The sequence below is a fragment of the Allobosea sp. genome (assembly GCF_035944895.1).
Lineage (GTDB): Bacteria > Pseudomonadota > Alphaproteobacteria > Rhizobiales > Beijerinckiaceae > Allobosea.
Genome location: NZ_DASZAT010000014.1, coordinates 113,160 through 166,818 on the forward strand (window position 1 = coordinate 113,160; position 53,659 = coordinate 166,818).

Below are 53,659 nucleotides of genomic sequence, written 5' to 3' on the forward strand. Positions count from 1 at the left end.
ACGATCTATCCGGAGGTGCCGCCGCGGGTAGAGTATGAACTGACGCCATCAGCGCGGGATCTTGGCGTCGTCTTTCGCGAGATTAGGGCTTGGTCCGACAAGCACGCGGTCTCGCTCAATCTGACGATGTGAGAGCGTTGGCCGCGGGAAAATTCTGGTACCTGGTCAGAGAGTTATGTCAATTTGCTGATTCAATTGGCCAACAGCTTGAATCAAGCTTGCAGCCTCTTGAATCGCTCCCTCAGCGCATCGCCGGGCCGACGACGCCGACTTCGAAGCCGAGCGTCAGCTTGTCGGTGACCGCCCATTCGACGCCGGCGCGCGCCTCCGGCCTGACGGCGATGTCGGAGCGCGAGAACGGCGCCGAGAACGAGGTCGCGCCATAGCGGAAGGTCTCGTTGGCCGCCGCCAGGCCGACCGTGGTGTAGAGCAGCACGTCGGGCGTCGCGAACACGCCGGCCTTGACCTGGAAGGCACCGGAGATGTCGCGGGTATAGGTCGCGCGGTTGAAGCCGGGATTGGCATAGCCGCCGAAGGCGGGGGAGAATTCGAGGGCTCCGGCGATGCCGTAGATGAAGTCGCCATCGCGCCACATCTTGCCGGCTTCCAGCCCGATCACCGGTCCGGCGGACGTTCCGTAATGCTTCGAGCTGCTGACCTGGAAGCCGCTGGAGATGCGGGCATAGGAGCCTTCCCATTTGACGCCGCCGGGCGACAGGGTCGGCTGTGACCAGGCGAAGGAAGGCAGGACGCCGAAGCCGGACAGCGGCAGGAAGGCCTGGGCCTGTGCCGGGGCGTGGGTCGCGAGCAGCGCGGCCAAGGCTGCGCCGGCTGAAAGAAGCGTCACGCGTGTGGTGCCGATGGCCGGGATCATGCTCATGGCATAGCAGGTGAGAGTGAGATTGTCGCGCTTTTGTGGCGCGCCGTCCGGCCGTCAGCCCAGCTTGGTCTTGAGGCGCAGGAACCGCATCGTCCGTTCGGCGGTGGCCATGTCGAGTTGCTCATAGGCCTTGAGATCGTCCTCGATATCCTTGGCCTTGAAGTAGAGGCGTCGTGCGCGCAGTTCCAGGATGGCATGAAATGTGTGCTTGCCGAGCCCGAGCATGCGCGCCAGCACGGCGATGCCGCTGACGTCGCGCTGCATCAGCACGCGCAGGGCCTGCTCGTTGCTGATCTCGGCGCTGGTCGCGATCACCTGGGCGAGGTGGAAGGCGCGATCCTCCTCCGACAGCATCTCGACGACTTCGCCGAGGCTGCGGGTGCCGGCCTGGAGATCGGCGATCAGCAGCCGGACTTCGCGGCGCTGCTGCCGCGCCTGCCGCGCCATCGCCGCGGCCTGATGCGAGCCGGTCTCGGCGTTGGGATCGGACATCTGCTCGACGATGCGCAGCACGCGTTCGGCCCGCTGCGGCGACAGGTCGGAACGGCGCGCCAGCGCCTCACCCACCACGGCGTCGTCGCCGCCGCGCTGCAGCAGCCGGTCGAAGCCGCGATCCGAGAACTGCGCGCCCTCATTGCCCGAGACGGTACGCAGCACGGCGCTGTCGCCACGCTCGACCAGGATGTCGGTGAGGCCTTCCGACAGGCGGGTACGCTCGGCGATGGCGACGAGATGCGCCGGTGTCTGGCTGATGGCGATGGCCGCGAGGTCGGTGTCGGTCAGCACCGGGGAGAGCTTGAGCACGAGCCGAGCGACGCCGGCATCGGCGTCGTTCGCCAGCGTTACCGCGACCGGCCGGGGCAAGGAGCTCGTTGCGGCGACCGAGTCGGCATAGTCGCGGCGGCCCTCCGCATCGAGATGCGGCAGCGAGCGCAGCGCGATGTCGCCGTAATGGTCCTTCGATTCCTCGCTCGGATCAGTGTCGAGCAGGAAGAGGTCGGTCACCGCGTTGAGGAGCTTGCGCCGCGACTCCGACGACATGTCCGCCGGCATGCGGGTGAGGGTTTGCAGCATGGATTCTTCCACAAGGCTCCGGCGGCATTCTGACGCCAGTCCTCGCAACCTGCCGCAGCGCCGTTTGATTTAGTCTTAAGCCGGGCGAAGAATTCCAGGTCTTTCCAAGCAAAATCTGCAACTTATGAGTGTATTTCTATGTATAGTATCCCTATGATATATTTGACCCTGGCGGTTAACTGACCTGGGAGGCTGACCGAGAGCTCACGAGCTCTCGTCCTTCAAGACGGCCTCCGCGGTCTTCCCGGAACGAGATGGGAGTATCGAGGCTGGCTTTATGGTGTTGGGAAGAAGCTACCCGGCAGGCTGCCGGGCCGCGTCGTCGACTCGGTCCGCACCGGCTCGCGTGCGCCCGATCCATAGCCCCTGTCGAAGGCGGTGCCGTCCTGCTCGTTGCAGGTCGGCCGCTGTGGGTTCTTGGCGATGGCCGCCGATTTCGGGAAGGCTGTGTTGTCGACCGCGTCGGTGGTGGGCTGGCCGATGTCGATGCGTGAGGTCACCATCGCGACGGTCGGCTTGGTGGTGGGGGAGGTCCACCCCAGCGTGCCATGCCAGATGATGTGCCAGCCGATCCGCGCCAGGTGATGCACCGTCGAGCCGCGTTCCCTCGCGACGAAATAGGCGATGAAACCTTCGTCGCGCCGGGCCGTGTGCAGGAAGTTCGGCGCAGATACCTTGCTGTTGGTCTGGCGCAGGGGAAACGGATTGTTGGGGTGGTCGCCGAGCTTGTAGGTCACCAGGAAGCCCCTGGTGCCGGTGGTCTGGTCGGTGATGACCTGATTGCTCGGATCGAAGATCATCTCGTCGACGGTCGGCAGGTCGCCGTCACCGTCCAGCGAGGGATTGGTGCCGAAGGCGGATTTGAGGTTGACGACGATGCTGCCTTCATTGGCCATCCGCCCGGCATAGTGCGCCTCGTAGATCACGAGGTCGGAGACCAGGATCATCCCGAACTCCCAATTGGTCATCAGGTCGACCTTGTCCTGCCGATTGGCCGGGTCGCCCGACATTAGCACGGTGCCGGTGCAGGTGATCATCGGGCCGGTATGGCCGGGATGCCCGGCCGGATCGTCGGCGGCTGCGCGGCGAGCGTTGGTCGTGCAGTGGAGCAAAGCGTGCTCGGTGCCGACATGGATGTCGGTACGCGAGCCGCCCTTGTTGGCGGTGATCGTGGCGGTGCCCGGAGCGATCGCGACAACCATGACTCCTCCTGCTGATATCCGTCTGGCTGATGTTCCCGGAGCTGCCGAAGTTGGATGCGCTGATCTAGCGAACCGCTGCGCTGTGCGTGCGTGCCTTGGCCGCCTCGGCGCGCCGGTTGACGGCGCTCACCGCGATGATGGCGCGCTCCAGCGCCGCCATGGTCAGCGGCCCGACGATCGCGTCGGCGACGAGCCCGTTGGCAGTCTGGAAGCCGCGCACCCGGTTCGCCGTCTCCGGACCGAAGATGCCGTCGGGGAGGGTGCGGCCCTGGCTGGTCGAATTCGGCATCGCCAGGCCGAGATCGATCAGCGCGAGCTGGATGATCGCGACGGCCTGGCCGCGCTCGCCCTGCTTCAGCGGCGGCGCGTTCTCGGCCGCCTTCCTGAGCCGGTCATTGTTCGAAAATCGCGGTGACGTGAGCGCCATGATCTCGATCCTGCCCGTCCCCGATGACCCAAGGTTAGTTCGGGGTCCGGGGAGGGGTCAAGGATCGCGCCGGGCCTTTTGGCCCTAAGCCGCCGGCAGGCAGGCAGGGCCGAGCGGTTCGAAGCTTTTATAGGTCAGGATGAACTCCTGATGGCCGAGCTCTTCCGATTTGGTGCGCCCGCCCTGCGCCAGCGAGACGACGAGGTTGCGGATCTCGGTGCCGACCTCGTCGAGGCTGGCCCGACCTTCGAGGATGCGGCCGGCATCGACGTCCATGTCGTCGCTCATCCGGCGATAGGTTTCCGGATTGGCGCAGATCTTGACCACCGGCGAGATCGCCGACCCCACCACCGAGCCGCGCCCGGTGACGAACAGCACGCAATGCGCGCCGCAGGCGATCAGCTCGGCGATCTCGGCATTGTCGTTGATGTTGGGGAAGCCGAAGCGCACCTCGCCATCCGGCACCACGTCGAGCAGGTAGAGCCCGCCATGCGGCGGCACGTCGCCGGGCTTGATCAGGCCGGAAATCGGCGACGCCCCCGACTTGGCATAGGCGCCCATCGACTTCTCCTCGATGGTCGAGAGCCCGCCTTCGGCATTGCCGGCGGCGAAGGAACCGTAACCGAGCGTTGCGTAATAGCGCGCCGCCTTGGCCACGGATTTCTCCAGCTCGACGCCGAGTTCGGGCGTGATCGCGCGCGCCGCCATGATGTGCTCACAGCCGATCAGCTCGCCGGTCTCCTCGAAGATGCAGGCTGCGCCCTCGGCGATGAGCTGGTCGAAGGCGCGGCCGGCCGCCGGGTTGCCGGTGATGCCGGAGGTGCCGTCCGAGCCGCCGCAGACAGTGCCGATCACCAGCTCGCTGACCTGCATCGGCACGGTCTCGGCCGCATCGAGCGCGATGCGCTGCTCTTCGACCCAGGCGCGGCCTTCCCTGATCGAGGCGCGGGTGCCACCGGTGCCCTGGATCACGATGGTCTTCACCGGCCGGCCGGTGGCGCGCACCACCCGCTCCAGTGCGTATTTATTGAAGCTCTCGCAGCCGAGCGAGACCAGCAGCACCGCCCCGACATTGGGGTGCGTGCAGAGCTGCTCCATCATCCGCTCGGCGTAGGGGTTCGGGTAGCAGCCCGGAAAGCCGATGGCGTGGACCTCGTGCTCGCGCCAGGGCAGGGCGATCTCGCGCGCGACATGGTGGGCGCATTCGACGAGATAGGCGACGGCAACCACATTGCGGATGCCCTTGCGGCCGTCGCTGCGGAGATAGCCTTGCAGTCCGCTCATTGCGCCGCTCCCGCCTTGCGCTCGTCTTCAAGATGATAGGTCGGCGTGTAGTCGCTCTTCATGTTCTGGACATGGACATGGTGGCCGGCAGCGATGGCGACCGTCGCCACGCCGATCGGCGCGCCGTATTTCAGGATCTTCTCGCCGGGCGCGATGGCGCGCCGGGCGATCTTGTGGGCGAGCGCGATGTCGCGGTCGATCACCGCCGGACCGCTGCCGGTCTCGATGGGCTCGCCCGCCGGCAGGCGGGTGCGCGCGACGAAGACGTTGTCGCGCGGGTCGAGCAGGATCAGGCGGGGATCGTGCTGGGACATCAGAACTTGCCGAATTGCAGATAGGCTTGCTGGGGATCGGTGCCGGCGAGGATCGCGGTGCGGACCTTGTTCTCCGCCGAGATCGCGGTCTCGGATTTCTCCAGCACTTCCTCGATGATCTCGGCCGGGATGCGCACGACGCCGTCGCGGTCGGCGAGGATGTAGTCGCCCGGCCGGATCCAGACCTCGCCGATCTTGATCGGCTCGTCGACCGCCTTGGGCAGCCAGACGCCGACGATGTCGCGCGGCGTATAGGCCTTGAAATAGGCCTGGAAGCCCATCTCGACCATGAATTCGGTGTCGCGCGAGAGGCCGTCGATGACGCAGCCGCGCACACCCTTGTTCTTCAGCGTCTCGGCCGAGAGCTCGCCCATCAGCGCGACCTCCTCGGTATTGGGCTGGCAGACCCAGACATGGCCGGGCTTGGCGGCCGAGAGCAGGCCGGTCCAGCCGAGCAGGGTCTCGTGGGCATCGAACTCGCCGGTCTTGCCCTCGACGGTGAAGGCGGGGCCTGCCAGCTTCACGCCGGGCAGCAGCGGGCGAAGCGCCGGCGGCAGGGTGAAGTCCTTCAGCCCCATGGCGCGCATCGTGTCGTGGATGATGCCGGTGTAGCAGCGTTCGAGGCGCTCGGTCAGCGTATCGGTCATATTTCCTCCGGTGCGGCCGCTCCGGCGGCCTTGCCGGCACCTTGCACAGAGGCCAGCTCGGGGAGCAAGTGCGGATTTTGCAGCGCTGGCGTGCGTATTAAACGATTTAAATCGTGATTTTTGTCATGCTCGGGCTTGACCCGAACATCTCGGACCGGATGAGGCTCCGGTCAGCGCCTCTCGTCCGGAGATTCTCGGGTCTGCGCTTCGCTTCGCCCGAGAATGACGCGCCGACAGCCTCAGCCCACCCGTTCCCAACCCTGCGGCATCAGCCGCTCCTGCGGCAGGAAGCGGGCCTTGTAGGCCATTTTCGGCGAGCCTTCGACCCAGTAGCCGAGATAGACGTAAGGCAGGCCGAGCTTGCGGGCGCGCTCGACATGTTCGAGCACCATGAAGGTGCCGAGCGAGCGCGCTTCGAGGGCGGGATCGTAGACCGAATAGACCATGGAGAGCCCGTCGCTCAGCCGGTCGGTCAAGGCGAAGGCGAAGAGGTCGCCCTGGCCGCGGCCGGTGAAGCCGCTGTCGGGCCCGCGCCTGCGGTATTCGATCAGGCTGGTCTCGACATGGGTGTCCTCGACCATCATGGCGAAGTCGAGCGCCGACATCGTCGCCATGCCGCCATCGGGATGGCGGTCGTCGAGATAGCCGCGGAACAGCGAATAGTGCTCGGAGCGCGGCTGCGGCGGCAGCGCCTCGCCGATCAGGTCGCTGTTGTGCGAGAGGATCTTGCGGAAGGTGCGGGACGGCCGGAAATCGGCAACCACGATCCTGACCGAGATGCAGGCCCGGCAGGTCTCGCAGGCCGGGCGATAGGCGATACTCTGCGAGCGCCGGAAGCCGCCTTGCGAGAGCACGTCGTTGAGGTCGCGCGCCCGCGCGCCGACGAGGTGCGTGAACACCTTGCGCTCCTCGCGGCCCGGCAGATAGGGGCAGGGCGTTGGCGAGGTCAGGTAGAATTGCGGGGCATCCCGCAAGGGACGTGTCACGTCAGGCAGGCTCCGGAACCGCCGAATTCGACCTGAGTTTAGCAGTCGGCGCGGCGGCAACAAGCGGCAAGCCTGCGGCGGCCGCACCGCATGGGATAACCCACGCGCCGGTGCTAGTCTGGCGGCAAGGCGAGGCCGGGACACTCCTGGAGCAGGGGGATGCGATGCAGGCCGAAACGGTCGCGTTGACCCGCGAGAAGGAAACCCTGCTGATCACGCTCTGGGCCAAGGCCGGCGAGAGCCTGATGCCGGATTCTCTGCTCAGGGATCGGTTCGCGGCCGAGGCTGCTGGCCGCATCGACTATGATTTCGCCAGGCTGAAGGTCGACCGCGACCTGATGGTCGGCCTTGCCATGCGCGCCCATGCGCTCGACGGCTGGACGCGCGCTTTCCTCGCGAACCATGGCGATGCCATCGTGCTGCATCTCGGCTGCGGGCTCGACAGCCGCGTCTTCCGGATCGACCCGCCAGATGGCATCGACTGGTACGATGTCGATTACCCGGAGGTGGTCGCGCTCCGGCGCAAGCTCTATCCGGCGCGCGATGATTATCATCTGATCGGCTCGTCGGTCACGGAGCCAGGCTGGCTCGCCGACATGCCGCAGGATCGCCCCGCGATGATCGTGGCCGAGGGGCTCTTTCCCTATCTGCCGGAAGAGGAAGTGCCATTGCTGCTGGAGCGGCTGGTGCGGCATTGCCGCAGCGGGGAGATCGTCTTCGACGCCTATAGTCCGCTCGGCCTCAAGCTGATTGCACTACAGCCCTCGATCAAGGCGACCGGCGCGGTCCTGCGCTGGTCGCTCGACGACCCCGCTGAACTGGAGCGGCAGGTGCCAGGGCTCGAACTGGTCACGGAGCTGACAGCTTACGATCCCGATGGCTACGACCCCCGGCAGATTGCCCGGATGTCCTGGCCGGCGCGCTTCGCGATGCAGTTCTTCTCGCTGATCCCGCCGCTCGCGCGCATCGGCCTTCTGCTGCGCTATCGCTTCTGAACCCTTCTCAGGCGCGCACCACCACGAGCCCGGTCAGGATGTCGCGGCCGAGGCGCCGATCCTCTCGCACCAGCCCGCAGGCGACGTCGAGGAACCAGAGGCCGACTGTGCCGGCCGCGACATAGAAGAATAGCGCGTGCACGGCGGCCGCCAGCGCATCGGGCCGGCCGCCCGAGGCGGTCTCGACCCTCAGGCCCGCCATGCGCATGCCGAGCGTCGCCTGCTTGCGCCCGCCGATGGTGATCGCGGCATAGCCGAGCGCGACCGCGACAGTCGCGCCGCCCATCAGCAGCCAGGTCAGCCCGAAGGTAACGATGCCCAGGATGGCGAGCAGGAACCAGACCATGCTGCCCAGGATGAACAGCACGACGACATCGCCTATCCAGGCGAACAGGCGCGAACCGAGCACGCCGCGCGTATCCTGCAGCGGCCGGTCCTCCAGCGCGACGATCGGCGGCTGGCGATAGGACGGGTTCGACATATCCTGCTTTTCCAATCTCCGGCGGGCGGATGTGCCCGCTGGCACGTAATATTTGGTCAGCCACTCGGTCCCGCAAGGCCGCGCGGGTAAATCCGCCTGGGCGCGAAGCCTTCCTGGCGGAGTGCCTCTTCGATTGCGGCGGTGTGGGCCTCGTCGCGGGTCTCGATGGTGACGTCGAGCATCACGCCCTTGGCCGGCACGTCGAGGAAGAGCCGGCCATGGCTGACCTCCAGGATGTTGGCGCCGAGCGTTCCGAACAGGCTCGCGACCTTGCCGAGCAGGCCCGGCCGGTCGCTGGCGGTGAGGCGGAAGGCGGCGATGCGCTGCTCTCGCTCCAGTTCGCGCACCATGATCGCCGCGAGTAGCCGCGCATCGATATTGCCGCCGGAGAGCACGAGCCCGACCTTGCGGCCAAGGTAGCGCTCCGGCTCCTTCAGCATCGCCGCGAGGCCGGCAGCGCCGGCGCCCTCGGCCAGCGTGTGCTGCAGCGTCGCGCAGGCGTTGACGGCGCGCTCGATCAGGTCCTCGCCGACCAGGACGATGTCGGAGACCAGCGCCTTCACCACCGGCAGGGTCTGTGCGCCGACGGTCTTGACCGCGATGCCCTCGGCCAGCGTCGCCCCGCCGATCGGCAGGTCGGCGCCATCAACGGCATTGTGGAAGGAGGGGTAGAGCGCCGCCTCGACGCCGATCATCTCGATCGACGGCTTCAGCGCCTTGGCGGCGATGGCGTTGCCGGCCATCAGCCCGCCGCCGCCGAGCGGGATCAGCAGCGTGTCGAGTTCGGGCAGTTCGCGCAGCATCTCCAGCGCGACCGTGCCCTGGCCGGCCATCACGGCCGCATCGTCATAGGGGTGGACGAAGACGAGGCTCTTTTCCGCTGCGATCTCGCGTGCCTTCTGCGTGGATTCGTAGAGCGTCTCGCCGAACAGCACGACCTCGGCGCCATGGGCGCGGGTGTTCTCGACCTTCACCAGCGGCGTCGTCTCCGGCATCACGATCGTCGCCGGAATGCCAAAGCGCCTGGCGTGATAGGCGACCGCCTGGGCATGGTTGCCCGCCGACATGGCGATGACGCCACGGCGCCTCTCGTCCTCACTCAGGCTCAGCAGCTTGTTGACCGCGCCGCGTTCCTTGAAGGAAGCGGTCGCCTGCATGTTCTCGTGCTTGACGAAGACCTCAGCGCCGGTGAGCGCCGACAGGCGCGGCGCCGGCATCAGCGGCGTCTTCAGCACATGGCCTGCGATGGTCTGCGCAGCCGCCTCGATATCGGCGAAGCTGATCGCGAAGCCGCTGCCCATCCGTCACCCCGTTCTCAGATTCAGACCTGGCGCGGCGTCAGCGCGCCGTCACCGAAGAAGCCGCCGGGGCGCAGGATCAGCGTCACGGCGAGCAAGCTATAGACCGCGATGTCGCGCTGTTCGAGCGGCATCGTCGCCGACCACAGCACCTCGAAGGCTGCGATGGCCAGGCCGCCGAGACAGGCACCAGGCACCGAGCCGATGCCGCCGAGCACGGCGGCAACGAGTGCCTTCAGCCCGAGCGTGAAGCCGCCGGAAAAGCCCATGCCGCCATAGATCACGGTGACGATGACACCGGCCGCACCGCAGATCGCACAGGCGATGATCAGCGCGCGGTCGTGCACCGCGCCGGGGTCGATCCCGAACAGCGAGGCCGTCTTGGCATCGTCGGAAACCGCGCGCCAGGCCCGGCCATAGGACGAGCGGGCGAGATAGAGGATGAGGCAGGTCGCGGCACTGAAGCCGAGCGCCGCCATGGCGAGCGAGACCGGCGTCACGGTGACGATGAACTGCTCGGCCCGCACCAGCGGCAGCGGCTCGTTGAATACCGGCGGCAGCCAGCGCAGCTCGGCGCCTTGCGCGAGGCGCAGATACTCCGAGAGCGCGATGGCGAGCCCGATCGTCGCGATCAGCACCTGCTGGCCGTTGCTCTTGTCGAGATGGCGCAGCACGAAACGGCCCATGGCGAAGCCGTGCAAGGCACTGACCGCGATGGCGACTGCAAAGGCGATGAACAGGCCCGAGACCGGCGTCGAGACCGAAAGCGACAGGGTCAGCGCCACACCGACCACCGCGGCGAGTGCGCCGAGCGCCGAGAACTCGCCGAAGGTCAGGAGGATGCGGCCGTTGAGCCCGTAGATCAGGGCGTAGGCGCTGGCGAGCAGCGCATAGATCGCGGCCGAAGGCAGGGCGGCCAAGCCCTGCTGCAGGCCGTAGGCGAGGCCGGGCGGCACGGTGATGAGGTCGGCGCCGGGCGACATGCCGGGATCGACCGGCGGCTCCGCCTTGTATTCGAGATAGAAGCGCCGCAGCAGCAGGAAGCTGGCATCGGTCATCGGCACGCCGTCGGAGGCGAGGCCCGCCAGCGCGCCGCGCTGCAGCGTGGTGCCTTCGCCGGCGAAGATGCAGTCGATGGTGCGCCGCCGCGGCGGCTCGTCCGGCGCCAGCGCCCGGTAGACGATGCGCAGGATGCCGGCGCGCGGGCCGCTGCCGGTTCCCTCGATGGTGATGACGGTATCGGCCGGGTTCAGCGCCGGGATCGCGAGCCGGCAGGCGCGAATCTGGTCGGTGTCGAAGCGCCCGCATCCGGCGAGCGCAAGGCAGAGCAGAATCGACATGAGCAGGGCGCGCATCGCCGCGCACGCTAGCGCGAGAACCGGGGCGTTGGAACTCGTTGCGATGCTGCCCGTATGCGCAATCGCAGGGCTTGATAAATCGGGAAGGCCGCGCACATCCGATCGGGCCGGCAACGCGACAGGACGATGCTCATGCAGCAGGACGAGATCTGGGGCGCTGAGGCAGCCAAGGCTTATGACACGCCGGGAACCGGGATGTTCTCGCCGGAGGTGCTGGAGCCGGCGGTTGCGCGCCTTGCGCAGCTCGCCGAGGGCGGCAGGGCGCTCGAATTCGCGATCGGCACCGGCCGCATTGCGGTGCCGCTCAGCCAGCGGAACCTGCCGGTAGCGGGCATCGAATACTCGCCCGCGATGATCGCCGAGTTGCGGGCCAAGGTCGATGAGACAACGATTCCCGTCGTCCTCGGCGACATGGCGACGGCGACCGTTCCCGGCAGTTTTTCGCTCGTCTTCCTCGTCTACAACACGATCTCGAACCTGCTCACGCAGACGCAGCAGGTCGCCTGCTTCCGCAATGCGGCGCGCCATCTCTCACCGGGCGGGCGTTTCGTGATCGAACTCTGGGTGCCGGAGCTGCGCAAGCTGACGCCCGGGCAGCAGGCGGTCGTCTGGCAGTCAGAGGCGGGCTATATCGGCCTCGATACCTATGACGTGCTGAACCAGCAGGTAGTTTCGCACCATTTCCGCTTCGGCGAGGGCCACAAGGCCGAACTGTTCCGCTCGCCCCACCGCTATATCTGGCCGGCGGAACTCGACCTCATGGCTCAGCTGGCCGGCTTCGAGCTCGAAAGCCGGCATGCGGATTGGAACCGGGCGCCCTTCACGGCGGAGTCGCGCTCGCACGTCTCCGTCTATCGCCTGCCGGGCTAGCTCAGCCGCGCTCCTTCAGCATCTTCGCCACCTTCGGCGCGAAATAGGTCAGCACGCCGTCGGCGCCGGCGCGCTTGAAGGAGAGCAGGCTCTCCAGCATCGCCCTGTCGCCATCGAGCCAGCCATTATTGGCCGCCGCCATGATCATCGCGTACTCGCCGGAGACCTGGTAGGCGAAGGTCGGCGCCGAGAAGGTCTCCTTCACCCGCGCGATGATGTCGAGATAGGGCAGGCCGGGCTTGACCATCACCATGTCGGCGCCCTCCTCGAGATCGAGCGCGACCTCGGCGATCGCCTCGTCGCTGTTGGCCGGGTCCATCTGGTAGGTGCGCTTGTCGCCGACGAGCGTGGCGTTGGTGCCGATCGCATCGCGGAACGGGCCATAATAGGCCGAGGCATACTTGGCCGAATAGGCCATGATCTGCACGTCCTCATGGCCGCTGGCGTCGAGCGCGGCGCGGATGGCGCCGACGCGCCCGTCCATCATGTCGGAGGGCGCGATCACATCGGCGCCAGCGTCCGCCAGAGCCAGCGCCTGCCTGACGAGGATGCCGACGCTGGCGTCGTTCAGGATGCGCTCGCCATCCATGACGCCGTCATGGCCGTGCGAGGTATAGGGGTCGAGCGCCGCATCGCAGATGATGCCGATGTCCGGAACCGCCGCCTTGATCGCCCGGACCGCCCGGCACATCAGGTTGCGGCTGTTCAGCGCTTCGGAGCCGGTCTCGTCGCGCAAGGCGCGGTCGACATAGGGGAAGGGCGCGATCGCGGGAACGCCGAGCTTTACGGCGGCTTCGGCCTGGCGCACGGCCTCGTCGATGTTGAGGCGGTCGACGCCCGGCATCCAGGCGACGGGCGAGATCGGCTCGGCGGAATCGATCAGGAAGATCGGCCAGATCAGGTCGTCGGTGCTGAGGCGGTTCTCGCGCACCAGCCGGCGCGACCATTCGGCCTTGCGGTTGCGGCGCATGCGGCGGGTGAGGCCGAGCGAATCCGCAGCGGTGGTTGCGGCTTGCAGCGTGGAGAGGGGCTGTATCCGGGAAGTCATCGACGCCTCCGCCGTGAATGCGATATTGGCTTGCCGGCGATCCTCTACCACATCGGCTCGCGCCCAAAACAGGCGCGATGGTCGCAGCCGCGAGAGCGGGCCAGAGCGGCCCAAGCCGGCTCGGCGCGGATGATCCCGCAATGAAAGAAGGGTGGACGATGCGACCGGGGCTTCCTGCCGTCACCACGCTGCTGGCAGCGCTCGCCGCCACAGCCGCGCAAGCCGAGGTGACACGCCGCGATGCGATCGAGGCGCAGACAGCGACCGCGCTCGCCTCCGCCGACTATGCCGAGCGGCATTGCCCATCATTGCGGCTCGGCCAGGACAAGCTCGACAGGAACCTGCGCGAGATCAGGGGCACGCTCGCCGGCCTGCGCGCCACCGAGAGCTATGCCGAGCAGGTCGCGGCGCTGACCTCGATCGAACAGAGCCATGGCCGGGCGATGGTCTGCATCGTCCTGCCCAAGGCCCATGGCGGCTATGGCCGCGGCATCGTCATCGTGCGCTAAAGTCCGGACGGGACCATGCCGCCACTCGCGTTGACAAGCCGGGGCCTGCCTTCCAGAACCGCCTGACGGATCGGGGTCGAGGCGGACATGGCGCAGGATCAGGACATCATCTGTGAAATCCGCGGCAGCGCCGGCTTCGTCCTGCTCAACCGGCCGAAGGCGCTGAACGCGCTCAATCTTCCCATGGTGCGCGAACTGGCCAGGGCGCTCGACGCCTGGGAGCAGGATCCCGCTGTCACGCGCATCGTCGTCACCGGAGCCGGCGAGAAGGCCTTCTGCGCCGGCGGTGACATCCGCAGCCTGCACGACCTCGGCAAGGCCGGCCAATACGACGAGATGCTGGCCTTCTGGCGCGAGGAATACATCCTCAACGCCCGTATCCAGAGCTATCCCAAGCCTTATGTCGCGCTGGTCGACGGTATCGTCATGGGCGGCGGCGTCGGCCTCTCGCTGCATGGCAGCCACCGTGTCGCTGGCGAGCGCTGGCTCTTCGCCATGCCCGAGGTCGGTATCGGCTTCTTTCCCGATGTCGGCGCGACCTATGCCTTGCCGCGCCTGCCCGATCATGCGGGCACCTACCTCGCCTTGACCGGAGACCGTGTCGGCCAGGCGGATGCGCTGGCGCTTGGGCTGGCGACGCATGCGGTTCCGTCTGCCCGCATGGCCGAGCTCACTGATGCGCTGACCGGCTCCGAGCCGGTCGACGCCACGATCGCCCGCTTCGCCGCTGGTCCCGAGCCGGGCAAGCTCGCCCCGGAGCGATCGACGATCGCGCATTGCTTCGGCGCGGCGACGCTGCCGGAGGTGCTTGGCCGGCTCGATGCGAAGGCGGCGGCCGGAGATGCCTTCGCCGCCAAGGCGCTCGCCACGATCCGGGCGAAGTCGCCGACCAGCGTCGCCATCGCCTTCGAGCAGATGCGCCGCGGCGCCTCGCTTGGCTTCGCGCAGGCGATGCAGCTCGAATTCCGCATCGTCTCGCGCATCCCGCACGGCCATGACTTCTACGAAGGCGTGCGCGCGGTGGTGATCGACAAGGACCAGGCGCCGTCCTGGCGGCCGCGGACGCTGGAAGAGCTCGATCCAGCGGCTGTAGAGGCCTATTTCGCCCCGCTCGGCGCGACCGAACTGGCGCTGGGCGGCTGAGATGACGGTGCGCGACGGCGAGGTTCTGCGCGGCCCGGGCCAGACGGGCGAGGTGAAGCGCCGGGTTCGCTGGCGCCTGCTGCTGGTCTGGCTGCTGCGTTTGCTTTCGGTGGTCTGGATCGGCAAGGGCCTGATGCACTGGGCGACGATCCTCGGCCTTGGCCTGCTCTTCGAGCCCGGCCCGGCCTTCGAGACGCGTCCGCTGACCTTCCAGGCGATCACCGTCTATTTCGCGGTGTTCGATCTCGTCGCCGGCGTCGGCCTCTGGCTGACCGCGACCTGGGGCGGCGTGCTCTGGCTGCTCGCCGCCGTCAGCCAGTTGCTGCTCGGCTTCTTCTTCCCGCGCTGGCTGACGCTGTCGCCGGCGTTGATCGGCACCTATGTCGCGCTGATGCTGGCCTATCTACTCGCTACCTGGGCAGCGGAAAACCAGGAGTCCTGAGGCCTGCGCCTGCCTCGAATACGCTGGGCGATAGTAAGAATCGCTTTAGCTTAAGGGATTTGCGGTTCATTTTGGATTCACCCAAATGGGTAAATCCCTGATTCATCCTGATATTTAAACTCGTTTTCATCGGCCCCGCCTATGGTGTCTCTCAGAAGCGGACCGGGAGACAATCCTGGCCGGTAATCAACAGGCGGGATATTACCATGAAGAGCAATGTAAAGACTGTGGAGCCGGTTGCGTCCGAAGGTGTTGAGCTCAAGGTGAAGCCGCTTTACCTTGAGTCTCTCACCTTGGTTGAGCGACTGCATCGCCGGCTGCTCGACGTGATCAAGGACGAGTTCGAGCGCCGCAACCGCGACGACGTCAACAGCGTGCAGGCGCTGCTCCTCTACAATATCGGCGACGCCGAGCTCTCGGCCAGCGAGCTGCGCACCCGCGGCTACTATCTCGGCTCGAACGTCTCCTACAACGTCAAGAAGCTGGTCGAGCTCGGCTTCCTCCACCATGCCCGTTCGCGGATCGACCGCCGCTCGGTGCGGATCAGCCTGACCGACAAGGGCCGCGAGGTGCACCACATCGTCAAGGGCGTCTACGACAAGCATGTCCGCACGGTCGAGCAGATCGGTGGCATCGCAGCCGACGACTTCGAGCGGATGAACAACGCTCTGCTGCGCCTCGAGCGCTTCTGGACCGACCAGATCCGCTACAAGCTCTGAGCGCTGGGCCACGGGCCCGGTCTCGAAGATATCCCCGCAGCGCGCTTCGGCCTCCCGGCCGGGGCGCGTGCGCCTGTTTCTTTCCGGCCACAGTGATGCCCCTTCGGCCACGGCGATCAAACTCGCGTGAGCGCGGCGCATCCCCGCCCTAAAAATGCCGCGCTCATCATGAGCTGTTAACTGTGGTAAGGGATCGTCCCCAGCGACCGGCCGTGGCAGATGCCCGGCCGAAGGGGCGGGTCGCGTCCCGCTCCGATGATATGCGAAGTCCAAGGGGTAACGATCGATGCCGAATATCCGCCTGACCCGCCGCGAGACGGTTCTGGCCCTGCTCTCGTCTGCTGCCGCCGGCGTGAGCCTGCCGGCTTTCGCCCAGCAGGCCGAGTGGCGCCAGAGCTATGATGCCGGTGCACGCAATGCCGTCCAGCGTTCCTCGACACCGATGCTCTCGCCGGCCGCTTTGGCCGCGACCGAGCAGGCGGTCGAGGCCTACCGGGCGCTCGCGGCGCGCGGCGGCTGGCCCACCCTGCAGGTCAGCGAGCGTCTTTCTGTCGGCTCGCGCGGTCCGAGCGTGGTCGCCCTGCGTCAGCGGCTGATCATCACCGGCGATCTCGACGCCTCGGCCGGCGACAGCAACATCTATGATTCCTATGTCGAGGGCGGCATGCGCCGCTTCCAGTCGCGCATGGGCCTGTCGACCACCGGCAGCATCAACCGCGCGACGCTGGCGGCGCTCAACGTGCCGGTCGACCGGCGCATCCGCCAGCTCGAGACCAATATCGTGCGCCTGCGCACCTGGTCGGGCAGCCTCGGCAACCGCTATGTCGTGGCGAACATCCCGGCCGCGGCGGTCGAGACCGTCGAGAACGGCCATGTCGCGACCCGCCATGCTGCCGGCGTCGGCAAGATCGACCGCCAGTCGCCGCTGCTGCAGACCAAGATTCCCGAGGTCAATTTCAACCCGACCTGGACGGTTCCGGCTTCGATCATCCGCAAGGACCTGATCCCGAAGATGCAGAAGGAGCCGAGCTACCTCACCGAGAACAAGATCCGCATCATCGGCCCGAACGGCGAGATTCCGCCCGATCGCGTCAACTGGCGCTCGGACGAGGCGACCCGCTACACCTTCCGCCAGGATCCGGGCGGCGAGTTCAATTCGCTCGGCTTCGTGCGCATCAACATTCCGAGCCCGCACGGCGTCTACATGCATGACACGCCGTCGAAGGGCATCTTCGGCGACGATTACCGCTTCGTCTCCTCGGGCTGCATCCGCGTCCAGAACGTGCGCGACTACATCGCGTTCCTGCTGAAGGAGACGCCCGGCTGGGATCGCGCCAAGATCGACGAGACCATCGCCTCCGGCGAGCGCGTCAACGCCCGCATCGCCAATCCGGTGCCGTGCTACTGGGTCTACATCACCGCCTGGGCGACGCCCGATGGCGGCGTGCAGTTCCGCGACGACATCTACAACAAGGATGGCCTCGGCCCGGCGGCGGTCGCCGCCCTGCAGGGCGACCAGGACATCTGAGCCGTCGCCACAAGGTGCTCAAGGCAACAAAGCCCGCCGTCTATCGGCGGGCTTTTTCTATTTCAGCCCTCATCCTGAGGAGCCGCCCTTGGGTCCGGCCTTTGGCCGGCCCAAGGATAAACTCCGCGGCGTCTCGAAGGATGCTCAGGACGCTGAGGAAAGTATTCGGCTCAACCCACCTTCGCCACCTCGGCGAGATTGGCGGCGACGCAGCTTGCGAAGGCTCGCGTGCCGAGTGGCCCACCGAGATCGCGTGTGCGCAGCTCCGGCGCCTTGATCGTCAGGTCGATCGCCTGCTCGATCGCCTGCGCGGCCTGCAGCAGGGCAGGGGCCTGCCGCCGTTCGCCGAGCCAGGCCAGCAGCATCGCGGCCGAACCGATCAGCGAGGCCGGGTTGGCGAGGTCGCGCCCGGCGATGTCGGGCGCCGAGCCGTGCTGGGCCTGAGCCACCGCGTGATCCTCGCCGGCATTGAGCGAGGCGGCGAGGCCGAGGCTGCCGGAGATCTCCGAGGCCTGGTCGGAGAGGATGTCGCCGAACATATTGGTGGTGACGATCACGTCGAAGACACTGGCATCGCGCACCAGGAGCGCCGCCATCGCATCGATGATCTTTTCCTCATATTCGACGTCAGGATAGCGCTCCGCCACCGCGCGCACGCATTCGAGGAAGAGCCCGTCGGAGATGCGCAGCACATTGGCCTTGTGCACGGCCGTGACCTTGCGCCGGCGCTGGCGGGCGAGGGCGAAGGCGCTTTCGGCGATGCGCAGGGATGCCTGCCGCGTCACCTTGCGGAACGACATGGCAAGGTCCGGCGTCGGCATGATCTCGCCGGGGCCGAGATGCATCGAGCGATCGGAATAGAAGCCTTCGGTGTTCTCGCGCACCATGACGAGGTCGAGCGGCTTGCCGCAGCGCGGCGCGAAACCTTCGCGCGAGCGGGCCGGGCGGATATTGGCGTAGAGGTCGAGCCGCTTGCGCAGCTGGCCGGACGGGTTGAGTCCGCCCTTCTCGGCCGGCGGATACTCGTTGTGCGAGACCGGGCCGAGGATGACGCCGTCCGTCCGCTTTGCCGCCTCGAGTACGGTCTCGGGGAAGGTTGTGCCCTGGTTATTCAGCGCAGTGAAACCGATCTCCGCCCGCTCATAGACGAGGCCGAACCCGAAGAGCTTGCTCGCGGCGTCGAGCACCTTGCAGGTCGCCGCTGCGATCTCGGGGCCGATGCCGTCGCCTTCGAGGACGAGCAGGCGCAGGGCAGGGGATGTCGCATCGGTCATGGTCGGCGTCGATCCGGATGTGCTGGAAGGGAACGGGGACGAGGAGGCGTCACTCGATCTTGATGTCAGCCTCGGCGACGACCTTCGACCATTTCTCGCGCTCGGCCTTGACGAAGGCGGTGAACTCGGCCGGCGTGTTGCCGATCGGCTGGGCGCCTTCCAGCTCCAGGTTCTTGCGCACGTCCGGCAGGTTGATGATGGTCGCGACCTCGCTGCGCAGTCTGTCGATGATCGCCTGCGAGGTGCCCTTGCGCACGAAGACGCCGTACCAGCCGCTCGCCTCGTAGCCGGCCACACCGGCCTCGGCCAGCGTCGGCACCTGCGGCAGCGCCGGTGCGCGTTCGGCAGTGGTGACCGCGAGCGCCTTGAGGCCGCCGCCGTTCACATGGCCGATTGCAGAGGGCAGCGTCGCGAACATCATCGGGATGTGCCCGCCGAGCAGGTCGTTCAGCGCCGGGCCGGCGCCCCGATAGGGGGCGTGCTTCAGCTTGACGCCTGCCATCAGCTCGAACAGGGCGGTGGCGATGTGGTTGGCCGAGCCGTGCCCGGCGGTGCCATAGGTCAGCCCCTCCGGCTGTGCCTTGGCGAGCGCGATCAGCTCGGCGACCGAGTTGGCCTTGACCGACGGATGCACCAGCAGGAGCAGCGGCGCCTTGGCGATCAGCGTCACCGGCTCCAGCACCTCGGCCGGATCGTGCTTCAGGTTCTTGAACAGGCTCGGATTGACCGCCATCGGGCCGATATTGCTGATCAGCACGGTATAGCCGTCGGCCGGGGCCTGCGCTGCCGCGGTGGTGCCGAGATTGCCGCCGGCGCCGGCGCGATTCTCGACCACGACGCCGACTCCGAGCCGATCCTGCAGCTTTAGCGCGACCGCCCGCGCGATCACGTCGGTGCCGCCGCCGGCGGCATAGGGGACGAGCATGGTGATCGGCTTGCTCGGCCAGTCCTGCGCCTTTGCTGCGATAGCGGATGTGGCGGCGAGCACGGCTGCGATCAGGAGCCTCGTGATCTGGCGTGACAAGGTGGCCTCCCAGGCTGTTCTCATTTTTGGTATACTGAAGTATGCTGAAATTGACGATTGGGGGCAAGCGTTGATTTCGGCGCGGAGCCGGGCGATCACGGCAGCTGGCTTCGAGGAATGGGAGAGGGCGCAGTTTGACGGTTTTCGCCGATGTCCAGCCGGCGCGCTCGCTTGCGGGCCAAGCCTATGCCCGCTTGCGCGAGGCGATCGATGCCGGCGAGCTCAAGCCGGGCATGCGCCTGCGTGAGGAGGATCTCGCCACCCGTCTGGAGATGAGCCGTACGCCCTTGCGCGAGGCGGTGCGCCGGCTCGAGGCCGAGGGCTTCTTCACCCGCGATTCGCGCACGCTGGTCGTCATGACGCTCGACCATCAGGCGGTGTCGGAGCTTTATGCGATGCGCGAGGTGCTGGAGGGGACCGTCGCTGCCTTCGCCGCGCGTCACGCCTCCGAGGGCGAGGCGGCGTTGCTGCGCGATCTGCATGCGATCGAGGCGGGGTTGCTCTCCCGCCCGCAGGAACTCGCCCGTCACAATGAGCGCTTCCATTCGGCGCTCTACGGCGCTGCGCATAACCGCTATCTGCTGAAGGCCCTGAATGCCCTGCGCGATGCGCGTGCCCTGCTCGGCTCCTCGACCTTGCTCGATGCGGGCCGCGCGGCGCAGGCCCATGCCGAGCATGACGCCATCGTCTGCGCGATTGAAGCTCGCGATCCCATCAAGGCGGAAGCCACCGCCCGCGATCACATCAGAGCCGCCGGCCGGGAGCGGCTGCGGCGGCTGGTGCAGGCGGGTTGACTTTGCCTGCGATCGGTTTGGTCAGGCCACCCTGTCGGCGATCAGGTAGCCGACAAGCGAGATGCAGGCCATCACGATCGAGATTTCCAGAAGACTGAAGCCCATTGCCGCCTCCACCGCTGGGGAGGCAACGCGCTTCGCCTGCCATGGTTCCGCCGCAGCTGCGACGATTTCGTGATGGCTTCAGTGCGCCCGCTTCCGCGGCATGGCGGCTGGCGCAGGTTCTTCGTTCTCTGTCGCCAGATGCCGTCCGGCGACATGGAGCACGACATAGCCGATCACTGCCGACAGGGCCGACCCGGCGAGGACGCCGATCTTGGTGGCGTCGTTGAGCGCGGCGTTGTTCGCGAAGGCCAGTGCCCCGATGAACAGGCTCATCGTGAAGCCGATGCCGCAGAGCAGCGAGACGCCATAGAGCTGCGCCCATGTCGCCTTGGCCGGCATGGTGCCGAGGCCGAGCCGCACCGCGAGCCAGGCGAAGCCGAACACGCCGATCTGCTTGCCGAGGAAGAGGCCGAGCACGATACCGAGCGGCACCGGCGTCAGCAGCAGCGAGGGTGACATGCCGGCGATCGAGACGCCGGCATTGGCGAAGCCGAAGATCGGCACGATGAAGTAGGATGACCAAGGGTGAAGGCGGTGCTCGAGCGTGTGCAGCGGCGAATGCTCGGGCTCGTCGCTCTCTGCGCCATGGCCGCCGAGCGGGATGGTCAGCGCCAGCGCGACGCCGGCGAGCGTCGCGTGGATGCCGGACTTCAGCACGAAGAACCAGAGCAGGGCGCCGATCGCGAGATAGAGCGGCAGCAGGCGCACGCCGCGCAGGTTGAGCGCGATCAGCACGGCAAGGCACGCGGCGGCGCCGGCCAGCATCGGCAGCGAGAGATCGCCGGAATAGAACAGGGCGATGATCAGGATCGCGCCGAGATCGTCGAGAATGGCGAGCGCGGTCAGGAAGATCTTGAGCGAGACCGGTACGCGCGAGCCCAGGATGGCGAGCACGCCGAGCGCGAAGGCGATGTCGGTGGCGGCGGGGATCGCCCAGCCGCGCAGGGCTTCGGGGTCGCTGCGGGCGAGCGTGGCATAGATGAGGGCCGGCGCGATCATGCCGCCGAGCGCCGCCAGTGCCGGCAGGGCGCGGCGGCTCCAAGTCGCGAGCTGGCCTTCGATGAACTCGCGCTTGATCTCCAGCCCGACGAGCAGGAAGAACAGCGCCATCAGCGCGTCGTTGATCCAGTGCAGGACGGAGAGCCCCGCGACCTTCGCCTCCAGCAGCTTGAAATAGACGATGCCGAGCGGCGAGTTGGCGATGATCAGCGCCAGCGCCGCGGAGAAGACCAGCAGCACGCCAGCCGCGGCCCCGCTTTCGAGGAAAGCGTGCAGAGGCGAGCGGCGCTTGGGCGGCCAATCTGGCTGGTGAGCCTCGATGTCGTCCGTCTGCTGCGCCACGCTGGCCTCCTTCCGCCGGCTTCCGTTTCACCCGGCTGGTGCGACACCCCGATGTCGTTTCGATTGCAGCCGACAATCGCGCCACGAGACGATTCGGCTTTCCCAGATCGTGAATAAAGCAGAGTGCACACGGGGTGGCACTCCATATCGCCGCACTAGCGCCGGCGCAGCCGGTTCGCACCGCCCGCCAGCGTGGCCGCGGCGGTCATGAGCGCAAGCAGCACTGCAGTGCCGCCGAACAGATGCGCATAGCCAGGAGTCGCGATCACAGGCGTGCTGACCAGCGGCGAGCAGAACTGGCCGATGAAGATCGAGGCGGTGAGGATGCCGCCGGCCAGCCCGCGCTTCCGCGCCGGAGCGAGATTGAGGGCGAGCGCAACGAAGCTCGGCGAGACCAGCGCATAGCCCGCGCCGATCGCCGCGGCCGCGACGAAGATCGCAGCGGTGGTCGAAGCGAGCAGCAGGATGAGGAAGCCCAGCGCCATCGCGCCATAGCCCAGCGCGAAGATGCCGGCATAGCCGACGGCGCGCTGGATACGGCGGTAGAGCAGGGCGAAACCGCCGCCCGACAGCATCAGCACGCCCAGCGCCGAGCCGGTCATGATCGCGCTGTCATAGCCGCGCGCGTCGAGGAAGAAGGACAGCTGCGTCGGCATGATGAAGAAGATCATGTTGGTGGCGCCCTGCAGCAGGACCAGCATGGTGAGGGGCAGTCGCCAGCTGCGGTGGTCGTCGCTGAGGGCGCCTGGCTTTGCGACGCCCGCCGGCGACAGGCGCGGCGGGTCGACGATCACCAGCCACATCAATGGCAGGAAGGCGGCTGCCAGCCCGTAGATCGCGAAGGGCAGGCGCGGCGAGATCGCCGCGACCCAGCCGGCGGTGAGGATGAAGACGAGGCCGCCGAGATTGCGGGCCGAAATCTGCAGGCCTGTGAGCGCATTGCGGTCGTCGCCGCTGAAATAGTCGCCAACCAGCGCCGTCTGCGCCGTCATGATCAGGGCAACGGCGATGCCCAGCACGAGACGGCTCGCGAAGATAGTCGGCAGGTCGGGCAGGACGAGCCCGGCGCAGCCCGACAATACGAACAGGACGACGCCGAAGAGCAGCAGATTGCGCCGCCCGACCCTGTCGGCCGCGATCCCGGCGAGCGGGGCAAAGAGCGCGACGCTGAGCGAGGGCGCCGGCACCAGGAGCCGCGTCAGCAACGCCGCGTTGGGGTCGCCTGCGAACAGGCGTTCCAGCCCGGGCAGGGCCGGGGCGATCGTCGCGTTCGCCATGGTGGTGAGCGATGCAGCCATCAGGAGGGCGATGGCGCGCCGGTCCTGCCAGACCGGGATTTGCTTTGTGTCCAGAGCTGTTTCCATAGATTTCCTCTTGCTGAAATGTGCGGTTCAGCAGAGCCTACGAATTCAAGTCGACTTGAGGTCAAGCCATGGCTGTTCTCGATATCGGCGAGGTCGCCGAGCGCTCGGGCGTCGCGCCCTCGACCCTGCGTTACTATGAGGAGATCGGCCTGATTTCTTCGCTCTGGCGGCGGGGCCTCAGGCGGCAGTTCGGCGCCGATGTGCTGCTGAGGCTGTCGCTGATCGCCATGGGCAAGGCGGCCGGCTTCTCGCTGGAGGAGATCGCCGGCATATTCGGCCGCGACGGTAGGCCCGACATCCCGCGCGACCAGCTGCGCACCAGGGCCGACGAGCTGCAGCGGCAGATGATCGAATTGCGCACGCTGCGCGACATCCTGCGCCATGTCGCCGACTGCCCCGCGCCCTCGCATCTGGAGTGCCCGACCTTCCGCAAGCTGATGCAGGCGGCCTCGCGCCGGAAGCTCGTCTACCGCCCTTCGGTCAGGCGTTCGGGCGTGCGCCGGGCAGCTCCTTAGCCGCGTCCATCTAGCGCTTGGACAGGCTGACCTCGCGTGATAGGGACCGCGCGGGGATCGGCCGCGATCGGCCGCCGCATTCTTAGGAGCCGGACATGACCGAAGCCGTGCGCGACAAGCACCTCTCCAACTCCTTCTTCGGCGCCGGCCTTGCCGATGTCGATCCCGAGATCGCCCGTGCCATCGAGCTCGAGCTCGGTCGCCAGCGCGACGAGATCGAGCTGATCGCTTCCGAGAACATCGTCTCCCAGGCCGTGCTCGAAGCGCAGGGCTCGGTGATGACCAACAAATACGCCGAGGGTTATCCGGGCCGGCGCTATTACGGCGGCTGCCAGTTCGTCGACATCGCCGAGAAGCTCGCGATCGAGCGCGCCTGCCGCCTGTTCGACTGCCAGTTCGCCAATGTCCAGCCGAACTCGGGCTCGCAGGCCAACCAGGCCGTGTTCATGGCGCTGATGCAGCCGGGCGACACTTTCATGGGCCTCGACCTCGCCGCCGGTGGCCATCTCACCCATGGCGCTCCGGTCAACCAGTCCGGCAAGTGGTTCAAGGTCGTGCCCTATGGCGTCTGCGTCGTCGACCAGATCATCGACTATGACGCGATGGAGCGCCTCGCGGTCGAGAACAAGCCGAAGATCATCGTCGCCGGCGGCTCGGCCTATGCCCGTCATTGGGACTTCGCCCGCTTCCGCGAGATCGCCGACAAGGTCGGCGCCTATTTCATGGTCGACATCGCCCATTTCGCCGGGCTGGTCGCCGGCGGCGCCCATCCCTCGCCGTTCCCGCACGCCCATGTCGTCACCACCACCACGCACAAGACCCTGCGCGGCCCGCGCGGCGGCATGGTGCTGACCAATGACGAGGCGATCGCCAAGAAGATCAACTCGGCCGTGTTCCCCGGCCTGCAGGGCGGGCCGCTGATGCATGTCATCGCCGCCAAGGCCGTCTCCTTCCACGAGGCGCTGCAGCCGGAGTTCAAGAGCTACGCCCATGCCGTCGTCGCCAACGCCAAGGCGCTGGCCGAGACGCTGAAGAGCAAGGGCTTCGACCTCGTCACCGGCGGTACCGACAACCACCTGATGCTGGTCGACCTGCGCTCCAAGAAGGTCACCGGCAAGGCGGCCGAGGCCGCGCTCGGGCGCGCCCACATCACCTGCAACAAAAACGGCATCCCCTTCGATCCGGAGAAGCCGATGGTGACCTCCGGCATCCGCCTGGGCACCCCGGCTGCGACCTCGCGCGGCTTCGGCGTCGCCGAGTTCAAGAAGGTCGGCGAGCTGATCGCCGAGGTGCTGGACGGCCTCGCCGCCAATGGCGAGGAGGGCAACGCCGCCGTAGAGCAGGCGGTCAAGGCCAAGGCCCACGAGCTGACCGCGCGCTTCCCGATCTACTGAGGGGAGGCGATCGGGGCGCCCCTCACGGAAACGTCCCGGTCAGCTTGATCATGAACAGGTTCTCCGGGCCGCCGGGCGCATCGCCCCGGTTGGCCCGGCTGAGTTCGGCGTTGAGGTCGAGCCCCTTGGTGATCTTGTAGCCGGCCGAGGCGCTGCCGCCGAACTGGCCGTCCTTGACCTGGGCCGCGACCGAGACGTTGAAGCGGTCATCCGTGGCGCTCAGCTTGAGGTTGAGGTCGACGGTGGGCTTGGCGACGTCCTTCTTGACGATGCCGCTGAGCTCGAACGAGCCATATTGCACCATGACCTCGCCCTCGACCTTCTCGATCGCGGCCGATTTCGTTACGACCTGAAGCGAAAGATCGAGCTTCAGCCGCTCCCATTTCAGCTTGCCGGTCAGCTTGGCGCCGACCAGCTCGGCCGTCGGGTCGAAGACGATGCCGCCGACGCCTAGCTTGAGCGCACCGAGCTTGACGACCTCGAATTTCAGCTTCTCCAGCTGCTGCAGGCCAAGCGTCACCGCGCCATTGTTCGGCTTGGTGACGAACAGGGCCGCGCCTGCTCCTAGCGCCAGCGCCGCGCCGACGACGTAGACGATGCCCTTGTGCTGGTCGACCCAGACGCCGAGCGCCGACGAGCTCGCTGCCGCTTTGAAGGCGTCGACCTGCTTCTCCAGAGCCTTGTAGTTCGATGATTTCTTGATCTGCTTGAAATACTCGTCGGCCGCCTTGGACAGGACGTCGTCGCCGATCGAGCGCAGCTTCTTGATGTCCTCGGGCGAGAGCTGGGTCGTCTGGCTCTTGAGTTTGGCGTTGGCGAAGCTCAGCAGCCCTTTCTGTGCCGTCGACAGGACGACCGGGCTCTTGAGGATCTCGGCGAGGCGTTCGGGAGATCTCTGGATTTCGCTGTCGAGAAGGTCGAAGGCCAGGACGACCAGGCCGCCGAAGGCGTCGCCCATAGAGTCATTGGACATCTGCGAAACTCCGATTGGCAGGCGATGGGGATCGGCAGGCAGGCGCAGGCGGGTCGCAGAACGACATCTTGCCATGGGTCAGGCAAATCGTCCGGCGTCATTTTCTGGCGAGGGCTGCGATCCGGTGCCGGAGCGTCATGCGATCTCGTGCTTGCTCCCTTGCCGTCGGCTGGTCGTTTTTCGCTGGCCTGCGACGGCATGGCTGGGGCAATGAAGGGCCGCGGGCGCTATCGTCCCTCAAGTCAACCTCGAGGCCCCATTCATGCGTTGTCCCTATTGCGGCTCGCTCGATACCCAGGTGAAGGATTCGCGGCCGACCGACGACCACGCCTCGATCCGGCGCCGGCGCGTCTGCCCCGATTGCGGCGGCCGCTTCACCACCTTCGAGCGCGTGCAGCTGCGCGAGCTCACCGTGGTCAAGCGTTCGGGCCGGCGCACCGCCTTCGACCGCGACAAGCTGCAGACCTCGATCGAGGTGGCGCTGCGCAAGCGCCCCGTCGCGCCCGAGCGGATCGAGCGCATGGTCAACGGCATCGTCCGCCAGCTCGAAAGCTCCGGCGAGGGCGAGATCCAGAGCTCGGCCATCGGCGAGCTGGTGATGGAAGGGCTGAAATCGCTCGACGACGTCGCCTATGTCCGCTTCGCCTCGGTCTACCGGAATTTCCGCGAGGCCCGCGATTTCGAGGAGTTGCTCGGCCAGCTCGGCGGCGACGAGATCGAGCCCGTGACCAAGCCGGCGCCTGCCCGCGACGATGCCTGATCAGGACGCGATCGACCGCGCCTTCATGGCGCGGGCGCTGGAGCTCGGCGCGCGCGGGCTCGGCCAGACCTGGCCCAATCCGAGCGTCGGCGCCGTCGTCGTGCGCGATGGCCCGGATGGTCCGGTGATCGTCGGCGAGGGCCGCACGCAACCGGGCGGCCGCCCCCATGCCGAGGCGATGGCTTTCGAGGACGCCGGCGCAGCCGCGAGCGGCGGCACGCTCTACGTCACGCTGGAACCCTGCTCGCACCGCACGGTCCGTGGCGGCACCCCTTGCGTCGAACGCACCTTGCTTGCCGGCGTCAGGCGCGTCGTCTCGGCCATGGCCGATCCCAACCCGCAGATCGCCGGCCTCAGCCATGCCCTGCTGCGCATGGCGGGCGTAGAGGTCAAGGTCGGCGTGCTCGAGGACCAGGCGCAGCGCAGCCATCGCGGCCATGTCCTGCGGGTGACGGAAGGGCGGCCGATGGTGACCTTCAAGGTCGCGCGCACCGCCGACGGCTTCGCCGGCGGGGCAGGGGGCGCGCGTCTCGCCATCTCATGTGCTGAGTCCGGCGAATGGGTGCACCGCCTGCGCGCCAGCCATGATGCGATCATGCTCGGCATCGGCAGCGTCCTCGCCGACGACCCGCTGCTGACCGTGCGCCTGCCGGGGATGGAAATCCGCTCGCCGATCCGTGTCGTGCTCGATTCGTCGCTGCGCCTGCCGCTGGCCGCCAAGCTGGTGCAAGGCGCGGCGACCGTGCCGCTCTGGGTGATCGCGGCCGAAGATGCGCCAGTCGCGGCCGAGGAGAAGCTCGTCGCTGCCGGCGTCGAGGTCATGCGCGTCTCCCGCGGCGCCGATGGCCATCTCGACCTGCTCGAGGCGCTGCGCCTGCTGGCGACGCGCGGCATCACCCGTGTCTTCTCGGAAGGCGGCCCGACGATCGGCGAGCAGCTCGCACTGCAGGGCCTTGCCGACGAGGTCATCGTCTCGACCTCGCCGAAGCCGCTCGGTGCCGAGGGTGTCGTCGCCGTCAGGCCGGGGCTTGCGGCTTTGCTCGCCGATCCCGAGATTTATGCCGTCACCGAAGCCGGACAGGTCGGCTGCGACCGTTTCGAAGTTTTCACGAGGATCGCCTGATGTTCACCGGCATCGTCACCGCCATCGGCACCGTTACCCGCGCGCAGACCAAGGGCCCGAGCCTGAAGCAGTTCGATATCTCTTGTCCGTGGGAGGCATCCGGCATCGAGCTCGGCGCCTCGATCTGTTGCGCCGGCGTCTGCCTGACCGTGACGGCTCTCAAGCCGCGCGAGGATGACGAGCCCGGCTGCATCTTCCAGGTCGAGACCGCGGCCGAGACCCTGGCGAAGACCAGCGTCGCCGAATGGGCTCCGGGCACGAAGATCAATCTCGAACGCTCCCTGAAGATGGGCGACGAGCTCGGCGGCCATCTCGTCACCGGCCATGTCGACGGCGTCGGCACCATCCTGAAGATCGACGAGATCGCGCCCGATCCGAGCGAGCCCTGGGGTGCGACAGCGCGCTTCCATATCCGGGCGCCGCAGGGGCTCGCGCGCTTCATTGCCGCCAAGGGCTCGATCTGCCTCGACGGGACGTCGCTGACCGTCAACACCGTCGAGGACGACGTCTTCACCGTGCTGCTGATCCCGCACTCCTTCAGCGTCACCACCTGGGGTGAGCGCCGGAAGGGGGACGGCGTTCATGTCGAGGTCGATCTGATGGCGCGGTATGCCGCGCGGCTTGCGGAGGCGCGTCCGGGGGGCTAAAGCCGGCCCAACGCTCAGCCCTCATCCTGAGGAGCCGTTTCTGTCGAAACCGCTCCTCAGGATGAGGGCTTTGGTGCTTGGATGTTCGCGGGCACCATCTCTTGCATAAGGAAGACGCCATGGCCGGATCCCGGCAATCTTCGGCTGCCTCAGCCGCTCCGCTCGACGATGCCCGCGTGCTCGTGGTCGAGGCCCGTTTCTATGATGGCCTGGCCGACGAACTGCTCGCCGGCGCGACCGCCGTGCTCGAGAAGGCCGGTTGCCGCGTCGACGTCGTCACCGTTCCCGGCGCGCTCGAAATCCCCTCCGCCATCGTCATCGGCCTGCGCGCCGCCGACGAGGCGGTCGACCCCTATGAGGCCGTCGTCGCGCTCGGCACCGTCATCCGTGGCGAGACCGGCCATTACGACATCGTCGCCGGCGAGAGCTCGCGCGCGCTGATGGACCTTACGGTCGCCTTCGCGCTGCCGCTCGGCAACGGCATCCTCACCGTCGAGAACGAGGCGCAGGCCTGGGCCCGCGCCAACCGCAGCGAGATGGACAAGGGCGGCGGCGCGGCGGAAGCTGCGCTCGCGGTGCTGCGTTACAAGCGCTCGCTGGCGGAGGAGTCGAAATGAGCCGATCCGAGATGCGCCGCGGCGCCCGGCTGTCGGCCGTCCAGGCGCTCTACGAGATGGAGGTCGGTGGCCGCGGCGTGGTCGAGGCCATGGCCGAGTTCGAGGCTTTCTGGATCGGCAAGGAAGTCGAGGATATCGAGCTCCCCAAGGCCGAGATTGCCTTCTTCCGGGATCTGCTCGGCGGCGTCGTCCGCGAGCAGCGCCTGGTCGATCGCTCGGTTGACGATCTCCTCGCCTCCGGCTGGCCGCTGAAGCGCGTCGAGGCGGTGGTCCGCGCCATCTTGCGCGCTGGCGCCTATGAGCTCGCCTTCCGCAAGGACGTGCCGGCCCGTGCCGTGATCTCGGAATATGTCGCGGTCGCCCGTTCCTTCTACGAGGGCGACGAGGTCGGCATGGTCAATGCGGTGCTCGACAGGATGGCCCGCGACGTCCGCGCCGAGGAATTCGACGCGCCGGCGGCGTGAGCGGCACCGTGGCCGGAACCCAGCCTCCCGGCGAATTCGAGCTGATCGCCCGCTATTTCGCACCGATCGCCGGCCGCGCCGGGCTTGGCCTCATCGACGATGCTGCCCTGCTACGCCCGGCGCGCGGCTATGAGCTCGTCGTCACGGCCGATGCGCTCGTCGCCGGCGTGCATTTCTTCGCCGACGACCCGCCGGCTTCGATCGGGCGCAAGGCGCTGGGCGTCAATCTCTCGGATCTCGCCGCGAAGGGTGCCAGGCCCGACGGCTTCGTCCTGACGCTCGCTTTGCCGAAGGGCTGGACCGAGGGCTGGCTCGCGGGCTTCGCCGAGGGGCTCGGCGCCATGGCGGGCGAGGGCGGCTGCCCGCTGATCGGCGGTGACACCGTCTCGACGCCCGGCCCGCTGACCCTCTCGATCACCGCCTTCGGCAGCGTGCCCGCCGGCCGCATGGTGCTGCGCTCCAGCGCCAAGCCGGGCGACATCGTCGCCGTCACCGGCACGATCGGCGATGGCGCGCTCGGGCTGAAGGCGCATGGGCCGGATCGCCCCGCCTGGGTCGGCAAGCTCCCGGAGGCCGACCGCGCCTTCCTTGCCGACCGCTATCTGCACCCGCAGCCGCGAGTTGCGCTCGCTGCCGCCCTGCAGACCCATGCCACGGCCGCGATGGACGTCTCCGATGGGCTGGTCGGCGACCTCGCCAAGCTGCTGGCGGCCTCGAAGGCGGGCGCCGAGATCGACCTCGACGCGGTCCCACTCTCGCCCGCGGCCCGCTCTGCCGTCATGGCCGATCCCGCACTGGCGGAACTGGCCTGGACTGGCGGTGACGACTACGAAATTCTCTGTACGATCCCAGAAGGAGAATTTCCTTCTATGGTTGCTGCCGCCGAGGCGGCGGGGCTCAGCCTCGCCCGCATCGGGCGCGTCACCGCCGAGGCGGGGAGCGTGCGCTATACCGAAGCGGGCCGGCCGCGAACCTTCGCACGCGGCTCCTTCGCTCATTTCTGACGGCGGCCGGGCGGCCGCGAGGGGCGGCGGCTGCGATGAACCAGCATGTTCCGGTGATGGATGGCGACACGCTTGCCAAACGCAATGCGCTGGTGCTCGCCGGTGCCCAGGCGCTGGGCGGCGCGAGCCCCGCGATCGTGATCTCGCTCGGTGGCATCGTCGGCTCGCAACTGGTCGCGAACCAGGCCTTTGCCACCGTCCCGGTCAGCCTGATGCAGCTCGGGCTCGCCACCGGCGTCATTCCGGCGGCGTTCCTGATGCGCCGGCTCGGTCGCCGCAACGGCTATGTCATCGGCGCGCTGATCGGCGCTGTCGGCGCCAGCGTCGCCGCTGCCGGTGCGGCCGAGCGCCTGTTCTGGCTGTTCTGCCTGGGCACCTTCCTGTGCGGGCTCTACAGTTCCTATGTCCAGAGCTATCGCTTTGCTGCCGCCGATACCGCGAGCGAGGCTTTCAGGCCGCGCGCCATCTCCTGGGTGATGATCGGCGGATTGCTGGCGGGGGTGATCGGGCCGCAATCGGTCTATTGGACGCGCGACCTGACGCCGGCCGCGCCCTTTGCCGCGAGCTTCCTGGCGCAAGGCGTGCTCGCCCTTCTCGCCATCGGCGTCGTGCTGGCGCTGCGTGCGCCGCCGCTGAAGGAAACGAAGTCCGGTGGCGGCCGGCCGCTTCTCGAGATCATGCGTCAGCCCAGGTTCATCGCCTCGGTGATCGCGGCGCTCGTCGCCTACGGGCTGATGAGCTTCGTCATGACCGCCGCGCCGATCGCGATGGTCGCCTGCGGCCATAGCGTCGGCGACGCGGCGCTCGGCATCCAGTGGCATGTGCTCGCCATGTATGGGCCAAGCTTCCTCACCGGCCGCCTGATCGCCCGCTTCGGCAAGGAGAAGGTCACGGCCGCCGGCCTCCTGCTGACTGCGGTCGCGGCGATCGTCGGACTCTCCGGCCTCAGCGTCGCGCATTTCTGGATTGCGCTCATCCTGCTCGGAATCGGCTGGAATTTCGGCTTCATCGGCGCGACCGCGCTGGTCACCGACTGCTACCGGCCGGAGGAGCGGGTCAAGGTCCAGGCCGCCAACGACTTCCTTGTCTTCGGCTCGGTCGCGATCGCTTCCTTCTCCTCCGGCGGACTGCTCAGCGCCGGCGGCTGGACCAGCGTCAACTGGCTGGTCTTCCCGCCTGTCGCGATCGCGCTGGTGCTGGTCGCCTGGCAGGGCTTGCAGAGGCGCGTGGCGGCGTGATCCTTGCGAGGTAGCCCGCCCCGAGCAGGAGACCTCGCATGCGCCCCCACCAGCTTCCCCAGTTTGCCGGCCGCCCTGCTGCGGGTGCGATCGGCCATAATCGCGGCGTCGTGCAGCGGAACTACGCCTTCATGCCGCCGGAGGGCGTGCTGGTCAGCCGGCTGCCGCATTTCGAGAAGACCATTGCGCGCATGCTCGCCGCGCCAGTGCTTGGCGCCCGGTTCGCGCAATATGTGCTCGAGATCGAGCCCGGCGGCGGCACGAAGGTGCCTTTCGCGGAGGAGGGTGTCCAGCACTTCTATTACGGCCTGTCCGGTGAGGCGACGTTCGCCATCGACGGCTCGGCGAGCGGCTCCTTCCACCCTGGCAGCTTCGCCTATGTCCCGGGCGGGACGCGGTTCTCGTTGCGCAATGACAGTGGCGCACCGGTCCGCGTGCTCGGCCTGCGCAAGCGCTACGAGCCGGCGCCCGGCTTCGCTGTGCCCGAGCCGATCCTGTCGCATCGCGACGCGGTACCGCTGACCAATCATACCGGCATGCAAGGGCGCGGCTTCCAGTTCCTGCTGCCCTACGGCGACATGCGCTTCGATTTCGAGATGAACCTGATGTGGTTCAAGCCCGGCGCGTTTTTCCCTGATGTCGAGACGCATGTGATGGAGCACGGTCTCTACATGCTGGAAGGGCAGGGGCTCTATTTGCTTGGGCAGGACTGGCACGAGATCTGGGCCGAGGACTTCATCTGGATGGGCGGCTACTGCCCGCAGCAATTCTATCCGACCGGCTTCGGCGACGCCTGCTATCTGCTCTACAAGAACGTCAATCGCGACGTCGCGCTTTAGAGCCTCTCTCAAAAGGCTGCGGCCAGTCGGCTGGCCGATGCGCTGCGGCCTGACATTCTCCTAAAATTGTCAGCCGCCCCGTTTGCGATTCTGGCGGAAACTGGGCAACAATCCGATCCGACACTGGTGATCGGCGCTGCAGGCCTGATTCTTTGTTAGGCCGACGGCGCCGTTCCTTGCGTTCAAAGAACCGGAAAACCGGCTCCGTCGGGGTGTCCTGCCCCGGATGACGAAATCTCAGGGATAGGAAATTCGATGTCGGCCTTGCTCATCATCATTGTCTTGAGTGCGTTATCGATCGTCTACGGCTTATGGGCCTATGGCGACGTGATGAAACGCGATGCCGGCAACCAGCGCATGCAGGAGATTTCCGGCGCGGTGGCAGAGGGCGCGCAGGCTTATCTCAAGCGCCAGTACGTCACTATCGCCATGGTCGGCGTGGTGCTCTTCATCGGCCTGACCTGGCTGCTCGGCGCCTATGTCGGCATCGGCTTCCTGATCGGCGCCGTGCTCTCGGGCGTCGCCGGCTTCATCGGCATGAACGTCTCGGTCCGCTCGAATGTGCGCACCGCGCAGGCGGCGATGCAGTCGCTCGGCGACGGTCTCGACGTCGCGTTCAAGGCGGGCGCGGTCACCGGCATGCTGGTCGCCGGCCTCGCTCTGCTCGGCGTCGCCTGCTATTACGGCTTCCTCACCGGCATGAAGGGCTTCGAACCCTCCAGCCGCACCGTCATCGACTCGCTCGTGGCGCTCGGCTTCGGCGCTTCGCTGATCTCGATCTTCGCCCGCCTCGGCGGCGGCATCTTCACCAAGGGCGCCGATGTCGGCGCCGACCTCGTCGGCAAGGTCGAGGCCGGCATTCCCGAGGACGATCCGCGCAACCCGGCGACGATCGCCGACAATGTCGGCGACAATGTCGGCGACTGCGCCGGCATGGCCGCCGACCTGTTCGAGACCTATGCGGTGACGCTGGTCGCGACCATGGTGCTCTCCGCGATCTTCTTCGCTGGCCAGCCCGTGCTCGGCGCGATGATGCTCTATCCGATGGCGATCGGCGCGGCCTGCGTCGTCACCTCGATCATCGGCACCTTCTTCGTCAAGCTCGGCTCCAACCAGTCGATCATGGGCGCGCTCTACAAGGGCTTCATCGCCGCCGGCGTGCTCTCTGTTGGTGCGATCGCCGCGGTCAACTACCTGATGTTCGGCGGCTTCGCCGCCTCGTTCACCACGGTGCAGGGCGTGACCTTCACCTCGGGCGGCCTGTTCGGTTGCGCGCTGGTGGGCCTCGCGGTGACGCTGCTGATCGTCGTCATCACCGAGTATTACACCGGCACGGGCAAGCGCCCGGTCGTCTCGATCGCCCAGGCCTCGGTCACCGGCCACGGCACCAACGTCATCCAGGGCCTCGCGGTCTCCCTGGAATCGACCGCGCTGCCGACCATCGTGATCATCGCCGGCATCATCGTCTCCTACGGCCTCGCCGGCCTGTTCGGCATCGCCATCGCCACCACCGCCATGCTGGCGCTGGCCGGCGTCGTGGTGGCGCTCGACGCCTTCGGCCCGGTCACGGACAATGCCGGTGGCATTGCTGAGATGGCAGGCCTGCCCAAGGAGGTCCGCCACTCCACCGACGCGCTCGACGCGGTCGGCAACACCACCAAGGCGATCACCAAGGGCTACGCGATCGGCTCCGCCGGCCTCGGTGCGCTGGTGCTCTTCGCTGCTTATACCTCGGACCTCAACTTCTTCGTCGCCGAGGCCAACAAGGCGGGCTCGAGCACCTTCCAGTACTTCAAGGGCGTCACCGTCGACTTCACCCTGTCGAACCCCTATGTCGTCGTCGGGCTGCTGCTTGGCGGCCTCATCCCCTTCCTGTTCGGCGGCATGGGCATGACCGCTGTCGGCAAGGCGGCGGGCTCGGTGGTCGAGGAGGTGCGCCGTCAGTTCAGGGAGAAACCGGGCATCATGCAAGGTACGGATCGGCCGGACTATGCCCGCGCCGTCGACCTGCTGACCAAGGCGGCGATCAAGGAAATGGTGCTGCCTTCGCTGCTGCCGGTGCTGGCCCCGGTCGTGACCTTCTTCGTCATCAACGCCATCGCCGGCAAGAACCAGGCCTTCGCCGCGGTCGGCGCCATGCTGATGGGTGTGATCGTCACCGGCATCTTCGTCGCCATCTCGATGACCTCGGGCGGCGGCGCCTGGGACAACGCCAAGAAGAGCTTCGAGGACGGCTTCGTCGACAAGGACGGCGTGCGCCATCTCAAGGGCTCCGAGGCGCACAAGGCCTCGGTCACCGGCGACACCGTCGGCGACCCCTACAAGGACACGGCGGGCCCCGCCGTGAATCCCGCGATCAAGATCACCAACATCATCGCGCTGCTGCTGCTCGCCATCCTGGCGCATAGCTGAGCTGCAGATCGCCTGAACAGAAGCTGGCCCCGCGGAGCGATCCGCGGGGTTTTCTTTTGAAACACAAGGGCTTGAACGCGGCGGCGGAATCAGGCCGCGAAGCGGTTGAATCAGTCTGCGAGGCTACGGCCGGGGCCGTAGCATTCCGGCACGACGGAGCGGCCTTCGCCTGTCATGGTCCCGGCCATCCAAGGAGGACCCGATGACCGCCCCAGCCGCTTCCGCCACCGCACGATCCGGGCACCTGACCAACCTGGCCTCGCTGCTCCTGCTGGCGACGCTCTGGGGCGCCTCCTACAGCTTCATCAAGCTCGGCGTGGAGACGATCCCGCCGCTCACGCTGATTGCAGCGCGCACGCTGATCGCCGGCGCGCTCCTCCTCGTCATCATCCGCTGGCGTGGCCTCAGCCTGCCACGTGATCCCGTCATCTGGCGGCGCTTCCTGATCCAGGCCTGCCTCAACAGCGCCGTGCCGTTCACGTTGATCGCCTGGGCCGAGACCAGCGTCGATGCCGGCCTGGCTGCGATCCTCAATGCCGGCTCGCCGATCTTCGCCTTCCTGCTCAGCCTGCTGCTCTTCCGCACCGAGGCTGCCGCGGGCCGGAAGCTGTTCGGCGTCGCCGCCGGCATGCTCGGCGTCTGCCTGATCATCGGCATGGAAGCGCTCTCGGGCTTCGGCCGCGAACTCTGGGCCCAGCTCGCTTTGGTGGCCGCAGCGGCCTGCTATGGCGGTGCGGCCCTGTTCGGCCGCAATTTCAAGGGACTCGACCCGATCATGCCCGCCTGTGGCTCGCTGATCTGCGGCGCCGTGATCCTGATCCCTTTCAGCCTTCTGATCGACCGGCCCTGGACGCTCTCGCCCTCCGCCACATCGATCCAGGCGCTGCTGGCGCTGTCGGTGTTCTCGACCGCGCTCGCCTTCATCCTCTATTTCCGGCTGATCGACCGGATCGGCACGGTCGGGACGACCTCGGTCGCCTATCTGCGCGTGCCCACCGGGGTCGCACTGGGTGTCCTCTTCCTCGGCGAGCGCCTGAGCCCGACGGCCTGGATCGGGCTCGCCATGGTCATTGTCGGGGTGTTTGCGATGACGCTGCCGGACCGGAAGCCGAAGGGCGGCTAGAGCATCGGCTTGGCGAAACCGGAGCCACGAATCATCCGCTGTCACAGTGAACGCGGAGACTTGGACAAAGAAAAAGCCCTGCGGCGCCGCCGCAGGGCTTTTGCGTCATGAATGGCGAGACGGGTTCAGGCGCCGAACGGCGTGAACTTGGTGACGCCCTTGAACAGGTTGCGCAGGAAGCTCTGCTCCTCGCCGCCGGTCGAAGTGGTGCGGCTGATGAAGTCGAAGATCACGCCGTCCTGCAGGCCGTAATTGGCGACGCGCTCGACCTTGAAGCCCTTGTTGAAATAGATCACCAGCACCTTCTGGTCGATGACGGCGAAGTCCTGGAACTGGAAGCGGCGGCGCACTGTCTGGCTGATATAGTAGAAGGTGCGGTTGCCGACGGTCGATGTCGTCGAGGGCGTGCCGAGCGTGGTCAGCACCGTCTGCACGTCCATGCCGGGCTTCACCTTGGCGATCAGCTCGTCGTCCATGACGAAGCCGCGGGTGAACTCCTCGTTGAGGCCGGCCGAGGTCGGCGTGCGGAAGCCGAGATTGGTGGCGGAGCCACAGCCAGCCAGCGGCAGCGCGGCGGCCAGCGAGCCGATCAGGACGGTACGGCGGGTCGGAGCAGTCATGCGTGGCGGATCCGAAGGGGAGGCGCGCGGAGCTGCCGCGCTTGTCAGGGTGGGTGCGATTGGCGTAACGCCCGAGCATGGCTTTGGCAAGGCAAGTCACTTTTTAGGCAAGTGAGTTGAGAAAGGCGGGGTAGGGCTGTGATCTTCGGCCTGTTCGGCAGGAAGCGGGCGCGCATGGCGCCGGTCAACACGTTGCTGGAGCGCATCGTCGGCGCCTCGCGTGAGCCGGCCCTGTATCTGCAAGGCCGTGTGCCCGATGATTTCGAGGGGCGTTTCGAGGCGTTGACGCTGCATCTCTTCCTGATGCTGCGGCGCTTGCGCGACTTGCCGGCCCCGGCGGCCGACGTGGCGCAGGACCTGGTCGACGCCAGCTTCGCCTATCTCGAGCTTGGTTTCCGGCAGGGCGGCATCAGCGATGTCGCCGTGCCGAAGCGGATGAAGAAGATCGGCCGCAGTTTCTATGGTCGGCTCAGCGGCTATGAGGAGGCGCTTGCCGCGGGGGAGCCTGGTGCCTTCGAAGCCGCGCTCGCCCGCAACATCGCCCCGCAGATCGATGCGCCGGCGCTCGCCCGCCATGTCAGGGCCGGGGCGGCCGTCTTGGCCACGCGCTCGCTCGACGATATCCTTGCCGCCGACCCGTTGTTCCCGCCTTTCTCAGGCAGTCTCGAAGCATGACCGTTTCCCCTCAGGACAAGTTGCCCCTTCATCATCCGATTCGCGTCGAGAGCATCACCTTGCGGCCGGTTCCGGTCGAGGTCGCGCCGGAGCAGGGCGATCTTGCTGCGATCGCGACTTATCTCGGCGTCGCCTCGGTCGAGGCGCTGAAGGCGGGGTACTCGCTCTCGCGCAATGGCGAACGGCTCAAGCTCGAGGGCATGATCAAGGCGAGGCTGCACCAGAATTGCGTCGTCACTCTCGATGCCTTCCCGGTCGAGCTCAACGTGCCGATCAAGCTCGATTTCGCGCCGGAGGCCGAGATCGCCGCCATGGCGAAGCCGTCCGAGGACGACGAAATCGACATTGAGGTGCTGCTCAACGAGGAGGAGCCGCCGGAGCCGATCGTCGACGGCATGATCGATCTGGGGGTGGTCACGCTCGAATTCCTGGCGCTGTCGCTCGATCCCTATCCGCGCAAGCCCGGCGTGGCGTTCAGCGAGCCGGCCCCCGAGACGCCGGCCGAATCGCCTTTCGCCGCCCTGTTGCAGCTGAAGCGCGAGCAATGATCGGCAGAAACCTCCGCGCTTTCCCTTGCGGCGAGCGGCCAACCCGCTATTGTCCGCCGCCCGCCCGGCCGCCTGGCAAGGGGGCGCAGCCCCTGGAATCGATCACCACCGCATGACACGCCCGGTTACAATCGCGCTAGACGCCATGGGCGGGGATCACGGCCCGTCCGTGGTCATCCCGGGCGCTGCGCTCACGCTCGAACGTCGCCCGGATGCGAAATTCGTGATCTTCGGCAACGAGGCCGAGGTCGTGCCGCTGCTCGATGCGCATGCGCAGCTCAAGGCCGTCACCACCTTCCATCACACCGAGGTCTCGGTGAAGATGGACGACAAGCCGAGCCAGGCCCTGCGCTATGGCCGCTACAAGTCGTCGATGTGGCGCGCCATCGATGCCACCAAGACCGGTGAGGCCGACGTCACCATCTCGGCCGGCAACACCGGCGCGCTGATGGCGATGTCGAGGTTCTGCCTGAAGTCGATGCCGCAGGTCGACCGGCCGGCGCTTGCCGGCCTGTGGCCAACGGCGCGCGGCGAGAGCATCGTGCTCGATCTCGGCGCGACCATCGGCGCCGACGCCCAGCATCTGGTCGATCTTGCCGTGATGGGCGCGGCCATGGCCCGCGTCGTCTTCGATCTCGACCGGCCGAGCGTCGGCCTGCTCAATATCGGCGTCGAGGAGATCAAGGGCGTCGAGGCGATCAAGGAGGCCGGCCGCATCCTGCGCGAGAGCAACCTGCCGCATTTCGATTATCACGGCTTCGTCGAGGGCGATGATCTCGGCAAGGGTACGGTCGACGTCGTCGTCACCGAGGGCTTTACCGGCAACATCGCCCTGAAGACGGCCGAAGGCACGGCCAAGCAGATCGGCGAATACCTGCGCGCCGCGATGGGCCGTTCGCTGATGTCGAAAATCGGCTATCTTTTCGCCCGCGGCGCCTTCGCCGCGCTGAAGGAGAAGATGGACCCGCGCAAGGCCAATGGCGGCGTCTTTCTTGGCCTGGAAGGCATCGTGATCAAGAGCCATGGCGGCACGGATGCCATCGGGTTCGCCAGCGCGACCGAACTCGGCTACGAGATGGTGCGCGAGAATCTGATGGCGAAGGTACGCGAGATGGTCGCCGCGACGGCGCGGCCCAGCGCGGCATCGGCAAGCCCACAAGTCGCCGCCGGCGAGTAGGGAAGAGAAACGTCCTTGTCCAGAATGCGATCCGTCCTGCGCGGCTGCGGCTCCTATCTGCCGGCGCGCATCATGACCAACGCCGAGTTGGCTGAGAAGGTCGACACCAGCGACGAGTGGATCGTCCAGCGCACCGGCATCCATGCCCGCCACATCGCGGCCGACGACGAGCCCACCAGCACGCTCGGCCTGAAGGCTGCACAGGCCGCGCTTGCCGACGCCGGCATCCCGGCAAGCGAGGTCGACCTCATCATCGTCGCGACCGCGACGCCCGACCACACTTTCCCGGCGACCGCGACCCAGATTCAGGCCGCGCTCGGCATCACGCAAGGCGCCGCCTTCGACCTGCAGGCCGTCTGCTCCGGCTTCGTCTTCGCACTCGCCACCGCCGACAAGTTCCTGACCAGCGGTGCGGCCAGGACCGCCATCGTCATCGGCGCCGAGACCTTTTCACGCATTCTCGACTGGGAAGACCGCGCCACCTGCGTGCTGTTCGGCGACGGCGCCGGCGCCGTCGTGCTGCAGGCGGAGGAGGGCGCCGGCACGCTCGCCGATCGCGGCGTGCTGACGACCCATGTCCGCTCCGACGGCCGTTACATGAACAAGCTCTATGTCGACGGCGGGCCGGGCTCGACCAAGACCGTGGGCTTTCTGCGCATGGAGGGCCGCGAGGTCTTCAAGCATGCCGTGGTCAACCTCGCCGACACCGTGCGCCACACCTTCGAGGAGACGGGGCTCAGCGGCGCCGACATCGACTGGTTCGTGCCGCATCAAGCCAACCGCCGCATCATCGACGCCACCGCTCATAAGCTCGGCATCAGCGAGGACCGTGTCGTCGTTACGGTCGGGCAGCACGGCAACACCTCGGCGGCCTCGATTCCGCTCGCTTTGGCGCAGGCCCATATGGACGGGCGGATCAAGCCCGGCCAGCTCGTCCTGATCGAGGCGATGGGTGGCGGCTTCACCTGGGGGTCGGCGCTGATCCGCTGGTAGTGGCCAGGTTGGGCCGCCCAAGCTAAGCACTTTGGATTTATGACATTTTCTTAGCGGTCGTCAGCGCGGATTTTCCGCGTTTTTCAACCTGTGCGGGTGTGTCGAGGATTGACCGTAGTCGCCTCGCCGCCTAGCGTCCGCCTCCGGTGGGGCGATGGTTGACTAGGGACGCCGCTATTTGAAGAAACGCCTTGGAGGAATTGATGGCGGGGCAAACGATTACGCGGGCTGATCTGTGCGAGGCCGTCTATCAGAAGATCGGCCTGTCGCGGACAGAGTCGTCCAAGCTGGTCGAAGCGGTGCTGGACGAGATCTGCGATGCGGTGGCGCGTGGGGAAAACGTCAAATTGTCCTCCTTCGGCTCGTTCGTCGTGCGAGACAAAGGCGAGCGAATCGGGCGTAATCCAAAAACCGGCGTCGAAGTGCCGATCGAGCCGCGTCGCGTGATGGTGTTCAAGCCGTCCAATGTGATGAAGGCGCGGATCAACGGATTGAACGGCGTGGGTGAGGAAGAGTGACTCTGGAGTTCCACGGCAGCGGATTCGAGGCCGAATTGGATAACAAGAGCCCAGACGCATTCAGGACCATCAGCGAGGTCGCCGAAGACCTCGACATTCCCCAGCACGTCCTGCGTTTCTGGGAAACGCGCTTCTCCCAGATCAAGCCGCTGAAGCGCGGCGGCGGCCGGCGCTATTACCGGCCTGACGATGTCGCCCTGCTCAAGGGCATCCGCCGCCTGCTCTACGGCGAGGGCTACACCATCAAGGGCCTGCAGCGCATCCTGAAGGAGCAGGGGCCACGTTACGTCCAGGCGATCGGCCGCGGCGGCGAGATCGTCGGCAGCAACGCGCCCACCCAGCCATCTGCGGTCGCCCACATGGCACCGCCGCCGGGCGAGGCGATGCCGGCGGCCCAGCCGGCGCAGCATCACCAGCCTGCCCCAGCCATGGAGCCGGGTTTTGCAGCGAAGGCGCTGCTCTCCTCCTTGCCCCGCGCGGCCCAGCCGCTGGTCGGCGCCGATGATCTCGCCTTCCTGAAAGCGACGCTCTCCGAGCTGATCGAATGCCGCCGTCTGCTGCACGGCGCCCTTGCCGGCGCGACCGTTGGCGAGGACGGTTGAGCGCGCCTGCGCTTGAATCGTCGCGCTCCGCTCGCTAGATCAGCCAGCGAGGACGACCTCCGCGGGTCTTTGCCCTGCGTTTCCCAATAGGCGTGGACGACCCCGCCCTTCCCATAAGGAGGGCCGCCATGGCCTGGACCTATCTCTTCTTCGCCGGCCTGTTCGAAATCGGCTGGGCCATCGGCCTGAAATACACGCATGGTTTCAGCCGGCTCGCTCCGACGCTGCTGACGGTCGCCAGCATGGGAGTGAGCCTCGGGCTTCTCGGCCTCGCCTTGAAGAGCCTGCCGCTCGGCACCGCCTATGCGATCTGGACCGGCATCGGCACGATCGGCACGGCCATCCTCGGCATCATCCTGTTCGGCGAGCCGGCGACGGCGCTGCGCCTCGCCTGCATCGGCCTGATCGTTGCCGGCATCGTCGGGTTGAAGCTGGTGTCCTGAACGAACCTCGTAAGCCTGACCGGCGGCGCCTCAGCGCCGCCGGAACGCCTCCGGCCAGAGGCCGTTGCGTTCGAGCAGGACGACCACGACGATGACGGCGAGCGTGGCGACGATCGTCACCAGCTTGGCGTCCCAGGGCACGCCGCGGCCGATCAGCCAGATCAGCGCCAGGCCCGCGATGAGGGGGATGAGCAGCTCCATATCGGCAGCCTAGCGTAGATGTCCGCGGGCTGCATCCGCCATCGCACATGCCCGGAACAGTTTGCGGCGGCACACGTTGCAGCGACAGGGAGGCACGCCGCCCGCGCAGGCTGCGTCGGTACTCATCCAGGCAAACGCGAACAGGAGGAAGGCATGGGCCTGTTTTCCAAGGACATCAAGACGATGGACGATCTCTTCGTGCATCAGCTCCAGGATATCTACTACGCCGAGAACCAGATCAGGAAGGCGCTCCCGACCATGATCGAGAAGGCGACCGACGCGCAGCTGCGCAACGGCCTCCAGGCCCATCTCGGTGAGACCGAGGGCCATATCCGCCGGCTTGAGCAGGTCTTCCAGCAGCATGGGGTCGAGGCCAAGGGCGTCGACTGCCCGGCGATCGACGGCATCCTCGAAGAGGCCGACGAGGTGACGGGCGAGGTTGATGACAAGCAGGTCCTGGATGCGGCAATCATCGCGGCGGCGCAGGCCGTCGAGCACTACGAGATCACGCGCTACGGCACGCTGACCGCCTGGGCCAAGCAGCTCGGTCGCGAGGATTGCGCTGCGCTGCTGCAGCAGAATCTCGACGAGGAGCATGCCGCCGACAGCAAGCTGACCAAGCTGGCGGAATCCGGTATCAACCGTCAGGCGGCCTGACGCTGGCTACGCCTCGGCCGGCGAGGGCGCTTCGGTATCCTCCCGGCCCGCCGGGCCGCCCTCCATCAGCGGCCGCAGCTTGGCGAGTTCCTGCGCCATGAAGTCCAGGAAGAGCCGCACCCGCGGGGAGTGACGCAGGTCCGGATGGGTCAGCAGCCACAGATCCGCGGCATAGCCGATCTGCGGCAGCGCCAGCCGGACCAGCGCCGGCCGCTTATCGGCGATGAAACAAGGCAGGAAGCCGATGCCGATGCCGGCCTCGACGGCTTCGGCGAGGCCGAGCACGGTGTTGAGCTTGTAGACGGTCTGGTCGGCCGGGATGTGCTTCTGGCGGTATTGGACGACCTTGAAGTTGCTGAACTGGTCGCCGAGCGAAATCCAGCGCTGCTGCGTGAGTTCAGATGGGTTGGCCGGCGCCCCGTTCGGAAAATCGATTGCCCGTCCGTAGAGCGCCCAGCCGATTTGCGCGACCCGGCGGCCGACCAGGTTCTCCGGCGGATTGTCGGTGGCGCGGATCGCGACATCGGCGTCGCGCTTGCTGAGGTTGAGCGCCTGGTTGCCGAGCAGCACGTCGAGCTTGATGTCGGGGCACTGCTTCATGAAGGCGGCGAAGAGCGGCGTCAGCAATTCGACCAGCAGGGAATCGTTGGTGGTGACGCGTAATTCGCCTGCTGGCAGGATCTCGCGGCCGGCGAGGCGCCGGGTAAAGCCGGCGATGTCGGTCTCCAGCCGCTCGGCGAGGGCTGCCATCTCCTCGCCGGCGGGCGTCGGCACATAGCCGGAGCGGTGCCGCTCGAACAGGCGCGTGCCGAGATTCTCCTCGATCTGGCCGAGGCGACGGAAGACGGTGGAATGGTTGAGCCCAATCAGCTCGGCAGCGGCCGGCAGGCTGCGCGCCTCGGCGATGGCCTTGATCAGCCGGAAATCGTCCCAGGCGACGGAAGAAGTGGGGGTCGGCAAGCGGGCGGCTCCGGGCGAGTCAGCTACCCCTGATACATGGTACGGGCGACAGGTTGCAGCAACCTGTCGCCCGTTCTGTCGCAATGGTCGCCGAGGCTCAGGCCAGAGCGGGCTTGGCCGCAACCGGCAGTCCGGCCGAACGCAGCGCCAGCGCGCCGTCGCCGATCAGGGCATGGGCGAAGGCGGTCAGGGCGAGGAAGGCGGGATATTCCCAGCCGCCATTCGAGGCGTTGAAGACCCAGCCATTGGGGGCGTGGATGGACAGCGCGCCGAGCAGGATCGGCAGCAGCAGGATCGAGACATAGCGGCCATAGAAGCCGGTGAGGATGGCAAGGCCGCCGAGCACTTCCGCCAGGATGATCGGCCAGGCGAGGAAGCCGGGCAGGCCGACCTGGCCGAGGAAGCCGGTGAAGCCGGGAACGGTGAAGACGGCGAACTTCAGATAGGCGTGGGCGATGAACATCACGCCGAGCGCGACGCGCAATACGAGGGCGCCATAAGGGGCGAACCGAGTGTCAATCATGGTCTTTCTCCGAAGGACCGGTTTGGTCTGGCGCAGAGAATGCCGATCTCGATATCGCAATTCAAATTGGCATTTCAGGATATCGACATTGCTTTTGTGCAATGAATGAGGTCTGGCAATTTGGCCATCCGCAACCATCTTGGCGTCAACGAGGGCCGCTTCTCGCAGCCCGGAGGACTACCATCATGCAGATCAACGGCATCCACCACGTCACCGCCATCGCCGGCCCTGCGCGCCGCAATCTCGACTTCTACAGCCGCGTCCTCGGCCTGCGCCTGGTCAAGAAAACGGTGAACTTCGACGACCCGACCACCTGGCACCTCTATTTCGGCGATGCTGACGGCAATCCCGGCACGATCCTGACTTTCTTCCCCTGGGAGCATGTCGCGCCCGGCCGGCTCGGCGTCGGCGAGACGGAAGTGACCGCCTTCCGCATTCCCGCGGCGGCGGTTGGCTACTGGACGCATCGGCTCGTTGCCAACGGCGTCGCCCATGATGCCCCGCAGAAGCGGTTCGGCGAGACCGTGCTGGGCTTTCGCGATCCGGACGGGATGCGGCTTGCTCTGGTCGCGGTGCCCGGTAGCGAGAGCGAGCCGGCCTGGGACAATGGCGAGGTGCCCGTCGAATCCGCGATCCGCGGCTTCCACGGCGTCACCCTGCTGCTCGACAAGACGGAGACGACCGCCGCGATCCTGCGCGACGTGTTCGGCTTCGTCGAGGCCGGCCGTGAGGGCAACACCGTCCGCATGCGGGCGGAGGGCAGCGCCCATGGCGGCGTCGTCGACCTGCGTGCGGCCGGCGGCTTCCTGCCGGCAAGGATGGGCGCCGGCTCGGTGCATCACATCGCCTTCCGCGCCGGCGACGACGCAGAGCAGGCTCGCATGGTGAAGACGCTGGTCGAGACCTTCGGCCTGCGCCCCACCGAGCAGAGGGACCGGTTCTATTTCCGCTCCGTCTACTTCCGCGAGCCCGGCGGCGTGTTGTTCGAGATCGCCACGGACGCGCCGGGCTTTGCCATCGACGAGCCGGCCGATGACCTCGGCGGCGCGCTCAAGCTGCCGTCGCAGTACGAGACGCGTCGCGACGAGATCGAGGCCGTGCTGCCGGCCCTCGCCTGATCCATGAATGCGCCCCGCCTTCGGGCGGGGCGCCCTTCGTTGAACATCATCGTGAAAGGAGGCCGCGCCATGAACGCGCTTGAGCCCTTCATCCATCGCTTCGAGCCGGCGACTGCGCCCGGCCTTGCGCCGCTCCTGCTGCTGCACGGCACCGGCGGCGACGAGAACGACCTGCTGCCGCTCGGACGCACCGTCGCGCCGGGCGCAGGCCTGCTCTCGCCGCGCGGGCGGACGCTGGAAGCCGGCATGCCGCGCTTCTTCCGCCGCCTGGCCGAGGGCGTCTTCGACGAGGACGACCTCACCCGGCGTACGCATGAACTTGCCGATTTCGTCGAGCAGGCGCGGGCGCAATACGGGCTGCCGGCGCCGATCGCGCTCGGCTTCTCGAACGGCGCCAACATTGCCGCTGCGATGCTGCTGCTGCGGCCGGAGGTGCTGTCGGGAGCGGTGCTGCTGCGGGCGATGTCGCCCTTCACCAAGCCGCCGGGCGCGGCTCTGGACGGCAAGCCCGTGCTGATCGTCTCGGGCAGCTTCGATCCGATCATCCCGGAGGAGAATGCGGCGCGATTGGCGGAGACTCTCGTCGGGGCAGGGGCCTCGGTCGAACATCGCAGCCTGCCGACCGGCCATGGCCTGTCACAGGCGGATCTGGGGCTGGTGCGGGATTGGTTGGCGCGGCGTCAGGCGCTCGCCGCCTGAATGAGCCTCAGGCTCCAGGCCTGATGTGCTTCGAAAGATAGCACGTCAGGCCGAGCCCGCCGAGCATCACCGAGATCATGTAGGGGCCGAACAGGCAGGCGACGAACACGGCCGCGATGAAGCCGAGCATCAGGCTGTTGCGCCAGTCCAGGGTCATGACAGGGCCTCCACGAATCGGTGCCAGTATCATGAAGATAACCTTCACCCTGTGAACCGCATTTGAACAGAATACGTTAACGAATCCTTGCCGTTGCGGGCCTTGGTTCATGCGGCAGGCGGCCGTATTCGTCAGCGGCCTGGCCCGCCACTCAGCCACACTCCCTGAGGAAGCGGCGCGCGACATGTCCCTCGCTGAAGCCCTCATAGCCCTTCGCCAGCCTGGTCTCGCCGGGCCAGTGCCTGACCTTGCTCCAGCCGCCGCGGCCGCCTTCGATGATCTGGACCTCGTCGCCTGCCTTCATGCGCAGGACCAGCCGGCTTTGCGCGCCCGGCGCGGCGCGCAGGGCGACGAAGCCGTCGGCTGTCTCCGGGACAAGGCAGAACAGCGAGGCGCTGGCGTCGCCGGCATGGAGCAGAAGGCCGGACAGCACGAGCAGGGTCGGGCGGATCATCACGTTTCCCAGTGTTTGAGGTATCTCAGCATGCCGCAAGACAGCGGGATTGTCGCGGTGCGGTGACACCTGTGCTGCTCTCGCGCGTTGTTCGGGCGACGTCGCACTGCGGCACGGAAGCGATGATGATCCAGTTGTTCGAGGCGAGCGCTGGCAAGGTCCGCGATCAGGCTGTCGACTATGCCGGTACGCAAGCGAGGATCGTGGCGCAGACCGCAAATCCATCGGGGTTTGCGCCTGTCGGCATCGCCCCCGCCGATGGCGTCTGGCGAACTCAAGGCGCGCCGGCCGCAAGCACGAAGCGAGCAGCGGGGCCGGCGCAGCTCACATGCCAAGGCTGGCCGCATTCCGCGGCGCCCAATCCTGAACCTGGCCTGAGGCTGGCGCGATCCGCTCGGAAGGTCCCGAGCCTGTTTGGCCGGCTGAAGAGTGGATTGGCCGCAGTGCGAAGCTTATCTTCGCCGGAGGAGCAGTCGCGCGGGCCGCAGCGGCGGTCCTGGGCCGGATCGGACACGGCATGACCAACATCCTCCTCGTCGTTGCAACGATTGCGACGCTGGCGACGTCGATCTGGCTCGCACTGGAGGGCAGCGCGGTGCTGGCCCTGCCGCTGGTGATCGTCCTCGCCGGGCTCGTGCGCACCCTGGTCCGTCGCGCGGGACGCAGGGGGTTACGCCGGCCGAGGTCGCACCGCCGCCGCATGACGACAGGCAGCTGTGAATCCAGCCTTCCAATCCGGCAATTGCCGCGTTGCATCGCGGCGTCGTGCACTCTATAAGCCGACCCGTCGGAGCGTAGCGCAGCCCGGTTAGCGCACTTGTCTGGGGGACAAGGGGTCGGAGGTTCGAATCCTCTCGCTCCGACCATTTTCTTCTTCGATCTGAGTTTTGCGAGAGGCGGCCCGGCCGCCCCATTGGCGCTTCCAGAACGAAACCGGCTCAAGCGCTGCCAACTAGCGGATATCTCCTCCATCAGCCGCGCTCCCATGTCGTTCCGAGTGAGAATCATCGTCGCCCTGTCGCTCCTCGCTTGCGCGCTTTCCGCTTGCGTACGGGAACGGACAGGCCCGGTGACATGCCATACCCACAAGGTCAGCAATGGCGATTTGACCGAGTGCGATTGAAGGCCGGCGGCGTCAGTCCGGCACTGTCCCTTTTCGGAGCGTTTGGCTCTGGGGTCTGTTAACCTTCCCTTAAGGCTCCGATTGCGCGGTTCCCGCAGTGGGCGCAGGGTCGGCGCCTCACAGCAGGAAACGGGACATATCGTCATGTCGATGGCGTTGGGCGATCGTCGGGCGCTGCGGCCCCAGGACGTCGCGGCGGCGGGCAGGGGCTCGCTGGAAAGCTTTTTCGCCGGGCTCCAGCCGGATTGGCATTCCAATTGGGCCTGGGAACACTATGAGGCGACGATCCTGGCGCTGATGCACCAGTTCGGCCTGACGCGGCTGTGCGAGATCGGCGGCGGCCGCGATCCGCTTTTCAGCGCCGAGGATGCGGGCCGTCATGGGCTCGACCTTATCGTCAACGACATCGATGCGGGTGAACTCGCGCTGACGCCCAAGGGGCTGCGCACCGCTCGTTTCGACATCGCCGGCGACCTGTCCGAGCCGGATGTCGCCCGCGGCGGCTACGACATGATGATCTCGCGCATGGTGTTCGAGCATGTCCACGATGTCGAGCGCGCCTGGGCCAACATCCATGCCTTGCTGGCGCCGGGCGGTATCGGGCTCGCCTTCATGCCGACGCTCTGGGCGCCGGTCTTCGCGCTCAATCACATCCTGCCGAAGGCGGCTTCGCGCGCCATCATGCATGCGCTCTTCCCGGCGCGGCGGCAGGATGGCGACGATCCTGTCTTCCCGGCCTTCTACGACCGGTGCCGTGGCAGCCGCGCGACCTTGGCGCCGATGCTTCAGCGTGCCGGCTTCCGCGATGTCCACGTCCAGCCCTTCTGGGGCAGCGGCTATTTCGAGCGGATGCCCGGCCTGCGCGGCATCGATGCCGCCTTCAACCGGCTCGCCGCCAAGGCCGATTGGCGCCTGGTGACGACCTATGCCTATGTGGTCGTGCGCAAGGAACGCTGAGCCGCCAGCGGCGAAGGCACCTTGCGCTCGCCGGCTCCGCCCGGCCGTCGGCCGCGCATGGCGCGCAGCAGGCGCTGCTCCGCATAGCGATAGAGCAATAGCGCGATGAGGCAGGAGGCAGCCGTCGCGACCACGACATAGGCGGTGAGCGGAAGCGCGCCGCCGACGAGCTGCGTCCAGAGATTGCGCAGCGGCCGCAGCGCGAACGGATGCACCAGATAGAGGCTGTAGGAGGCGTTGCCGAGCAGTACCGCGAGGCCGAGCAGGTGCGAAGACGATCCGCGCTCCGCGCTCGCCCCCCGGTACAGCGCCGCGGCGGCGACGATCATCAGGGCAGGCACGCCCCAGCGCAGCGCATCCGGCGGCTGACCATCCGCAAGTGCGGACCATTGCACCAGGCCCGCCATGCCGGCGCAGGCCAGCAAGAGCGCCGCCGGTGCGCCGAGCCGCAGGCCGCCGAGATAGGCGAGCGCCAGCAGGCAGCCGAAGGCGAATTCGAGGATGATCGACTGGGTCCAGAAGGCGAGCTGGACCTGCGTCGGCTCGAGCGCGAGGCCGATGCCGGCGAGCAGCGCGAGGATCGCCGTCAGCACCGGCACGGCCCAGCGCATCGGCAAGGCGAGCGTGCAGGCGAACAGCACGTAGAAGAACATTTCGAGGTTCAGCGTCCAGCCGAGCGCCATGACCGGGCGGATCTCGCCCGGCGCCCGCAGGGACGGGATGAAGAGATAGGAGGCCAGCACGTGCCGCCAATCGTCGATCGGCACGTTCAGCAGCCGCGGCGCGACGAGGGCACCGAGCAGCAAGAGCGTCGTCAGCAGCCAGTAGAGCGGCACGATCCGCACGAAGCGCCGCCAGAGGAAGCTGCGCCAACCGCCCGGACGCTCGAACAGCTGCGTCGAGCTGTAGACCATGATGAAGCCGGAGATGACGAAGAAGATGTCGACGCCGGTGCTCCAGCGCAGCAGGGAACCGTCGAGCGGCGCACGCCCGAGGGCGCTGCCCATCACTTGCGTCTCATGGATCGCATGGCCGATCACGACGAGCAGCGCCGCGAGGCCGCGCAGGATCTGGATGGCCTGGTTCTGCCGGGCTTCCTCGGTCTTTCCGGTCATGGCGCGGTCTCACCGTCCGGGCGGCGCGCAATGGCGGCCAGACCCCAGACCAGCCCGAGCATCAGGTAGAAATGACGCCAGTGGTCGGTGTCGATCTGAAAACCCTGCAGGATCGTGACGAAGAGCACCGACCAGAGCGCGATCGCCTGGCCTTGCAGCGGGCCGCGCCGGAACACCAGCCACCAGCCGGCCCAGCAGGTCGCCACGGTCAGCGCCAGCCAGCAGAACCCGCCGAGCCAGCCATAGGAGGCGAACGCGTTGATGTAGACGTTGTGCGGGTCCTGCTGAAGGAACAGCCAGCGGAAGCGCAGCGGGCCGAAGCCGTTGGGCTCGGAGAGCAGCATCGGAATCGAGCGCAGCTGCGCGCCGAAGCGGCCGGTGACGCCGAGATCATAGCTCTGGTCGAGACTGGCCCGGACCTCGAACATCTCGCGGATGACGTCGAAGGACAGGGCGATCGCCAGGGTGACGGCCGCGAGCAGCAGGCTGGTCAGGGCCAGCGCGACGATGCGCGCCCGCATCCGGGCCGTTTCCGCGGTCAGGAAGGTCAGGCCTGCCATCAGCAGCACTGCGGCCGCGAGGTTGCCCCAGGCGCCGCGCGAGAAGGTCAGGAACAGCGCTGCGAGCGGCACGCTGATCAGGCAAAGGCCGCCGACGAGCCCGCGCCGCCCCACCAGGATGTCATGCAGCACGAAGGCGATCGGCAGCACCAGGAAGGGACCGAGCACGTTCGGATCCTTGAACGTGCCGGTCGCGCGGCCCCAGAGCGTGAAATGGTCGCCAAGGCCGGCAATGTCGAAATAGCCGACGATCGCGAGCAGGCCGGTGCACCAGGTCGCGAACAGATAGCCGCGTTTCAGCGCCTCGAGCCGGGCCTGCGTGTCGTCAGCCATGACGGCCGCCAGCACGATGGCGGTGACCATCAGGTAGAAGGAGACGGCGATGAAGCGCACCGCATCCGGATCGTTCATCCAGGGGATCAGCGAGATGGCGCCGCCGAGATTGAAGCCAAGCAGCAGCAGCGCCAGCGGCAGCAGCGCCCGCGACAGGCGGATGCCGGTGACCACGAACACCGCCAGGACCAGCAGGAAGGCGATCTCATAGGGCGAAGGCTCGATGATCGCAACCCAGCTGGACGCGGTCAGCAGCCAGAGCGCGCCGCGCTGCAGGGCGGCGTGGGAAATCCGGAGACGACGGCCGAGCCCCGGGCTGTGCGCCAGCGAGCTCAATAGGCGTTCTCGTTCTTGGTCATCAGCGAGAACGGCGTCTTGATCAGGATGTAGAGGTCGAGCAGCACCGACCAGTTCTCGATGTAGTAGAGGTCATGCTCGACGCGGCGCTGGATCTTGTCCTCGGTATCGGTCTCGCCGCGCCAGCCATGGACCTGGGCCCAGCCGGTGATGCCGGGCTTGACCTTGTGGCGGGCGAAATAACCGTCGACGACCTGCTCATAGGCGCGGTTCGATGCGGTGGCGTGGATGGCGTGCGGGCGCGGGCCGACCAGCGAGAGATTGCCCTTGAACACGACGTTGAGCAGCTGCGGCAATTCGTCGATCGAGGTCTTGCGGATGAAGCGGCCGACGCGGGTGACGCGCGGATCGTCCTTGGTGACCTGCTTGGCGGCGGCGAAGTCACTCATCTCGTGATAGAGCGAGCGGAACTTCAGCACCTCGATCATCTCGTTGTTGAAGCCATAGCGCTTCTGGCGGAACAGGATCGGCCCCTTCGAGCCGAGCTTCACCGCGATCGCGGTCGCAATCATCAACGGCGACAGGGCAATCAGCGCCAGCGTGCCGACGACCTTGTCAAACACCCATTTGACGACGATGTCCCAGTCGGCGATCGGCCGGTCGAACACGTCGAGCACCGGGACCGCGCCGATATAGGAATAGGACCGTGGCCGGAAGCGCAGCTTCGACATATGGGCCGAGAGCCGGATATCGATCGGCAGCACCCAGAGCTTGCGCAGCATGGCGAGCAGCCGCGCCTCGGCCGAGATCGGCAGGGTGAAGATGACGAGGTCGAGCTTGGTGCGGCGCGCGAATTCGACGAGATCGTCGATCGTGCCGAGCTTGGGATAGCCGGCGACAAGGTCGGGCGAGCGGTCGTCATTGCGGTCGTCGAAGACGCCGCAGACACGCAGTCCCGTATCGCGCTGGGCCTCGAGCGCCTTGATCAGCTCTTCGCCGGCCGGGCCGCCGCCGACGATCGCCGTGCGCCGCTCGAGCCGGCCCATCCGGGTGAGCCGAAGGACGATCAGCGAGGCCGTCAGCCGCTCGGCCAACAACAGCACGAGGCCGACCGCATAGAAGGTGGCGAGCCAGACGCGCGAGACCTGGTCGCCGACCTTGAGGAAGAAGAAGCCGGCCAGTGCCAGCAGGAACAGGATCGTCCAGCCGGCCGCGACCCGCACCGCGATGCTGATGAAATTGCGCAGTGCGCTGACATGATAGAGGTGCAGCGCCTGGAAGACGACGAGCGCGCCGACCGCCACCAGCGGCACCGTGACCTGGTAGGGCAGGGCGTAGTCGACCTTGCCGGCGACGTAGAAGGCGAAGACCAGTCCGCCGACAGCGAGGATCACCAGCATGTCGGCGAGGCGCACCAGCCCCTCGATCAGCACCGGCGACAGCGTCTGCTTGACCGGCATGGCGGCGATGCGCTCGGCCAGCGGGTGGAAGGTCCGCGTGCCGCCGGAAGAGGCGCCGCCCGCCGGCGCAGGGCCGGTCGAATCTGCCTTGATCAGGTCGCGAACGTCGAAAGCGCCCATCTCGTCCAGTCCTCGCGCAGGGTATGCGGGCTCGCCGCCGCGCTGAAAGCTCTCGTGACCTAGCGCAAATTGCTCTCGGAAGACTTAATCGGACTCTGCGGAAGCGATCGGGATTTGAAGTGGTTTCGGCGCAATGCAAGCGGCTGAAGCCGCACTGCGGAGGCATCATCTTTTTGACCTATGGAAAGGTCGATTTTCGCTCGGACCTTCAAGGTATTAGCTGAGGGTTTCGAGACTGAGAAAATAATGTTGAGAGCGCTGAAAATCGCGATTGAGTTGACAAAAAGCATAGATTCAGGCACTTAAGGCCGCGATGAGTGTCTGAGAAGCACATATTTCATTGACCTTGCCCACGGGTATTTCCGGTGATTTGGGCAGGGCGATGTGCTGGCCTTCGGCGAAAGCCTGAGCGCTCCCTTCATCTCGAACATCGTCTTTTAAACGCTAACGATGCGCACCCCGCAGACGCCGCACCCGCGCCGCCTGCGCCCTGGGTCAGCGCCCCTGTGTGACTTATGTCTTTTCATTGGTTGATCCTGCTCGCGGCCATCGCCGTGGAGCTGCTCGCGACGTCGGCGCTGAAGGCCTTCGTCGCGGGCCCGGTCCTCGTCGCGGTCCTGCCGCTCGTGCTGATCGGACTGTCCTTCGCCCTGCTGAGCGTCGCCTTGCGGGTCATCCCCATGGCCGTCGCCTACGCGGTCTGGGAAGGCCTCGGCATCGTCGGCATCGCCCTGATCGGCCATGCCTTCTTCGCCGAGCATCTGACGGTCCCGCGCATCATGGCGCTGGCCCTGATCATCGGCGGCATCGTGCTGCTGGAACGCGGCGTCGGTCACGACGCCGACGATATGGCCCTTGAGGAGGATGAGCGGAGGCTGGTGTGACCTTCGCTGCCTCCGCGCAGACCTTTGCGCTCGCCTGGCTGGCGCTGGCCGTCGCCCTAGAGGTGATCGGCACCAGCCTGCTCAAGATCTCGGACGGGCTGAAGCGCCGGCTCGTCGGCGCCCTTGGCGTGCTCTGCGTCGTCGGCGCCTTCGCCGCTTTGGCGCAGGCGATCCGCGGCATGGACCTCTCGGTCGCCTACGCCGTCTGGGGCGGCGTCGGCCTGGTGCTGACCGCCGTGGTCGGCGCGC

Annotated in this window: 61 protein-coding genes and 1 tRNA gene (2 of these 62 only partly in view); 36 read left to right on the forward strand and 26 right to left on the reverse strand. The window is 67.0% G+C overall.

The window, feature by feature from the left end:
• Positions 1 to 132: the 3' portion of a winged helix-turn-helix transcriptional regulator gene (locus tag VGV58_RS25905; protein ID WP_326876944.1), read on the forward strand. The gene continues 159 nt to the left of window position 1, outside the view; the window shows 132 of its 291 coding nt (coding positions 160-291); its start codon lies beyond the left edge, outside the window; the stop codon is at positions 130 to 132.
• Positions 133 to 241: 109 nt separating this feature from the next.
• Here the strand turns inward: VGV58_RS25905 and VGV58_RS25910 are convergent, their stop codons facing one another.
• The 8 genes from VGV58_RS25910 to VGV58_RS25945 form a co-directional block, all read right to left on the reverse strand.
• A complete protein-coding gene (locus VGV58_RS25910) occupies positions 242 to 880 on the reverse strand; it encodes an outer membrane protein (RefSeq protein WP_326876945.1) in 639 nt (212 codons plus the stop codon).
• A gap of 54 nt (positions 881 to 934) precedes the next feature.
• The gene (locus tag VGV58_RS25915) at positions 935 to 1,954 is read right to left on the reverse strand and encodes a DUF2336 domain-containing protein (protein ID WP_326876946.1); all 1,020 of its coding nucleotides are present in this window, start codon (positions 1,952 to 1,954) and stop codon (positions 935 to 937) included.
• Positions 1,955 to 2,229: 275 nt separating this feature from the next.
• Positions 2,230 to 3,156 carry a hypothetical protein gene (locus VGV58_RS25920; protein ID WP_326876947.1) on the reverse strand — a complete coding sequence of 309 codons (927 nt, stop codon included), beginning with the start codon at positions 3,154 to 3,156 and terminating at the stop codon, positions 2,230 to 2,232.
• 64 nt (positions 3,157 to 3,220) lie between these two features.
• Positions 3,221 to 3,583, reverse strand: coding sequence for a peptidoglycan-binding domain-containing protein (locus VGV58_RS25925; RefSeq protein ID WP_326876948.1), 363 nt, complete (start codon positions 3,581 to 3,583; stop codon positions 3,221 to 3,223).
• An 84-nt stretch (positions 3,584 to 3,667) separates the two neighbouring features.
• Entirely contained in the window at positions 3,668 to 4,867 is a 1,200-nt protein-coding gene (locus VGV58_RS25930; RefSeq protein ID WP_326876949.1) for a UxaA family hydrolase, read from the reverse strand.
• Positions 4,864 to 5,181, reverse strand: a complete 318-nt coding sequence (locus tag VGV58_RS25935; protein ID WP_326876950.1) for a UxaA family hydrolase — start codon at positions 5,179 to 5,181, stop codon at positions 4,864 to 4,866. The genes VGV58_RS25930 and VGV58_RS25935 overlap by 4 nt, the downstream gene beginning before the upstream one ends.
• Complete coding sequence (locus VGV58_RS25940) at positions 5,181 to 5,828, reverse strand: RraA family protein (RefSeq protein WP_092158727.1); 648 nt, start codon at positions 5,826 to 5,828, stop codon at positions 5,181 to 5,183. Before VGV58_RS25940 ends, VGV58_RS25935 begins: the two co-directional genes overlap by 1 nt.
• A 239-nt stretch (positions 5,829 to 6,067) precedes the next feature.
• A complete protein-coding gene (locus VGV58_RS25945) occupies positions 6,068 to 6,814 on the reverse strand; it encodes an arginyltransferase (RefSeq protein WP_326876951.1) in 747 nt (248 codons plus the stop codon).
• Positions 6,815 to 6,978: 164 nt separating this feature from the next.
• Here VGV58_RS25945 and VGV58_RS25950 point away from each other — a divergent pair, with 164 nt between their 5' ends.
• Entirely contained in the window at positions 6,979 to 7,809 is an 831-nt protein-coding gene (locus VGV58_RS25950; protein ID WP_326876952.1) for a class I SAM-dependent methyltransferase, read from the forward strand.
• 7 nt (positions 7,810 to 7,816) lie between these two features.
• Here the strand turns inward: VGV58_RS25950 and VGV58_RS25955 are convergent, their stop codons facing one another.
• From VGV58_RS25955 to VGV58_RS25965, 3 genes are read right to left on the reverse strand one after another with little or no spacing between them, the layout of a single operon-like run.
• Positions 7,817 to 8,290, reverse strand: coding sequence for an RDD family protein (locus VGV58_RS25955; RefSeq protein WP_326876953.1), 474 nt, complete (start codon positions 8,288 to 8,290; stop codon positions 7,817 to 7,819).
• A 56-nt stretch (positions 8,291 to 8,346) separates the two neighbouring features.
• The gene (locus VGV58_RS25960; RefSeq protein ID WP_326876954.1) at positions 8,347 to 9,591 is read right to left on the reverse strand and encodes a threonine ammonia-lyase; all 1,245 of its coding nucleotides are present in this window, start codon (positions 9,589 to 9,591) and stop codon (positions 8,347 to 8,349) included.
• A 20-nt stretch (positions 9,592 to 9,611) separates the two neighbouring features.
• On the reverse strand, positions 9,612 to 10,943 hold the full coding sequence (locus VGV58_RS25965; RefSeq protein ID WP_326876955.1) for a branched-chain amino acid ABC transporter permease: 1,332 nt from the start codon (positions 10,941 to 10,943) through the stop codon (positions 9,612 to 9,614).
• 135 nt (positions 10,944 to 11,078) lie between these two features.
• On the opposite strand from VGV58_RS25965, the gene VGV58_RS25970 reads away from it, so the two are divergent.
• Complete coding sequence (locus VGV58_RS25970) at positions 11,079 to 11,816, forward strand: class I SAM-dependent methyltransferase (RefSeq protein ID WP_326876956.1); 738 nt, start codon at positions 11,079 to 11,081, stop codon at positions 11,814 to 11,816.
• A gap of 1 nt (position 11,817) precedes the next feature.
• Here VGV58_RS25970 and hemB read toward each other — a convergent pair whose 3' ends face one another.
• Entirely contained in the window at positions 11,818 to 12,864 is a 1,047-nt protein-coding gene (gene hemB / locus VGV58_RS25975) for a porphobilinogen synthase (protein ID WP_326876957.1), read from the reverse strand.
• Between the two features lie 158 nt (positions 12,865 to 13,022).
• On the opposite strand from hemB, the gene VGV58_RS25980 reads away from it, so the two are divergent.
• The 5 genes from VGV58_RS25980 to VGV58_RS26000 all read left to right on the forward strand — a co-directional run bounded on the left by VGV58_RS25980 (position 13,023) and on the right by VGV58_RS26000 (position 17,205).
• Positions 13,023 to 13,373: a hypothetical protein gene (locus VGV58_RS25980; RefSeq protein ID WP_326876958.1), complete on the forward strand. Its 351-nt coding sequence runs from the start codon at positions 13,023 to 13,025 to the stop codon at positions 13,371 to 13,373.
• 87 nt (positions 13,374 to 13,460) lie between these two features.
• Positions 13,461 to 14,516, forward strand: a complete 1,056-nt coding sequence (locus VGV58_RS25985; protein WP_326876959.1) for an enoyl-CoA hydratase/isomerase family protein — start codon at positions 13,461 to 13,463, stop codon at positions 14,514 to 14,516.
• A 1-nt stretch (position 14,517) separates the two neighbouring features.
• Entirely contained in the window at positions 14,518 to 14,958 is a 441-nt protein-coding gene (locus VGV58_RS25990) for a DUF6163 family protein (RefSeq protein ID WP_326876960.1), read from the forward strand.
• Between the two features lie 206 nt (positions 14,959 to 15,164).
• On the forward strand, positions 15,165 to 15,677 hold the full coding sequence (gene ldtR / locus VGV58_RS25995; protein ID WP_326876961.1) for a transcriptional regulator LdtR: 513 nt from the start codon (positions 15,165 to 15,167) through the stop codon (positions 15,675 to 15,677).
• Between the two features lie 286 nt (positions 15,678 to 15,963).
• Positions 15,964 to 17,205 (forward strand): L,D-transpeptidase family protein, encoded by a 1,242-nt coding sequence (locus VGV58_RS26000; RefSeq protein ID WP_326876962.1) that lies wholly within the window; start codon positions 15,964 to 15,966, stop codon positions 17,203 to 17,205.
• A gap of 170 nt (positions 17,206 to 17,375) precedes the next feature.
• Here VGV58_RS26000 and VGV58_RS26005 read toward each other — a convergent pair whose 3' ends face one another.
• Positions 17,376 to 18,479: an isocitrate/isopropylmalate dehydrogenase family protein gene (locus VGV58_RS26005; RefSeq protein ID WP_326876963.1), complete on the reverse strand. Its 1,104-nt coding sequence runs from the start codon at positions 18,477 to 18,479 to the stop codon at positions 17,376 to 17,378.
• Between the two features lie 49 nt (positions 18,480 to 18,528).
• On the reverse strand, positions 18,529 to 19,503 hold the full coding sequence (locus VGV58_RS26010; protein ID WP_326876964.1) for a Bug family tripartite tricarboxylate transporter substrate binding protein: 975 nt from the start codon (positions 19,501 to 19,503) through the stop codon (positions 18,529 to 18,531).
• 134 nt (positions 19,504 to 19,637) lie between these two features.
• Between VGV58_RS26010 and VGV58_RS26015 the strand changes: the two genes are divergently transcribed.
• A complete protein-coding gene (locus VGV58_RS26015) occupies positions 19,638 to 20,297 on the forward strand; it encodes a GntR family transcriptional regulator (RefSeq protein WP_326876965.1) in 660 nt (219 codons plus the stop codon).
• Positions 20,298 to 20,480: 183 nt separating this feature from the next.
• Here the strand turns inward: VGV58_RS26015 and nhaA are convergent, their stop codons facing one another.
• Complete coding sequence (nhaA, locus tag VGV58_RS26020; RefSeq protein ID WP_414644114.1) at positions 20,481 to 21,743, reverse strand: Na+/H+ antiporter NhaA; 1,263 nt, start codon at positions 21,741 to 21,743, stop codon at positions 20,481 to 20,483.
• Positions 21,744 to 21,898: 155 nt separating this feature from the next.
• Entirely contained in the window at positions 21,899 to 23,107 is a 1,209-nt protein-coding gene (locus VGV58_RS26025; protein WP_326876966.1) for an MFS transporter, read from the reverse strand.
• 68 nt (positions 23,108 to 23,175) lie between these two features.
• Between VGV58_RS26025 and VGV58_RS26030 the strand changes: the two genes are divergently transcribed.
• Positions 23,176 to 23,622, forward strand: coding sequence for a helix-turn-helix domain-containing protein (locus VGV58_RS26030; RefSeq protein WP_326876967.1), 447 nt, complete (start codon positions 23,176 to 23,178; stop codon positions 23,620 to 23,622).
• A gap of 95 nt (positions 23,623 to 23,717) precedes the next feature.
• A complete protein-coding gene (gene glyA / locus VGV58_RS26035) occupies positions 23,718 to 25,016 on the forward strand; it encodes a serine hydroxymethyltransferase (protein ID WP_326876968.1) in 1,299 nt (432 codons plus the stop codon).
• Positions 25,017 to 25,038: 22 nt separating this feature from the next.
• On the opposite strand, the gene VGV58_RS26040 is transcribed toward glyA, so the two are convergent.
• The gene (locus VGV58_RS26040) at positions 25,039 to 25,989 is read right to left on the reverse strand and encodes a hypothetical protein (RefSeq protein WP_326876969.1); all 951 of its coding nucleotides are present in this window, start codon (positions 25,987 to 25,989) and stop codon (positions 25,039 to 25,041) included.
• A gap of 262 nt (positions 25,990 to 26,251) precedes the next feature.
• On the opposite strand from VGV58_RS26040, the gene nrdR reads away from it, so the two are divergent.
• The 10 genes from nrdR (at position 26,252) to VGV58_RS26090 (ending at position 36,216) form a co-directional block, all read left to right on the forward strand.
• Positions 26,252 to 26,749 carry a transcriptional regulator NrdR gene (gene nrdR / locus VGV58_RS26045; RefSeq protein WP_326876970.1) on the forward strand — a complete coding sequence of 166 codons (498 nt, stop codon included), beginning with the start codon at positions 26,252 to 26,254 and terminating at the stop codon, positions 26,747 to 26,749.
• Positions 26,742 to 27,872: a bifunctional diaminohydroxyphosphoribosylaminopyrimidine deaminase/5-amino-6-(5-phosphoribosylamino)uracil reductase RibD gene (ribD, locus tag VGV58_RS26050; protein ID WP_326876971.1), complete on the forward strand. Its 1,131-nt coding sequence runs from the start codon at positions 26,742 to 26,744 to the stop codon at positions 27,870 to 27,872. The genes nrdR and ribD overlap by 8 nt, the downstream gene beginning before the upstream one ends.
• A complete protein-coding gene (locus tag VGV58_RS26055) occupies positions 27,872 to 28,519 on the forward strand; it encodes a riboflavin synthase (protein ID WP_326876972.1) in 648 nt (215 codons plus the stop codon). Before ribD ends, VGV58_RS26055 begins: the two co-directional genes overlap by 1 nt.
• Before the next feature lie 119 nt (positions 28,520 to 28,638).
• Positions 28,639 to 29,136 (forward strand): 6,7-dimethyl-8-ribityllumazine synthase, encoded by a 498-nt coding sequence (gene ribH / locus VGV58_RS26060; RefSeq protein ID WP_326876973.1) that lies wholly within the window; start codon positions 28,639 to 28,641, stop codon positions 29,134 to 29,136.
• Positions 29,133 to 29,600, forward strand: a complete 468-nt coding sequence (nusB, locus tag VGV58_RS26065; RefSeq protein WP_291675891.1) for a transcription antitermination factor NusB — start codon at positions 29,133 to 29,135, stop codon at positions 29,598 to 29,600. Before ribH ends, nusB begins: the two co-directional genes overlap by 4 nt.
• 8 nt (positions 29,601 to 29,608) lie before the next feature.
• Positions 29,609 to 30,604 carry a thiamine-phosphate kinase gene (gene thiL / locus VGV58_RS26070; RefSeq protein WP_414644123.1) on the forward strand — a complete coding sequence of 332 codons (996 nt, stop codon included), beginning with the start codon at positions 29,609 to 29,611 and terminating at the stop codon, positions 30,602 to 30,604.
• A gap of 35 nt (positions 30,605 to 30,639) precedes the next feature.
• Positions 30,640 to 31,842: an MFS transporter gene (locus VGV58_RS26075; protein ID WP_326876975.1), complete on the forward strand. Its 1,203-nt coding sequence runs from the start codon at positions 30,640 to 30,642 to the stop codon at positions 31,840 to 31,842.
• Between the two features lie 38 nt (positions 31,843 to 31,880).
• On the forward strand, positions 31,881 to 32,681 hold the full coding sequence (allE, locus tag VGV58_RS26080) for a (S)-ureidoglycine aminohydrolase (RefSeq protein ID WP_326876976.1): 801 nt from the start codon (positions 31,881 to 31,883) through the stop codon (positions 32,679 to 32,681).
• 255 nt (positions 32,682 to 32,936) lie between these two features.
• Positions 32,937 to 35,093, forward strand: coding sequence for a sodium-translocating pyrophosphatase (locus tag VGV58_RS26085; protein WP_326876977.1), 2,157 nt, complete (start codon positions 32,937 to 32,939; stop codon positions 35,091 to 35,093).
• Between the two features lie 202 nt (positions 35,094 to 35,295).
• Positions 35,296 to 36,216 carry a DMT family transporter gene (locus VGV58_RS26090; RefSeq protein ID WP_326876978.1) on the forward strand — a complete coding sequence of 307 codons (921 nt, stop codon included), beginning with the start codon at positions 35,296 to 35,298 and terminating at the stop codon, positions 36,214 to 36,216.
• A 125-nt stretch (positions 36,217 to 36,341) separates the two neighbouring features.
• Here the strand turns inward: VGV58_RS26090 and VGV58_RS26095 are convergent, their stop codons facing one another.
• On the reverse strand, positions 36,342 to 36,836 hold the full coding sequence (locus VGV58_RS26095) for an outer membrane protein assembly factor BamE (RefSeq protein ID WP_326876979.1): 495 nt from the start codon (positions 36,834 to 36,836) through the stop codon (positions 36,342 to 36,344).
• Between the two features lie 174 nt (positions 36,837 to 37,010).
• Between VGV58_RS26095 and VGV58_RS26100 the strand changes: the two genes are divergently transcribed.
• The 7 genes from VGV58_RS26100 to sugE all read left to right on the forward strand — a co-directional run bounded on the left by VGV58_RS26100 (position 37,011) and on the right by sugE (position 41,792).
• Positions 37,011 to 37,511 (forward strand): ubiquinol-cytochrome C chaperone family protein, encoded by a 501-nt coding sequence (locus tag VGV58_RS26100; protein WP_326876980.1) that lies wholly within the window; start codon positions 37,011 to 37,013, stop codon positions 37,509 to 37,511.
• A complete protein-coding gene (locus tag VGV58_RS26105) occupies positions 37,508 to 38,059 on the forward strand; it encodes a YceD family protein (RefSeq protein ID WP_326876981.1) in 552 nt (183 codons plus the stop codon). The genes VGV58_RS26100 and VGV58_RS26105 overlap by 4 nt, the downstream gene beginning before the upstream one ends.
• A gap of 112 nt (positions 38,060 to 38,171) precedes the next feature.
• Positions 38,172 to 39,236, forward strand: a complete 1,065-nt coding sequence (gene plsX, locus VGV58_RS26110) for a phosphate acyltransferase PlsX (RefSeq protein WP_326876982.1) — start codon at positions 38,172 to 38,174, stop codon at positions 39,234 to 39,236.
• 15 nt (positions 39,237 to 39,251) lie between these two features.
• On the forward strand, positions 39,252 to 40,229 hold the full coding sequence (locus VGV58_RS26115; protein WP_326876983.1) for a beta-ketoacyl-ACP synthase III: 978 nt from the start codon (positions 39,252 to 39,254) through the stop codon (positions 40,227 to 40,229).
• 203 nt (positions 40,230 to 40,432) lie between these two features.
• A complete protein-coding gene (locus VGV58_RS26120; RefSeq protein WP_057192231.1) occupies positions 40,433 to 40,747 on the forward strand; it encodes an integration host factor subunit alpha in 315 nt (104 codons plus the stop codon).
• A 35-nt stretch (positions 40,748 to 40,782) separates the two neighbouring features.
• A complete protein-coding gene (locus tag VGV58_RS26125; protein ID WP_326876984.1) occupies positions 40,783 to 41,349 on the forward strand; it encodes a MerR family transcriptional regulator in 567 nt (188 codons plus the stop codon).
• A 128-nt stretch (positions 41,350 to 41,477) separates the two neighbouring features.
• Positions 41,478 to 41,792, forward strand: coding sequence for a quaternary ammonium compound efflux SMR transporter SugE (sugE, locus tag VGV58_RS26130; RefSeq protein ID WP_326876985.1), 315 nt, complete (start codon positions 41,478 to 41,480; stop codon positions 41,790 to 41,792).
• A 30-nt stretch (positions 41,793 to 41,822) separates the two neighbouring features.
• On the opposite strand, the gene VGV58_RS26135 is transcribed toward sugE, so the two are convergent.
• Entirely contained in the window at positions 41,823 to 41,993 is a 171-nt protein-coding gene (locus VGV58_RS26135) for a hypothetical protein (RefSeq protein WP_326876986.1), read from the reverse strand.
• 153 nt (positions 41,994 to 42,146) lie between these two features.
• On the opposite strand from VGV58_RS26135, the gene VGV58_RS26140 reads away from it, so the two are divergent.
• On the forward strand, positions 42,147 to 42,650 hold the full coding sequence (locus tag VGV58_RS26140; protein ID WP_326876987.1) for a YciE/YciF ferroxidase family protein: 504 nt from the start codon (positions 42,147 to 42,149) through the stop codon (positions 42,648 to 42,650).
• Between the two features lie 6 nt (positions 42,651 to 42,656).
• On the opposite strand, the gene VGV58_RS26145 is transcribed toward VGV58_RS26140, so the two are convergent.
• Both VGV58_RS26145 and VGV58_RS26150 read right to left on the reverse strand, forming a co-directional pair.
• Positions 42,657 to 43,610, reverse strand: coding sequence for a LysR family transcriptional regulator (locus tag VGV58_RS26145; RefSeq protein WP_326876988.1), 954 nt, complete (start codon positions 43,608 to 43,610; stop codon positions 42,657 to 42,659).
• A 97-nt stretch (positions 43,611 to 43,707) separates the two neighbouring features.
• A complete protein-coding gene (locus VGV58_RS26150; RefSeq protein ID WP_326876989.1) occupies positions 43,708 to 44,133 on the reverse strand; it encodes a DoxX family protein in 426 nt (141 codons plus the stop codon).
• A gap of 185 nt (positions 44,134 to 44,318) precedes the next feature.
• Between VGV58_RS26150 and VGV58_RS26155 the strand changes: the two genes are divergently transcribed.
• Positions 44,319 to 45,251, forward strand: a complete 933-nt coding sequence (locus tag VGV58_RS26155; protein ID WP_326876990.1) for a ring-cleaving dioxygenase — start codon at positions 44,319 to 44,321, stop codon at positions 45,249 to 45,251.
• A 69-nt stretch (positions 45,252 to 45,320) separates the two neighbouring features.
• Positions 45,321 to 45,950, forward strand: a complete 630-nt coding sequence (locus tag VGV58_RS26160; protein ID WP_326876991.1) for an alpha/beta hydrolase — start codon at positions 45,321 to 45,323, stop codon at positions 45,948 to 45,950.
• 7 nt (positions 45,951 to 45,957) lie between these two features.
• Here VGV58_RS26160 and VGV58_RS26165 read toward each other — a convergent pair whose 3' ends face one another.
• Positions 45,958 to 46,107 (reverse strand): hypothetical protein, encoded by a 150-nt coding sequence (locus VGV58_RS26165; RefSeq protein WP_156412304.1) that lies wholly within the window; start codon positions 46,105 to 46,107, stop codon positions 45,958 to 45,960.
• Between the two features lie 151 nt (positions 46,108 to 46,258).
• Positions 46,259 to 46,561, reverse strand: coding sequence for an SH3 domain-containing protein (locus VGV58_RS26170; RefSeq protein ID WP_326876992.1), 303 nt, complete (start codon positions 46,559 to 46,561; stop codon positions 46,259 to 46,261).
• Positions 46,562 to 47,078: 517 nt separating this feature from the next.
• Here VGV58_RS26170 and VGV58_RS26175 point away from each other — a divergent pair.
• The 3 genes from VGV58_RS26175 (at position 47,079) to VGV58_RS26185 (ending at position 48,641) form a co-directional block, all read left to right on the forward strand.
• Positions 47,079 to 47,339 (forward strand): hypothetical protein, encoded by a 261-nt coding sequence (locus VGV58_RS26175; protein WP_326876993.1) that lies wholly within the window; start codon positions 47,079 to 47,081, stop codon positions 47,337 to 47,339.
• Between the two features lie 10 nt (positions 47,340 to 47,349).
• Positions 47,350 to 47,427: transfer RNA gene (locus VGV58_RS26180), tRNA-Pro, on the forward strand.
• 401 nt (positions 47,428 to 47,828) lie between these two features.
• Positions 47,829 to 48,641, forward strand: a complete 813-nt coding sequence (locus VGV58_RS26185; protein WP_326876995.1) for a methyltransferase domain-containing protein — start codon at positions 47,829 to 47,831, stop codon at positions 48,639 to 48,641.
• On the opposite strand, the gene VGV58_RS26190 is transcribed toward VGV58_RS26185, so the two are convergent.
• From VGV58_RS26190 to VGV58_RS26200, 3 genes are read right to left on the reverse strand one after another with little or no spacing between them, the layout of a single operon-like run.
• Entirely contained in the window at positions 48,614 to 49,756 is a 1,143-nt protein-coding gene (locus VGV58_RS26190) for an acyltransferase family protein (RefSeq protein ID WP_326876996.1), read from the reverse strand. The genes VGV58_RS26185 and VGV58_RS26190 overlap by 28 nt on opposite strands.
• Positions 49,753 to 50,985, reverse strand: coding sequence for an O-antigen ligase family protein (locus tag VGV58_RS26195; RefSeq protein WP_326876997.1), 1,233 nt, complete (start codon positions 50,983 to 50,985; stop codon positions 49,753 to 49,755). Before VGV58_RS26195 ends, VGV58_RS26190 begins: the two co-directional genes overlap by 4 nt.
• Positions 50,982 to 52,526 carry an undecaprenyl-phosphate glucose phosphotransferase gene (locus VGV58_RS26200; RefSeq protein ID WP_326876998.1) on the reverse strand — a complete coding sequence of 515 codons (1,545 nt, stop codon included), beginning with the start codon at positions 52,524 to 52,526 and terminating at the stop codon, positions 50,982 to 50,984. Before VGV58_RS26200 ends, VGV58_RS26195 begins: the two co-directional genes overlap by 4 nt.
• 515 nt (positions 52,527 to 53,041) lie before the next feature.
• Here VGV58_RS26200 and VGV58_RS26205 point away from each other — a divergent pair.
• Together VGV58_RS26205 and mdtI are read left to right on the forward strand one after the other, a co-directional pair.
• Positions 53,042 to 53,410: a DMT family transporter gene (locus VGV58_RS26205; protein ID WP_326876999.1), complete on the forward strand. Its 369-nt coding sequence runs from the start codon at positions 53,042 to 53,044 to the stop codon at positions 53,408 to 53,410.
• Positions 53,407 to 53,659, forward strand: partial view of a multidrug/spermidine efflux SMR transporter subunit MdtI gene (gene mdtI / locus VGV58_RS26210; RefSeq protein WP_092158625.1) — the 5' portion only. The gene runs 86 nt beyond the window's last position; only the first 253 of its 339 coding nucleotides appear in the window; its start codon is at positions 53,407 to 53,409; the stop codon falls past the right edge of the window. Before VGV58_RS26205 ends, mdtI begins: the two co-directional genes overlap by 4 nt.

Excerpts from the sequence above, each read along its gene's own strand:
- VGV58_RS25950 (WP_326876952.1), top strand. The coding sequence starts at position 6,979 with ATGCAGGCCGAAACGGTCGCGTTGACCCGCGAGAAGGAAACCCTGCTG.
- VGV58_RS25935 (WP_326876950.1), bottom strand. The coding sequence starts at position 5,181 with ATGTCCCAGCACGATCCCCGCCTGATCCTGCTCGACCCGCGCGACAAC.
- VGV58_RS25940 (WP_092158727.1), bottom strand. The coding sequence starts at position 5,828 with ATGACCGATACGCTGACCGAGCGCCTCGAACGCTGCTACACCGGCATC.
- ribH (WP_326876973.1), top strand. The coding sequence starts at position 28,639 with ATGGCCGGATCCCGGCAATCTTCGGCTGCCTCAGCCGCTCCGCTCGAC.
- ribD (WP_326876971.1), top strand. The coding sequence starts at position 26,742 with ATGCCTGATCAGGACGCGATCGACCGCGCCTTCATGGCGCGGGCGCTG.
- plsX (WP_326876982.1), top strand. The coding sequence starts at position 38,172 with ATGACACGCCCGGTTACAATCGCGCTAGACGCCATGGGCGGGGATCAC.
- VGV58_RS25955 (WP_326876953.1), bottom strand. The coding sequence starts at position 8,290 with ATGTCGAACCCGTCCTATCGCCAGCCGCCGATCGTCGCGCTGGAGGAC.
- VGV58_RS26175 (WP_326876993.1), top strand. The coding sequence starts at position 47,079 with ATGACCAACATCCTCCTCGTCGTTGCAACGATTGCGACGCTGGCGACG.
- VGV58_RS25930 (WP_326876949.1), bottom strand. The coding sequence starts at position 4,867 with ATGAGCGGACTGCAAGGCTATCTCCGCAGCGACGGCCGCAAGGGCATC.
- VGV58_RS26030 (WP_326876967.1), top strand. The coding sequence starts at position 23,176 with ATGGCTGTTCTCGATATCGGCGAGGTCGCCGAGCGCTCGGGCGTCGCG.
- VGV58_RS25980 (WP_326876958.1), top strand. The coding sequence starts at position 13,023 with ATGCGACCGGGGCTTCCTGCCGTCACCACGCTGCTGGCAGCGCTCGCC.
- VGV58_RS26040 (WP_326876969.1), bottom strand. The coding sequence starts at position 25,989 with ATGTCCAATGACTCTATGGGCGACGCCTTCGGCGGCCTGGTCGTCCTG.
- VGV58_RS26140 (WP_326876987.1), top strand. The coding sequence starts at position 42,147 with ATGGGCCTGTTTTCCAAGGACATCAAGACGATGGACGATCTCTTCGTG.
- VGV58_RS26135 (WP_326876986.1), bottom strand. The coding sequence starts at position 41,993 with ATGGAGCTGCTCATCCCCCTCATCGCGGGCCTGGCGCTGATCTGGCTG.
- VGV58_RS26095 (WP_326876979.1), bottom strand. The coding sequence starts at position 36,836 with ATGACTGCTCCGACCCGCCGTACCGTCCTGATCGGCTCGCTGGCCGCC.
- VGV58_RS26025 (WP_326876966.1), bottom strand. The coding sequence starts at position 23,107 with ATGGAAACAGCTCTGGACACAAAGCAAATCCCGGTCTGGCAGGACCGG.
- glyA (WP_326876968.1), top strand. The coding sequence starts at position 23,718 with ATGACCGAAGCCGTGCGCGACAAGCACCTCTCCAACTCCTTCTTCGGC.
- VGV58_RS26155 (WP_326876990.1), top strand. The coding sequence starts at position 44,319 with ATGCAGATCAACGGCATCCACCACGTCACCGCCATCGCCGGCCCTGCG.
- VGV58_RS25960 (WP_326876954.1), bottom strand. The coding sequence starts at position 9,591 with ATGGGCAGCGGCTTCGCGATCAGCTTCGCCGATATCGAGGCGGCTGCG.
- sugE (WP_326876985.1), top strand. The coding sequence starts at position 41,478 with ATGGCCTGGACCTATCTCTTCTTCGCCGGCCTGTTCGAAATCGGCTGG.
- VGV58_RS26000 (WP_326876962.1), top strand. The coding sequence starts at position 15,964 with ATGCCGAATATCCGCCTGACCCGCCGCGAGACGGTTCTGGCCCTGCTC.
- VGV58_RS26120 (WP_057192231.1), top strand. The coding sequence starts at position 40,433 with ATGGCGGGGCAAACGATTACGCGGGCTGATCTGTGCGAGGCCGTCTAT.
- VGV58_RS26055 (WP_326876972.1), top strand. The coding sequence starts at position 27,872 with ATGTTCACCGGCATCGTCACCGCCATCGGCACCGTTACCCGCGCGCAG.
- nusB (WP_291675891.1), top strand. The coding sequence starts at position 29,133 with ATGAGCCGATCCGAGATGCGCCGCGGCGCCCGGCTGTCGGCCGTCCAG.
- VGV58_RS25985 (WP_326876959.1), top strand. The coding sequence starts at position 13,461 with ATGGCGCAGGATCAGGACATCATCTGTGAAATCCGCGGCAGCGCCGGC.
- VGV58_RS25965 (WP_326876955.1), bottom strand. The coding sequence starts at position 10,943 with ATGCGCGCCCTGCTCATGTCGATTCTGCTCTGCCTTGCGCTCGCCGGA.
- VGV58_RS26005 (WP_326876963.1), bottom strand. The coding sequence starts at position 18,479 with ATGACCGATGCGACATCCCCTGCCCTGCGCCTGCTCGTCCTCGAAGGC.
- VGV58_RS26090 (WP_326876978.1), top strand. The coding sequence starts at position 35,296 with ATGACCGCCCCAGCCGCTTCCGCCACCGCACGATCCGGGCACCTGACC.
- VGV58_RS25915 (WP_326876946.1), bottom strand. The coding sequence starts at position 1,954 with ATGCTGCAAACCCTCACCCGCATGCCGGCGGACATGTCGTCGGAGTCG.
- VGV58_RS26085 (WP_326876977.1), top strand. The coding sequence starts at position 32,937 with ATGTCGGCCTTGCTCATCATCATTGTCTTGAGTGCGTTATCGATCGTC.
- nrdR (WP_326876970.1), top strand. The coding sequence starts at position 26,252 with ATGCGTTGTCCCTATTGCGGCTCGCTCGATACCCAGGTGAAGGATTCG.
- VGV58_RS26105 (WP_326876981.1), top strand. The coding sequence starts at position 37,508 with ATGACCGTTTCCCCTCAGGACAAGTTGCCCCTTCATCATCCGATTCGC.
- VGV58_RS25970 (WP_326876956.1), top strand. The coding sequence starts at position 11,079 with ATGCAGCAGGACGAGATCTGGGGCGCTGAGGCAGCCAAGGCTTATGAC.
- VGV58_RS26190 (WP_326876996.1), bottom strand. The coding sequence starts at position 49,756 with ATGACCGGAAAGACCGAGGAAGCCCGGCAGAACCAGGCCATCCAGATC.
- VGV58_RS26150 (WP_326876989.1), bottom strand. The coding sequence starts at position 44,133 with ATGATTGACACTCGGTTCGCCCCTTATGGCGCCCTCGTATTGCGCGTC.
- VGV58_RS26170 (WP_326876992.1), bottom strand. The coding sequence starts at position 46,561 with ATGATCCGCCCGACCCTGCTCGTGCTGTCCGGCCTTCTGCTCCATGCC.
- allE (WP_326876976.1), top strand. The coding sequence starts at position 31,881 with ATGCGCCCCCACCAGCTTCCCCAGTTTGCCGGCCGCCCTGCTGCGGGT.
- VGV58_RS26075 (WP_326876975.1), top strand. The coding sequence starts at position 30,640 with ATGAACCAGCATGTTCCGGTGATGGATGGCGACACGCTTGCCAAACGC.
- VGV58_RS26200 (WP_326876998.1), bottom strand. The coding sequence starts at position 52,526 with ATGGGCGCTTTCGACGTTCGCGACCTGATCAAGGCAGATTCGACCGGC.
- VGV58_RS26160 (WP_326876991.1), top strand. The coding sequence starts at position 45,321 with ATGAACGCGCTTGAGCCCTTCATCCATCGCTTCGAGCCGGCGACTGCG.
- VGV58_RS26205 (WP_326876999.1), top strand. The coding sequence starts at position 53,042 with ATGTCTTTTCATTGGTTGATCCTGCTCGCGGCCATCGCCGTGGAGCTG.
- VGV58_RS25910 (WP_326876945.1), bottom strand. The coding sequence starts at position 880 with ATGAGCATGATCCCGGCCATCGGCACCACACGCGTGACGCTTCTTTCA.
- ldtR (WP_326876961.1), top strand. The coding sequence starts at position 15,165 with ATGAAGAGCAATGTAAAGACTGTGGAGCCGGTTGCGTCCGAAGGTGTT.
- hemB (WP_326876957.1), bottom strand. The coding sequence starts at position 12,864 with ATGACTTCCCGGATACAGCCCCTCTCCACGCTGCAAGCCGCAACCACC.
- VGV58_RS26165 (WP_156412304.1), bottom strand. The coding sequence starts at position 46,107 with ATGACCCTGGACTGGCGCAACAGCCTGATGCTCGGCTTCATCGCGGCC.
- VGV58_RS26100 (WP_326876980.1), top strand. The coding sequence starts at position 37,011 with ATGGCGCCGGTCAACACGTTGCTGGAGCGCATCGTCGGCGCCTCGCGT.
- VGV58_RS25925 (WP_326876948.1), bottom strand. The coding sequence starts at position 3,583 with ATGGCGCTCACGTCACCGCGATTTTCGAACAATGACCGGCTCAGGAAG.
- VGV58_RS25990 (WP_326876960.1), top strand. The coding sequence starts at position 14,518 with ATGACGGTGCGCGACGGCGAGGTTCTGCGCGGCCCGGGCCAGACGGGC.
- VGV58_RS26185 (WP_326876995.1), top strand. The coding sequence starts at position 47,829 with ATGTCGATGGCGTTGGGCGATCGTCGGGCGCTGCGGCCCCAGGACGTC.
- VGV58_RS25920 (WP_326876947.1), bottom strand. The coding sequence starts at position 3,156 with ATGGTTGTCGCGATCGCTCCGGGCACCGCCACGATCACCGCCAACAAG.